Below are 57,671 nucleotides of genomic sequence, written 5' to 3' on the forward strand. Positions count from 1 at the left end.
AAGTGTAAAACGACATAAGTCCATATAAATCACAGGGCCGCAAGTATAAAACAAGGCATCTTCCTTATTTCCAAACAAATGATCGTTAACAATAGCATGTATATAATCTCTATTTAGCCTGGCTTTCATTAAGTATTTACTATTGGAGTAAATCCACACAATAGTTAAGCGATCAGGAAATCGATCTGCCCAGTGCTGCAATTCCGATCGGAACGGTGTTGACTCCAGCATACTATTACTATAAATTAAAACTATTTTGGACTTACTTTCAGCAAGAAGCGCTGTTTTCAGAATAGCATACAAGGGTGTAATGCCAATTCCTGCAGCAAACAAAAATAAGGTCCGAACCTTTTCCGGTTCAGGTTCATATACAAATAAACCCTGAGGTTCCATTGCATTGACGATATCCCCCTCCACAATAGTATGGTGGAGCAGTCGGGATATTTCCCCATTTTCGACACGCTTAACAGTGATACTTAAGGGCTCATTATTATCAGGCGAACTATTAAAAGAATAAGAACGACGTACCTCACGATCACCAAACACAAAAGAAAGTGTAATAAACTGCCCAGCTTTATAGGAAGGATAGTCTCCTGCTATAGACTCAAGCTGAAAAGTAATGTTATTATTAGGTTGGGGGATAATTTTTGAAATCCTTAATGTATACATAAATCAAACTTAGCTAAATTTGACTTTATAAACAATTATAATTCTCTAGCTACCCTGCCCTAAGGCTGCCTTGAAGCGTTCTTAAAAGAATGCAAATTATATGTTACGTAAATACCGTAAACCAAAATTCAAAACAATATATGCCGACTTAAAAGATGAATTTATAACAATTTTGTTGTATTACAATTAACAGACAATTCTCGCACAATATTTGTAAAATTTCACGTTATATTTATATCAAAACTAATCACAATAAGATTATATGCAAACACGCAGAAACTTCCTTCAAAATGCAGCAAAAGCTACACTAGGCATCGCTGTATCTGGATCAATATTACAAGATATTGCTTCCGCGAAAGCTACTGAATTAAATGCCGCTACTTTAAAGTTTTCCCAAGTAAAATTACCTTTCAGTTATGCCGCTTTGGAGCCTAATATTGATGCGTTGACAATGGAAATCCATTATACAAAGCACCATATGGCCTATATTAACGCCGTTAACGAAGCCATTCTTGCTGAAAATATCAAAGAAGCCTCAGAGGAGCAACTTCTAGCAAACATATCTAAGTACTCTCCCAAAGCAAGGAATAACGCTGGTGGAGCTTGGAACCATAACTTTTTTTGGGAAAGCCTGTCCGATAAGCCGAGCCAGCCCTCCGAAAAATTATTGACGATGATCAATAAGACATTTGGTTCTTTAGACAAATTCAAAGAACAATTTGCTGCAGCAGCAACCTCACGATTCGGTTCAGGATGGGCATGGTTGATTTTGGATGACTCAGGCAACTTAAAAATTACCTCTACTCCAAACCAGGACAACCCTTTAATGGATATTGCAGAGGTAAAAGGTATCCCCATTCTAGGTCTTGATGTATGGGAGCATGCGTATTATCTGCACTATCAAAACAAGAGAGCCGATTATATTAAAAATTGGTGGAATGTTGTGAACTGGAAAAAAGTCAATGAAAGATTGGCATAAAAAAAAGCTCGATTATTACTAATCGAGCTTTTTTTTATATCCGTTATAAACAACCTACCCCAACACTTCTTTTAATTTGTTGACCTGAAAATCAACTAATTTTTGAAGTGGTCCAGCAGCGATCATTTTCATCATCATGTTAAGATCAGCATCGATAATAAAAGTCGCCTCTGTTACAGTATCACTAATCGCTTGCAATTCCCAACGAAGAGTAACCTCAAAAGGCGCTTTCTCCAAAGGAACCAACTTAATGATTTGATTTTCGACACGATCTTCTACCTTAAGTGCTAGCTTTGCCATATTCTGTATTGTAAATCGAGCTTCGTCCGTAGTCGAAGACCAATTGTAAATATTTTCCGGCATCAACTGTTCATGATTGTTGAGATCCGACAAAAATGTATACACCTCGCTGACATTTTTGTTGATTTCTGTTTTGTTCTGAATAGTAGTCATAACGATAAATTAATCTTCCTTTATTGAAAATTTTCTCCCCAAGTAGCAGGATTCAATCGCCACTTTTTCAAGATCTCAATATCCTCCTCCAATACATAACTATTTTCAGCAGCGACCTGAATCAAAGCATCATAATTACATAAACTGAAATAAGGGCATTTTGCATCAGAAAAATTATCGGTAGCTTGTTGCAATCCATAAGTAAAAATAGATACCAATCCAACAACATTGCAGCCAGCCTCACGTAATGCCTTTACAGCCACTAAACTACTCTTACCTGTCGAAATTAGATCCTCAATTACAACTACACGTTGACCGCTAACCACTTCTCCTTCAATTAAATTCTGACGACCATGGTCCTTAGCTGAGCTTCTAACATAAGAAAATGGTAGTCCCAAATCCTGTGCTACCAAAACGCCTTGTGGAATACCTGCCGTAGCAACTCCAGAAATCATATCCACTGATCCAAACTCTTCCTGAATAAGCTTAGAAAGCTTTTGACGAATGTATGTACGGATCGATGGATGAGACAAAGTGATACGGTTATCACAGTAAATTGGAGACTTCCAACCCGACGCCCATGTAAAAGGACTTTTAGGTTGCAATTTTATTGCTTTAATTTGCAATAAGGATTCAGCAACTTTTTGTTCAACCTCATTTAAATTATTCATGGCGCAAATTTATAAAATTTATATGAACGAAACCGTGCTAATTTTAGCAGATTTCGTTCCATCAAAAATCAAAAACCCACAAACTATTAGTTTTCAAGAGATTGAGCTCCAAAAACTTTTCAAACAATCTGAAATTGATAAAGTTCCAAAAACGTATCTTTACATCAATAAGGATTTTGAAACTGTATTTCAAAACTTGAAAAACAAAATTAAGCTCATCAAAGCAGCCGGTGGATTGGTTAAAAACGGTGATGGGGATTATCTTTTTATCTACCGACTGGGAAAATGGGACCTTCCTAAGGGCAAAGTGGAAGACAATGAAAAAATGCGGGAAGCAGCAGTACGTGAAGTCGAAGAGGAATGTGGTATCAAAATCAACTATTTGGGAAAGAAAATTACCACATCCTACCATACCTATTTTTTGCGAAATGGAGAATTCGTCCTGAAAGCAACAAACTGGTACGAAATGGGAGTGAATAAAGTCCCTAAATTAATTCCGCAAACCGCAGAAGATATTACAAAAGCGGAATGGCGTCATGTGGACCAATTTGAAGACATCAGGGCCAACACCTACCCCATTATTGAAAATATCATAAAAAAGGCAAAATAAGTTGCCTTTTTGAGGTTCTTCTGACACGAATAAAAAAGATCATACCTATTTTTATGTTATGGAAAATATAACAGGAAAAAGAGCCTTAATTACAGGTGGTGCGCGGGGATTAGGAAAAGCAATTGCTTTCGCATTGGCCAAAGAAGGTGTACATATCGCGATTACCGGAAGAAATGAAGCTGCTTTGAAGGATACGGCTGCGGAACTTGCCGGGCTAGGCACTGAGGTCACTTATGCCGTCTTTGACGTATCAAATTATAGTGCTGTACAACAGGAGATCGAGCGACTGAAAAACACTTTCGGTAGCTTTGATATCTTAATTAACAATGCGGGAGTAGCATCATTTTCCGCTGTGCTCGACATGGACGTTGCCGATTGGACATCGATCATTCATACCAATCTCTTGGGTACATACTTTGTTACAAAAGCTATCCTTCCACAACTGATTGAAAAAAATCAAGGCGATATCATTATGGTATCTTCGACTGCCGGATTAAATGGCGCGGCCACCACTTCCGCTTATAGCGCATCAAAGTTTGGCGTCATCGGCTTCGCCGATTCTTTAATGCGGGAAGTACGGAAAAACAATATTCGGGTATGTACACTTATGCCTAGTACGATTGCTTCCGATATGTCCAAAGAACTTGGACTTACCGATGGCGATCCAGAAAAAGTTCTCCAGCCTGAAGATTTCGCAGAGTTGGTAGTTGCCAATTTAAAACTGCCAAGAAGAGCAATGCTAAAATCAGCATCTTTATGGTCTACAAATCCTTAACAGTTGAACCACGGTTCGCAAGGATTTAAATAAAGGCTTCTGAGAGCCTCTCTTTACAAAACAAAGAATTGATCGAGGCAGGAGCTTTCCTTGCTCCTGCCTTCTATAAACACGCAATTATGAGTCAATTATTTTCATCAGTAAATATTGGAAACCTGCAATTGAAAAATCGTTTGGTCGTATCTCCAATGTGCCAATACTCCGCAAAAGATGGTTTTGCAAATAACTGGCATTTGGTTCATTTGGGCCAATTTGCAATCGGCGGAGCTGCAGCAGTAATACAGGAAGCAACAGCAGTTAGCCCTGACGGTCGAATCAGTGATGGAGACCTTGGTTTATGGGACGACCAGCATATCGAAAAATTAAAAGAAATAACCGAGTTCATTAAAGAAAATGATTCCATACCGGGCATACAACTTGCTCATGCGGGCCGCAAAGCAAGCAGTAATAAACCCTGGGTCGGACGGAATCAATTTTCACCAGCGGATCCAAAGGGTTGGCAAACAGTCGCCCCATCTCCGATCCCTTTCCATTCTGGAGATTATGAACCACAGGAACTTGATGTAGACGCCATTGAAAATCTGATTGAACAATTCGGAACAGCAACGAAAAGAGCCATACAGGCAGGCTATGAAATTATTGAACTCCATGCCGCACATGGATATCTGATCCATCAATTTCTTTCACCACTGAGCAACTTACGGACAGACTCTTTCGGCGGGATCTTTGAAAATAGGATACGTTTTCTTATTGAAATTGTGAAAAGAGTAAAACAAGAAATAACAAGCCAAAGTTTATGGGTACGTATTTCAGCAACAGATTGGGCCGAAGCAGGCTGGGATTTACAGCAGTCTATAGCCTTATCACAACTACTGTATACATTGGGGGTAGATTTAATTGATGTGTCGAGTGGAGGCTTGGTCTCCTATCAAAAAATAGATGTCGGGCCAGCATATCAGCTCCCTTTCGCCATCGCGATTAAGGAACATACCAAGAATAACGTTGCCACAGTAGGTTTAATCAAAACGGCTATCCAAGCGTCCGAGATCATCGCTCAAAAGCAAGCTGATTTAATCTTAATCGCGCGGGGATTTCTTGATGATCCACATCTTCCATTACATTTTGCCAAAGAATTAAACGCTGACATCCCCTGGCCTAAACAATATGAAAGAGCAAAATAAGATGAAACATTGTAAATAGTCTGTATATGACCCATATCCTTAAGGAACAACCTTGTATAACAAACGCAATGAGATAAAATTTAATAATGAAATTAAACCTCAACAAGATACATCATATCGCTATTATCTGTAGTGATTATGAGCGTTCAAAGAAATTCTATACTGACATACTGGGCCTAGAGATTGCTAGAGAATACTATCGTGTGGAACGTGATTCCTACAAACTGGATCTCAAACTCAATGATCATTACATTATAGAACTTTTTTCGTTCCCATCACCGCCTAATCGGCTCAGCTTTCCAGAAGCCGCCGGTTTAAGACATCTTGCATTCGAAGTCGATAATCTCGACCTAGAATTAAATAAGCTCGAAAAAGCAGGTGTATCACACGAAGGGATCAGAATAGACGAGTTAACAAATAAACGCTTTACATTCTTCTTTGATCCTGATCAGGTTCCAATAGAACTATACGAACGTTAAAACAGAAAGCGGCATTGATTAAAATCAATGCCGCTTTCTGTTTTATTAGTGTATCACTAAGTGATTACAATTTACGTTTCACTTCAACTTGTTCGTAAGCTTCGACAATGTCTCCTACTTGAATATCATTGAAACGGTCAATATTTAAACCACATTCATAACCCATTGAAACTTCTTTCACATCGTCTTTGAAGCGTTTCAAAGATGCCAGTTTACCGGTATGAATTACGACACCATCTCTGATTATGCGGATATCATTATTTCTATTGATCTTACCTTCTTTAACCATACATCCGGCAATCGTACCAACTTTAGAAATTTTGAAAGTTTCTCTGATTTCAACCTCAGCAACAATTTTCTCCTCAAATTTCGGAGCCAACATACCCTCCATCGCAGACTTGATTTCATCAATCGCATCATAGATGATCGAATATAAACGTACATCAATTTGCTCGTTCTCTGCCAACTTACGTGCGTTTTGTGTTGGACGTACTTGGAAACCTATGATGATCGCATCGGAAGCAGAAGCTAACAATACATCTGATTCAGAGATCGCACCCACTGATTTATGAATAATATTAACTTGGATCTCGTCAGTAGACAATTTCAATAATGAATCTGATAATGCTTCAATAGAACCGTCCACATCACCTTTAACGATAATATTAAGTTCTTTAAAGTTACCGATGGCCAAACGACGACCGATTTCATCCAAGGTAATATGTTTAGTTGCACGCATACCCTGCTCGCGTTGTAACTGAAGACGTTTGTTGGCTACAGTTCTAGCTTCAGACTCGCTTTCAAGAACATAAAGCTTATCCCCTGCTGTTGGCGCGCCGGCCATACCCAAGATTTGTACTGGAACAGACGGTCCAGCCTCTTTAACACGTTCGCCTCTTTCATTAGTCAAAGCCTTCACCTTACCTGAATGTGATCCCGCTAAAATAGGGTCTCCAACACGTAATGTACCACTTTGTATCAATACCGTTGTCACGATACCACGACCTTTATCCAAAGCTGCTTCAATTACTGAACCAACAGCACGTTTTTTCGGATCAGCTTTTAGATCTAACATCTCAGCTTCCAATAGAACTTTCTCTAATAATAGGTCAACATTTTCTCCCGTTTTTGCTGAAATCTCTTGCGCTTGGAACTTACCACCCCAGTCTTCAACTAAGATATTCATCGCAGAAAGCTGCTCACGGATTCTATCAGGATTTGCTCCCGGTTTATCTACTTTAGTAAATGCAAATACGATTGGCACTCCCGCTGCTTGCGCGTGGTTGATTGCTTCTTTTGTTTGCGGCATGACTGCGTCATCCGCTGCAATAACGATAATAACAATATCCGTCACTTTAGCACCGCGGGCACGCATAGCCGTAAAAGCTTCGTGACCAGGAGTATCCAAGAATGTAATTTTACGGTCATCCTCCAATTTCACCGCGTATGCACCGATATGTTGGGTTATACCACCAGCCTCACCAGAAGTAACGTTCGCCTTACGGATATAATCCAATAAAGATGTTTTACCATGGTCAACGTGTCCCATGACCGTTACAATAGGGGCTCTTGAAACCAAATTCGCTTCGTTATCCGGTTCCTCAAGTTCAGCAGTCTCCTCATCCTCAGGTTTGATAAACTCTACCTGATAACCAAATTCATCCGCTACAATTGTTAAAGTTTCCGCATCTAAACGTTGATTAATTGACACGAACATACCCAAACTCATACAAGTTGCAATAATTTGGGTTACCTGAACGTCCATCAAATTAGCTAATTCGTTTGCTGTTACGAATTCTGTAACACGCAATATTTTCGCCATCATTTCTTGCTCCATTGCAGCTTCTTCTGCATGTTGAGCAACATCATCACGTTTCTGACGTCTCAATTTGGCACGTTGCGCAAATTTACCAGATTTACCTGCACCACTCAAACGAGCAAGTGTTGCCTTGATTTGATCTTGGATTTCCTTTTCAGTAGGCTCTTCCTTATTCTCAACAGGTCTTCCCTTACCTCTATTGTCAAAACGATTACCGTGTTGTGGTCTCGTACCTTGTCCTGGTCTACCTGGGTGTTGGTTGTTACCTCCTTGTCCCGGTCTACCATGCTGTTGGTTGTTGTTTTGCCCTGGACGATTGTTCGGGTTGTTGTTAGGACCATGATTCCCACCTCGGTTACCTCCTTGTTGGTCCCGGTTGTTGGGGTTGTTGCCATCACGCGGCCCACGGTGTTGGTTATTATGACCTTGACCTTGCCCCGCATTTGGGTTTACTGGACCATTTGGATTCGTACGCTTACGCTTACGTTTCTCATTATTATTTCCAGCATTTGAAGATGAAGCCACTGGTTTGTGGGAAGGTCTAGCAGATGGTAATTCAATCTTACCAATGACTTTAGGACCTGTCAATCTTTCTGCGCGAGCAGAAATAATTTCATCTCCTTGTTTTTTCACAGGCTCCACTATTGGAGTTACTGGTACAGCTTTCGGCGCTGTTTCTTCTTTTTTCTTGTCTTCTACCTTCACAGGTTCAGTTTTTGTCTCTACAACCGGAGTTGCTTTTACTTCAGTTTTATTTACTTCGGGTTTTTCTATTTCAGCTTTTGGCACGACAACTTCCGGCTTCTTCTCAATAACCTTTGGTTCTTCTTTTTTCGCTTCAACAATAGGCGCTTTGACTTCGGCTTCTTTCTTTTCTTCCACCTTAGCTTCAGCTTTAACCTCTACAGGTGTTTCTTTGACGGTTTTTGGTTCCTCCTTAAAAGGTTCTTCCTTCTTGACCTTACTTCCGCCTCTATTCAATGCGTCCAGATCAATCTTACCAACCACCTTCATACCACCTTGATGAACAGGCTCCTCTACTTTTGTAGGAGTAGTTTCCTTAACAGAAGGGATTTCTACCGTATTCTTGACCAAGATTTCCTTGGATTCGTCATGATCTTCGAAATCCTCATTCTTAGATGATTCCTTAGGAGAAGTGGACGGCGACTCCTCACGACGAATTTTGCCAATCACAATTTGTTTAGCTTCATCTTTCAGTGATTTGTCTCCCTGAAACTCTTTTAACAGCACACCATACATCTCTCCGCTCAATTTAGTGTTAGGCTTTGCTTCTACATCATATCCTTTTTTCACTAAACATTCCACGGCGGTATGTATCCCGATGTTGAGTTCCTTTGCTGCTTTAAGCAAGTTTGTTCCTTTTCCTTCAGTCATCTATAATATAAACTATTTTAATATAATTACAAAAATATGTTTTTTTCCATCCATAAACAATTTATTCCGAATGTTAGATAGAAAAAAATTAACGAGCTGAATTTTATTCAAATTCAGCTTGTAAAATACGTACAATCTCACGAACAGTATCTTCTTCCAAATCGGTACGTCTAACCAGCTCTTCTTCGCTAAGAGACAACACCGACTTCGCTGAATCCAAACCAACACGTTTCAATTCATCAATAACCCAGCTTTCAATCTCATCGCTGAATTCTTCGATATCAACGTCTTCATCAAACTCGTCATTTTCGCGATAAACATCAATTTCATAACCAGTCAATTTACCAGCCAATTTGATATTGTGTCCTCCACGACCAATTGCTAAAGAAACTTGATCCGATTTTAAATATACAGCCGCAGTCTTATTTTCTTCATCGATTTTGATTGAGCTAATCCTTGCTGGACTCAAAGCACGAGCGATATACAATGAATGATTTGTTGTAAAATTAATTACGTCAATATTCTCATTACGCAGTTCACGAACGATACCATGAATACGGGATCCCTTCATACCAACACAAGCTCCTACAGGATCAATACGATCATCATAAGACTCAACAGCAACCTTCGCTCTTTCTCCTGGTTCACGAACGATTTTCTTGATCGTAATCAAACCATCAAAAATTTCAGGAACCTCAAGTTCAAATAAACGTTGTAAGAACGCAGGTGCCGTACGTGAAATGATAATCTTTGGATTATTATTCATCATATCCACTTTATGCACAACTGCGCGAATGCCATCTCCCTTTTTGAAATAGTCAGCCGGAATTTGTTCTGATTTAGGAAGAATTAATTCATTACCGTCCTCATCCAATACCAAGATTTCCTTTTTCCAAATCTGATAAACCTCACCAATGACCAACTCTCCTTCTCTATCTTTATATTTCTTAAAGACTTCGTCTTTTTCCAATTCCAAAACCTTAGATACAAGCGTCTGACGTGCAGCTAAAATTGCACGACGGCCAAAGCTTTCCAATGTGATCTGTTCAATAAAATCATCGCCTACTTCCAAATCTTCATCATGCTTTCTAGCTTCTGCCAATTCGATTTCAAGATCATCATCCTCTGAAAACTCATCTTCAACAACGACACGCGTCCTCCAAATCTCCAAATCTCCGTTATCTGGATTCACGATAACATCCACATTTTCATCCGTACCAAAACGACGACGGATCATACTACGAAAAACCTCTTCCAATACTGTAATAACAGTAGGTCTATCGATATTCTTAAACTCCTTAAACTCTTGAAAAGAGTCTATCAGATTGATGTTGCTGTTACTCATTATTATTAAAATGAAATTACCACTTTTGTTGCTTTTATTTGATCAAAAGGAAGTTCTTTTTCTACCTCTTGCGCTTTTTTACCTTTTTCTTTTATCTTCTGAAGAACATTGATCTTCATCTCGTCTACGGCCAATAATGTACCTTCAACTTTTGTATTATCGTTCAACTTCACCTGAACTGTACGACCTAAATTCTTTTGATATTGTCGAATATTAACAAAATTAGCATCAATACCTGGAGATGAAACCTCTAAACGGTAAGCGTCATCAATTACATTTTCCTCCTCCAGGTGGAAACCGACATGACGGCTCACCTGTGCACAATCATCAATATTTACACCATTATCTCCGTCCAAAAGAATCTCAAGAATTTTATTTGGGCGCATCTTCACACTGACGATAAACAAATCCTCGCGATCTGCAATTTTTTCCGCGATGAGTTCAATAACTCTCTTTTCTATATGCTGCATTGTTCTGTTTCTAGAAATGCTAAATTAATTGAATTAAAAAAAGGGGGCAATACGAGCCCCCTTCCTTTCAGATATGCAAATATAGCATTTTATAAAATAAAAAACAAAATTAGATAGATTGTTTTTATATTCAATACCCCTACATTCCCTATAAAAACAAGCTATCGATCGCTCCTCGGTCATAGAAATTCTCTTCACAGCGCAACTATATCATAAAAATACGCAGATAATTCCCCGCTATTTCGAACTATCTACCACCGCATTAATTGTTTTCTGCATCTGCGCCATCATGCTCGTCAATGTTTCCATTGTTGGCTCTGGCGTAGGCTCTGGCAGTTGTGTACTGATAAAAGCCCTCGCCTTCCACACCTCAAGAATATCGGCAGTCTCCACCCAATAAGGCTCATATGTCTTATTATCAGAAACAAGTTTCAAACCTTTATCTTCTTTAAATTTAAAAGCAATACGTTTATACACCACGCCATCTTCCTTAGACAACACAACATAGGTACTCCCAGGTTTAATATCATGCCAATTTTCCACGTATTCGGCCACAATAATAGAACCAGAAGGCAAAGGCAACATCGAATCCCCCTTTATTTCAAAAGCGCGAAATGTACCCTGACCAAACATAGGCAGCGAAAACTTAGGCAACTCAGCAACATATTCTGGATCACCATACCCATTTAAATAGCCGGCGCTAGCCTTAACCGGAACAAGTTCGATATTTTCACGATCATCTGCATCCACAGTCACACTAAGCACCCTTAAATTTGAGGCATTGCTTTTGGGAACCGGCTTCCATTTATCATCAATAACATCGTTTGCCAACTCATCCATAGTCAAACCATAGAATTCGGCAATCTTCTTTAATAACTCATATTTGGGCTCTGCTCGATCTTCCTCGTACGCGCCGACAGACGCACGCTTAATTTCCATAAGATCAGCAAATTGTTGCTGTGTGATTTTCTTTCCTTTTCGAAGGAACTTCAGATTGGACGAAATATTTGACATATTATTTTTTCAAAAAAATATTTTGCAAAAACTAATTTTATTAGTAATATTGTGCCAATAAAATTAGTAAATATATTTTAAACGTCCAAATAATTTAGCATTATGAACAATTTTATTGTATATATATCAACTGACAACAATCGTAAACACTTTAAAATCGGCCTCAGTTCCAATATCTTTAGTACAGTAATGGAATTACAGCAATCCAATAGTTTTATTTTCAACCAAGGACCTAGTTTAAATCGAATAATCTACACAGAATCTTTCACAAATCCGGAGACGGCCAATAAGAGAATAAGCGAACTGCAACATTTTACGACCATGCAAGTCGAACGGCTCATTCGTAAATACAACCCTAACTGGAATAATCTTTTTCCACAGCAACACCAAGCGTTCAACAAGAGAGATTCCAACCACGCAGCCTAACATAAAAAAAGCCACCTTAGTTAAACTAGGCGGCCATCTTTATTTTTTAGATAGAATCCTCTTTAAGTAGTATCAGTTTTGACTACCGACCTCCTCCAACGAGGATGACCCTTCGCTACTCGTTCCACTATCAGCACCTTCAGTATGATTACGCTCAACAGGATGCTCCGCTCCCTCTTCCTCTGGTCCAATAAATCCTTCATCAACGGGCTCTTCCACTTGTGTAGAATCACTCTGATCTGGCTCTGGATCACTATAACGCGGAGTTTCGCATTTGTAAGATTTCGTAATTTCAACAGTAGGACTAGGAAACTTACCTTGGGTATACCCCAACTGTTTATCTTTATAAACAGACTCCATATACACACCAAATATTGGCAATGCTGTACGAGAACCTTCTCCAGAATGGGAATTTTTAAAGTGAATACTCCGTTCGTCGCAGCCAACCCAAACACCTGTAACCAAATCTTTAGTTACCCCCATATACCAACCATCTACATATTCGGAAGAAGTACCTGTCTTTCCGCCGATTTCATTTTCCTTATCAAATAAATCCCATTCCCACAATCCCTGAGATGTACCTCCAGGTTCTTCCATACCACCACGCAACATATACGTCATCAACCAGGCATCTTGCTTATCCACCACTTGTTTACGCTCCGCCTGAAAAGTAGCAATAACATTACCATCATGATCTTCGATCTTAGACACCAATAAAGGAGTGACACGCTCACCGTGATTCATCATCGTTGAGTACCCATTCACCATTTCAAAAACAGAAACATCATTAGGTCCTAACCCTACAGAGGCAACCGGATTTAATTTACTCGTGATACCACAACGATGGGCTGCATCAACAACTTTCGCAGGCGTAACCATATCAGTCAATTGTACTGTAACGGAATTAATAGAACGCGCCATTGCATGACGCAGAGACATTTCTCGATAAGAAAAATTCCAGTCTGCATTTTTGGGTTCCCATATCTCCACGGAATCCCCTTTATCAATCTTGATCGTAACAGGCTTGTCGGTAATCTTATCACATGGAGACATCCCTGACTCCAATGCAGCCAAGTATACAAAAGGCTTAAATGTGGATCCCGCTTGTCGCTTCGCTTGCATCACGTGATCATACTTAAAATATTGATGGTTTATTCCACCCACCCAAGCTTTAATTTCACCCGAATATGGATCCATGGACATCATCCCCGCATTTAGCATCATGGCATAATATTTCAAAGAATCCATTGTAGACATATCCTTTTCGATCCTACTGCCATCCTTCCAATTATAGACTTCGATCTTCTTCTTTTTATTCAAGAAGTAACTGATGCTATCAGGAGTATTTGCATATTTCTTACTCAAAAAAGCATAATAAGGAGTTTTCTTAGCTAGATTATCCAAAAAATTAGGAATAACTTTACCTGACAGATCGCGCCAAGGCTCTTGTCCTTCCCAGGTATTATTTAAACGTTGCTGTAATTCCAACATTTGTTTTGCTACAGCTTCTTCAGCATGCTTTTGAAGTTTAGAATTTATAGTGGTATAAATTTTCAAGCCATCTGTATAGATATCATAATTATTATCTTCAGCCCACTTTTCCAACCACTTAGCTACCGCAGCACGTAAATAAGAATCCCCGCCAGCATTAAGGTCTTGACTATTCGTATTCAAAACAATCTTCTCTTTTACAAGGTTATCATATTCCTCTTTTTTCAAAAAACCACCTTTATACATTTGACTTAAAACGGTGTTTTTTCTGACAAATGCATTTTCAGGATTGCGAATGGGATTATATAAAGTAGTACCTTTTAACATGCCGATCAAAACAGCAGCCTCATTTTGATTCAATTGATTGGCTCCTTTGGAAAAATAGCGTTTTGCAGCAGTCTCAATCCCATAAGCATTATTACTGAAGGATACTGTATTTAAATACATTTCCAATATCTGATTTTTAGAATAGCGTTGCTCCAATTTATAAGCCGTCATCCACTCCTTAAACTTCGTTACCACCAGGCCTGCAACAGGAAGACGTGTCAACAAACCACCCGCCTTATTATAACGCGTACGATAAAGATTTTTAGCTAACTGTTGCGTAATTGTACTCGCGCCACGCTTATCCCCTTTTAAAGTAGAGATAATACCTGACCCTAAACCAAAAAAATCAACACCATTATGACTATAAAAACGTACATCCTCAGTTGCTATCAACGCACTTGTAACCGATTTAGGAATGCTATCAAATGGAATTGGATTTCTATCCTCGTCGAAATATCGCCCAATTAAAACACTGTCTGCCGTATATAATTCCGTAGAAATATTAACGCTAGGCATAACAATATCCTTTTTTGTCGGGGAATAACCAAAGAGCCATAAAAAATTTAATTGTATAGCACAAATCAATATAATGATAAAATATATTGCTATAAGGAGATAACGAAGAATCCTATTCTTAATACGTTTAAACATAAATGGAAATTTATCTTATATTCAACACATCCGACCAGCAAAAGGTTTTACGCCCGCCCAATATGCCTTTTTATCTATTTTCAGGGGCTAAATATACAACTAAATAAATCGCTGTAATCAACTATTTACATTTTTTAACAATAAAAACCACCCGTCAAACAACTATAAAATGCAACAGAATTCCAAAGGGTCGATTTTGGAAATAACAACAACAATTCAATAGTAAAATAGCCGTCCGGAGAAAACAGACCCAATCTCATCTTTGTTTATAATTTTTGGCACCCCGTTCCACAAATATTATACCCATTTTTTATTTATTATCGATTTTATTTTAAAATAATAATGATATTTGTTTAAATTTAGATGTAAAAAAGTCAACTATTAGCATGTTAAAACAAACATTACAACAAAAGCTATTGCAGAAATTGTCTCCGCAACAAATACAATTTATAAAATTGTTGCAGGTTCCGACGGTTTCATTAGATGCTCGAATCAAGGAAGAATTAGAAGAAAACCCTGCGTTAGAAGATGGTAGCTTGACTAATATGACCGACCCTATAGAAGAATACCCCGATAAAGATCCAGACGATAATTTTGATAATGAAGATGGGTTCGATTCAGAAGACTTTAGTTTAGAAGACTATATCCAGGAAGATGATTTCAAAGATTACGGCAACGGCTATGATTATGGAGACGACGATGACGACCGCAAAGAAATGCCTGTTGCGATTCAACACTCCTTTTATGAGCAGCTGCAACAACAGTTGGACCTCTTGGCATTAGATGACAAGCACTTTTTAGTTGGCCAACAAATCATTGGTAGTCTAGATGACGACGGCTATTTACGCCGTCCAATTATCAATCTTGTAGACGACCTAGCTTTTGGTCAAAATGTAATGACTGATGAGCAGGAAGTTCTAGACATGCTAAAAGTAATTCAAGATTTTGAGCCTGCGGGAATTGGAGCCCGTGATTTGCAAGAGTGCTTGTTGATCCAGTTACAAAAAAAAGATACACAAAATCCAACCATCAAACTTGCGATTAAAGTCGTATCGAATTACCTTGAGGAGTTCACCAAAAAGCATTATGATAAATTAGAAAAATCTTTAGGCGTTTCATCTGAGGATCTAAAAAATGTAGTCAATGAGATTCTAAAACTTAACCCAAAACCAGGAGACTCCGGCGCGGTTGCAGGCAAACAACTTCATATTATCCCGGATTTTCATATCAGCAATAATGATGGCATACTACATTTAACTTTAAATGGCCGAAATGCCCCTGAGCTCCGCATAAGTCGTGATTACCAACACATGTTTGAGCATTACGAGAAATCGGATCAAAAGGATAAAAAAATGAAAGAGGCTGTGCAATTCGTCAAACAAAAACTTGACTCCGCCAAATGGTTTATTGATGCAATAAAACAGCGTCAACAAACCTTATTAAAAACAATGAATGCAATCATGGAATACCAATATGATTATTTCCTTACTGGTGATGATCGTAAGTTAAAACCAATGATATTGAAAGACATCGCCGACAAAATCGATATGGATATATCAACTGTGTCGCGGGTAGCAAATTCGAAATACGTACAGACAGAATTTGGAACATTTCTCTTAAAATCATTTTTCTCTGAGGCTATCCAAACGGATTCCGGTGAAGAAGTATCCAATAAAGAGGTTAAGAAAATATTGGAGGAGTGCATCGCAAAAGAAAATAAACGGAAACCCTTGGCTGACGAGAAATTAACTGAGATCCTAAAAGAAAAAGGCTACAATATTGCGCGGCGAACGGTGGCAAAATATCGGGAAGCATTGAATATTCCTGTAGCAAGATTACGAAAAGAGCTCTAAGAGCTCTTTTTGTTTTTCCCACAGACCAAATCCAAGTTAAGAATAGTATCTTTGTGCTGTATTAAAATAAGCATTAAAGAATGAGCAAAGTAAAAGTTGGAGTTGTACAGATGAGCTGTACCGCAAGCAAACAAGAGAATCTCGAAAAAGCTATCGCTAAAGTAAAAGAAGCCGCTGCAAAAGGTGCGCAAATTGTGTGTCTGCAAGAACTATTTACCTCTTTATATTTCTGCGATGTAGAAGATTATGACAATTTCGCACTGGCTGAATCCATTCCCGGCCCATCGACGGACGCGCTATCGGCTGTTGCTAAAGAAGCAGGTGTCGTAATTATCGCTTCATTATTTGAAAAAAGAGCAGAAGGATTGTACCATAATACGACCGCTGTATTAGATGCAGATGGTTCCTATTTAGGGAAATATCGTAAAATGCATATTCCAGATGACCCTGCATTTTATGAAAAATTCTATTTTACACCAGGAGATTTAGGCTACAAAGTATTCAAAACAAAATTTGGAAGAATAGGCATTTTAATTTGCTGGGATCAATGGTACCCTGAAGCATCTCGAATTACCGCATTGATGGGTGCCGAAATCTTATTCTACCCTACAGCTATCGGATGGGCAACAGATCAAGATGAAGAAACCAACAAAGATCAATACAATGCGTGGCAAACAATACAACGCTCCCATGCCGTTGCAAATGGCGTTCCTGTTGTATCCGTTAACCGTGTAGGATTTGAACAAAATGGTGCAATGAAATTCTGGGGTGGAAGCTTCGTAACGAACGGACAGGGCAAATTGCTTTACCTTGCCTCACATGACAAAGAAGAAATTGAGGTCGTCGAATTGGACTTAAATGAATCGGACTATTTCAGAAAACATTGGCCATTTTTGAGAGACCGAAGAATCGAAACATACGCACCGATCACCAAACGTTTTATTGACGAAGACTAATATTGGATATTCTAGCCATTTCAGTTTCGAACGCACACAACTGTGCTGAAACGAACTGAAATGGCTTTTTTTAATCCCATTAAAATAAGTATGGAACAAAAAAAGACATTCACACAGGACTATTTTGACAATTCCCCAAAACAACAGGGCTTCTCATTTCCCGCAGAATGGGCAAAGCAAGAAGCCTTATGGTTGAGCTGGCCACATAAAGAGGAATCCTGGCCTGGGAAGATTGAAACAATATACAAACCCTATTGCGAATTTATTAAAGTCGTAGCAGCAGGGCAAAAAGTAAGGATTAACGTCGCTAATGAGGAAATGCAAAATTTTGCTATTACCGCGCTCAAAGAAGTGACAACAGATTTTAGCAATATCGAATTCTATTTTAATCCGACTAACGATGCTTGGTGTAGAGACCACGGTCCCGCTTTTATTATTAACCAGGCAACAAATCAAAAAGCAGTTGTCGACTGGGGTTATAACGCCTGGGGTGGAAAATACCCTCCTTTCGACTTGGATGACGTCGTTCCGACGCGTATTGCCAAAGAATTTAACCTTCCTTTATTTACCCCTGATATCGTCATGGAGGGCGGTTCAGTCGAGTTTAATGGCGCAGGAACAATCATGACAACAACCGCTTGTCTATTGAATAAAAACCGAAATCCACACCTGACAAAAGAACAAATAGAAACCTATTTGAAAGAATTTTACGGTCAGGAACAGGTTTTATGGCTTGGAGACGGTATCGTTGGAGACGATACAGATGGACACATTGATGATATTACACGTTTCATTAACGAAAACACCGTTTTAACGGTTGTAGAGGAAGATCCAACAGATGAGAACTATGAGATACTTCAAGAAAATCTAGCAACACTTCGTTCATTTAGACTTTTAAATGGAGAGCCACTGCATATCATTGAGCTCCCAATGCCAGCACCGGTCATCTATGACGAAACAAGATTACCTGCTTCTTATGCTAATTTCTACATTGCAAACGATGTTGTTGTTGTACCGATCTTCAACGATAAAAATGACCAAAGAGCACTGGATATCATCCAAGGCTGTTTCCCTACACGTAAAGTCATAGGAATAAATTCCGTCGACATTATTTGGGGGCTGGGAAGTTTCCACTGTTTAAGCCAGCAAGAGCCGGCGCTGAGCTAAAAAAAGCTATCCATAAAAAAATGTCCCCAAATAGTTAAAAACTCTTTTGGGGACATTTTTTATGATAAAAATAAGCAGCTCAGCTTTGAGTTTTAGTTAAGCCGTGTTAAACAACAATAACATTTACCCCGGCTTTTTCTAACGATTCCACAAAGCTTGTATTTACTTTGTCGTCGGTAATTAATATATCAATTTTATCAAAACCACAAATCCGCCCGAAGCTTCGCCGTCCGAATTTAGACGAATCTGCTAATACGACAACCTTTTGAGCCGTATCGATCATAATGCGATTTAATTGTGCCTCCTGGGCACTCGAAGTTGATACACCGTATTCCAGATCAATGCCATCGACTCCCAAAAACAATTTACTACAGTAAAAATCATGCAATAAATTTTCTGCATACTTTCCCGTTACGGATGTCGAGGTCTTACGAAGCGTCCCCCCCATCTGCATGATTTCAACCGAAGGATATTTGATCAATTCCATCGCAACATTCAATGCCGAAGTTACTACAGTGATATTTCCTTTAGGAATGATCTGCTTCGCTAGCGACTGCATGGTCGTTCCTGAAGCTATAATGATTGAATCATTTTCCTCAATCATTTCAGCCGCTTTTTTTCCGATCCGGCTTTTATCATCCGAACGAAGCTTCTCTTTTTCAAATACTGTACGGTCAGTCGTATAAGGATTATATTGTGTTGCCCCGCCATGCGTTCTAAACAACAATCCACTATCTTCCAACAAGGTCAAATCTTTCCGAATGGTTACAGAGGAAACGCCCAATTCCTCACATAGATCAATTACCTGAACTACGCCGACCTCCTTTAATTGTTTTAAGATATATTGATGTCTTTCTACATTTGTCATGGCTCTATTTATAATAAGCTGTTAAAATACTAAATCTATTATCGGTTTGTTTAAAGGAATATGTCGATATCTTGAAAAAATCCATCGATATCAATAAATTTCAACAAATATGACTTTCTACTTAAATTTCCCGTAGTAGAATTGATGTTAAAATAATGAAATTATTTAATTTTTTCACGCTGACAATCATAAATTCATTTTTATTTTAAAAAGAAAAATGAATTAAAATTGCAAAGGATCAGGCAGGACAAATTGATAATCAAGTTCCTCTAAAAGTAATCTTCCGCTAACTATTTTTTGAGTCGCATCCGCAGCTTCGAACGCAAGAGGCAAAGCATAACCATATTTTTTTGCCGAAGCTAGAATAACATCCTTTTTCTTAGGATGTAAGGGAGCAACAACATTGTATACAGTATACTTAAGCGCATTGCAAGATGCTACCTCTAACAGTCTGATCACATCATCGATATGAACAAAATTGGCGGGCTGTTCACCCGTCGTACAGATACGTTCGGCAAAATATTTGGCAAAAACACGATTTTTACCAAACAAACCTCCTAATCGATAAATTATAGTATCAGCCAATCCCAACATACTTGCTTCAGCAAGCAAGAGTTTTGATGAAAGTTCGGTTATATCTGCATAGGATTCATCAAATACGCCATCTTTTTCCGGATAAATTCCAATAGAGCTCAGGAAGACTTGTTTCTTCCATGTCATATGCGCATAAAATGATTTGATATTCGAAAATCTGTTTTCAAGGATCGCTACACTATTTTTCTGACTTGCCGGTATACTGTTTAACACGAAGTCAAATTGAGTAGGTAAAACTACCTGTGCTGGAAAATTTTCACAATCAAAGTCTAAAATAAACGAAAAAATACCATCGGCTTTAAGCCGATGGTATTTTTCAGATGTTGTCGTACTGGCCCAAACCTCATGGCCTTGATGCTTCATATGTATCGCAAAAGATTCTGCGAGCCAACCGCATCCCAAAATGAGTATCCTCATATTACGACAACACTATTAATAAGCTTTTGCAAACAGTACACGCCGACTTGAAGGTTTCCCTGTAAAGATACAGATACCTTCCTCTTCCTTCGCATCCAAAGGAATACAACGAATTGTTGCCTTAGTTTCTTCTTTTACACGTTTTTCCGTTTCTGTTGTTCCATCCCAATGACAAGAGATAAAACCACCCTTACCTTCCAGTACTTCTTTAAACTCATCATAAGAATTCACCTCAGTAAAATGAGATGTCCTGAAATTTAATGCTTTTTGGTATATATTTTCTTGTATTGTATCTAGCAATTGTACAATATTACCAGCCAAGCCTTCCTGAGCAACCGTTTCTTTCGTTTGAGTATCACGACGCGCTAATTCTACCGTACCATTTTGCATATCTCTCGCTCCAACAGCTACACGTACAGGAACACCCTTTAACTCCCATTCTGCAAATTTAAAGCCTGGACGTTGTGTGTCCCGATCGTCGTATTTTACAGATATATCGTTCACCCGCAATTCATTTGTTAACTGATTCACAAATGCATCGATTTGCGCCTTTTCTTCTTCAGTCTTAAAAATCGGAACGATGACAACTTGAATTGGTGCTAATTTTGGAGGCAATACCAATCCTTGATCATCTGAGTGAGCCATAATCAATGCGCCCATCAAACGTGTAGAAACACCCCAAGAAGTAGCCCAAACATGCTCCAATTTACCTTCTTTAGAAGTAAATTTCACATCAAACGCCTTTGCAAAGTTTTGGCCAAGAAAATGAGAGGTTCCTGCTTGTAATGCTTTTCCATCCTGCATCAATGCTTCAATACAATACGTATCCAAGGCACCCGCAAAACGCTCGTTTTCTGTTTTTCTACCACGTACAACAGGCACAGCTAAAATATTTTCAGCAAATTCAGCATACACATCAAGCATACGTTCTGTTTCTTCAATAGCCTCTTCTCTTGTCGCATGGGCCGTGTGCCCCTCTTGCCACAAAAACTCTGCTGTGCGCAAGAAAAGACGTGTACGCATTTCCCATCTTACAACGTTCGCCCATTGATTGACCAAAATTGGGAGGTCACGATAAGATTCAATCCATCCACGATAAGTATTCCATATAATCGTTTCTGAAGTCGGGCGCACGATCAACTCTTCCTCCAATTTCGCGTCTTCATCCACGACGATCTTACCTGTACCATCATTTTTTAATCTATAATGTGTTACCACTGCACACTCCGTAGCAAAACCTTCCACATGTGCCGCCTCTTTAGAAAAAAACGATTTGGGAATGAATAAAGGGAAATAAGCGTTGCTATGACCTGTTTCTTTAAATCTTTTATCTAAGATCGCTTGCATCCTTTCCCAGATAGCGTATCCGTATGGTTTGATCACCATACAGCCTCGTACAGCTGAATTTTCAGCTAGATCAGCTTTAATCACAAGCTCGTTATACCATTGTGAATAATCTTCAGCACGACTTGTTATTCCTTTACTCATATGAAATTGATAAATTATTGTAACATTATTACGTTAAATCTCGTCTGTAATTCTAATACGAAAAGCGTTCAATAAAAAATATTTGTATTTTTGATTACTTCGATTAAACCCCCTTGAGAAATTTGCGTCTAAGATAGTAAATAAGGCTGTATAATCGAAAATAAGGATTTAGGATATTATGAAAAAAAATAGATTATTTATCGGAGCACTTGCCATAACAGGAGCGTTCATGCTTGGTTCCTGCGGCACAAGTAGGCAAATCTATGGCGACGATGTCTATGGCAACAATGGGCAAGCTAGACAAAAGGTTTATCAAAGCCCAGATTACTATTACACAGATGCAGATCAGGCCCAACCAAACGGGCAAGCGCAAGGCGGTTACTATGATGACGAATATTCTGATCAGGATTACAACAATGATTCCTATGAAGATCTTGAATATGCCAATCGTATCAACCGTTTCTATTACGCTAGTCCGGGCATGACGTATTTCGACCCATTTTTTGATCCATGGTATGGTTATGGTTTCGGCGGTTGGTACGGATACGGCCCATCGTTCGGAATGGGATGGGGATGGAACTCTGGATGGGGTTCATCTTGGTCTATCGGCCTCGGATGGGGTTGGGGATCTAGCTGGGGCTGGGGATCTCCTTGGTATGGCGGTTACAGACCTTGGGGTGGCTGGTATGGCGGCGGCTACTGGGGATCTGGTTGGTACGGAAACGGTTACTGGGGTGGTGGTTCCTGGGGTAACTCAAGACCACGGTATGCATCAAGTAGATCTGTATACAGAGATAACTATAACACGCGCAGTTCATCATCAAGAACCCGAACTTCAGGTGGATATGACCGCAATAGCGTTGCTCGAAATTCTGGAGGATACGATCGTACTGGCGTAGCACGCGATTCTAGAGGACGTATTACATCTGTTTCAAATAGGTCAAGAACTTCTGACGGTTCCGTGACACGTGGTTCTTCTTATGACAGGTCAAACGGTAGAACAAGAACATCTGATGGTGTATCGAATAGAGCTTACTCAGATGGTACTCGTTCAAGAACCTCAGATAGAGTCAATGGTTCCTATCCAAACAACACACGTAGCACCTCTAGCGGATATTATAATAATGATTCGAGAACACGAAATAGTTCAGGTGAGGTATCTCGTCCGATGAGCCGTTCGATGGAAACACGCTCCAGCAACCCAAGCTCAACGTCAAGACCATCGTATACTCCGCCAACAAGAAGCTATGATAGTGGTTCATCATCCCGCTCTTCTAGTGGTGGTTTTTCTGGAGGAGGTAGTTCTAGATCTTCGGGAGGAGGTTTCTCCGGAGGCGGAAGCTCAAGATCAAGTGGAGGACGTACTCGATAGTTAAAAGCATTTTGAATAGTAGCATACAATTTCTTGTATGCTACTAATTTATTATTGACGACATTTTAGCATATGACAATCAAAAAATTACTTTTTGGAACTGCATTCGTTTTAGGTGCAGCAGGGACTACTCAAGCGCAATATACGAAAGATGTACTTTTATTCTCCCAAGGGGACAATGGCGGAACAGCTCGTTTTAAAGCCATGGGAAATGCATCTACCGCATTAGGTGGAGATATAAGTTCGATTACGGGTAACCCCGCGGGTTTGGGCTACTTCAATCAATCTGACGTATCATTAACAGCCAGATACCTTAACAACAAAAATAAAACAGACTATTTTGGTCAAAATTCAAACAGCAGCAAGAATAATTTCAACTTAGACAACGCTGGAATTGTTTTTCACCTCCCAACTTACCGCAATGGAGGTAACCTCGATAGAGGTTGGTTAAATTTCAATGTCGGTATTGCTTACAACCGCAATTATGTCTATAACAACCTGCTAGAGTATCGAGGAGTAAATAATACGAGTTCGATATCAGATGCTTATTCCGACCGCCTTTCAGATGTCGGAGGAACACAAGGTTGGGGCCAGGAAGTTTATAACAACTCTTTATTATTCGATGTAGACCCCAAAAACGCGGGTGCATATATCCCCATTACAGTTGGCGGAACTTTCGATGGAAAAAATGGTTTTAATCAAGTGAATTCCATCTTAGAAAAAGGAAGCAAATCCGAATCTGTCTTGTCATTTGGAGCCAATTATAGCAATAAACTTTATTTAGGAGCCTCTTTGGGTTTCACCGCATTTAGCTACGACAATTCCAGCTGGTTTACAGAATATGGTCAAACAATGACGGCCGACCAATTAAAAGCCATTAACAAAGATTCAGAATTTTTAAAACCAACCAATGCCCAAAAGTATGCCATGTTGGATAAAGATTATGAATTATATGATGATTATGCGCAAGCCACTGATGGTACCGGTGTCGACTTTAAACTTGGGGTAATCTATAAATTTACGCCAACGTTTAGCATGGGATTCACCGCTAAGTCGCCTACATTTATGAGCATCCGGGATGAATCATATAGTAATTCTGAGTTCCGTTACTTCAGACCAAATGAAGACAAATCATTTAAAGAGTATAGAACCAGTGATGACGCAGGGCACAGTTACTTGGAATATAACATGAATACACCCTATAAATTATCTCTTGGGGCGAGCCAATTATTTTCAAGAGGATTAATAACCGCTGATGTCGAATGGGTAGACTATGCCGCTATGCGTTTTAAAGATGTGGGAAATTACAGTAAAACTTTAGAAAAGAACATGAATCAAAACATCAAAGATACTTACCAAGGTGCATTTAATGCGCGAATTGGTGGTGAAGTGATGTTTGATAATGTATTTAGCGGAAGAGCTGGTTTCAACTACAGTGGCAACCCCTATAAAAATGCAGACTATACGAATTATACGGCATCTTTAGGTATCGGCGCTAAACTTGGCCGTGGCATGTATGTTGATTTGACTGGTGCGTATAATGCAGTCAACTACAAAGAAAGCCCATATTTGATTAATGAGAACTACTGGAATAATGCTAGTCCAGTAGCAGATATAAAAAATCAACGGACTAATGTTGTACTAACTATTGGTTCAAAATTTTAAACTATATTTTTTTCAAAAAAAGTCAGCTATGTCTGGACTTTTTTTTTGAGAAAAAACAGCAGAGAACAAACATAAAACACGATAAAATTAGTTTAAGCGTGATTATACTTGTATATAAAGGTAACTTTATCTAAGTTTGTCCCCTTGGATTGAAAATTACATGGCAAATCACACAATTTCAAAAGCATTCAATTTCATTTTTACATACCCCATTTGGCGGATAGAAATCGATGCGGAGAATAAATTGATCGCTGTGGAGACCAGAAACCCAGACGATACCCTGCCCTATTTTAATGTAATCACTTTTGAAGGAACTTACGTATTAAAAGACTTCAAAGCAATAGCCAAAGAGTGGGTCCTAGCTGGAATTCAATGCAAAAAATTAATACTTAAGAAGATTGCCAATAACACACCTATCGACGCAGGCATACAGGTAGTCGATTGTTACAACACAAAAATACAGGAAACCTGGTTCAACTACATATTCATCGGTATGGTTGACCAAGGTGTGCTTATTAGACCAAAAGTAATAGCAGAAGGCTTCCAATTATTTTTGAACCTCCAATCGATGTCGATTGAAAGTAAAAATGAAACTCCCTTTAAACCTTATACCAGCGAGCTCGTCTATCCTATTATCTACAATGGTGACATCCCCATTTTTTTGAAGGACTTCCCAATTGATGGTGAAATCTGGATAAATACGGTGAATGACTACTTTATTTGGGCTTTCTATGAAAAAGACAGAAACAATCGTTATCAAATCAGGCTAGTGCAATCCACTAGAGAAACATTGACAGAGTCTATTATTGCAGTTTCCGAGCTGGAACTAAAGCTCTTCAACATTTATTTTCTTATTCACGAACAAATATTCCTTTTGACAGATAATAAACGGGAGTTTGTTTCGTATTTAGTATAATTGCAAAATATATGAAAGTTTTATTCGAATTAAAAACATATAAAAAGATAGCTATTCTATCCATCGCGATATTAGCTATTCAACAAGTTGAAGCAAAGAATTCAACTTCTTTACGTACTGATTTTATCCCTGATTCAGTAGGAACTGAAGCTATCAATGGTGAAGAATACGTTCTGTTCAAAATTGAAAAAGGAGACAATTATTACCAGTTAAGTAAAAAGTATAAAACAACGGTAGGCCAGTTGACCCAAATAAATGGTAATGGAACATTAAACCTTGGCCAAATTGTTAAGATTCCAACCGGTCGGAAAGCGAAATCAACAGTAAGCAACGACCGTGGAAATACGGCAGTGCAAAACCCGCGTAATCCACAACAAGAAGGTTTTACGGAATATATCGTTGGTGAGAAAGAGACCCTTTATGCCATATCTAAAAGATTCAGTATTTCTGTTGAAGATATTAAAAAAGCGAACAATTTAAAAAATAACGTTATTGGCGGAGGAATGAAGCTCATGATCCCCAATCAGCCCCTACCTCCTGAACGGCCAAAATTAGTTGAACCTAAAGGAATCGAAATTGTAACGCCTGATTCTACAGACGATGACGATAAAGAAGAAAATCAAATTTCAACAAACCGCTACGGAATACGCGAGAAGTCCGAACGTGGTATTGGCGTGTGGATTGATGGACTTTCATCTCAAGGGACCAGCAACCTTGCTCTTCATAAGAGCGCTCCAGTAGGTACTATTCTAAAAATCACCAACCCTATGACGAAAAGTGTTACTTACGCAAAAGTAGTCGGTAAATTTAATGATAATGCCGAAAACCAAAATGCAATTGTCGTGTTGTCAAAGTCTGCCGCCGCAAGCATAGGCGCACTTGATAAACGCTTCCAAGTTGAAATTGCGTATGGATTACCTCTAGAAAATTAACAGAATAAAATAGCTTTTATAGCATAGTAAGAATGAATAACAAACCGTATGTCATAGGAATTGCCGGAAGTAGTGGCTCTGGAAAGACTTTTTTTTTAAATAGTTTTTTAAAACATTTTAAGCCTAATGAGGTGACCTTAATTTCCCAAGATGATTATTACATCCCTGCCAATACTAAAACCCAGGAGGAAAATAGGCTCTATAACTTCGATATTCCGACATCAATCGACAGAGATGCTTTTTATAAAGATATCAAGGCACTCTTTAACGGTGAGACAATATATAAAGAAGAGTATACATTTAACAACCCTTCATTAACACCCAAAATACTAGAGATTAAACCGGCACCAATTTTAATTATTGAGGGCCTATTCATTTTCTATTATACGGAAATTAATAATTTAATCAATCATAAGATATTTTTAAGCGCTGATCAGGATATCGCATTAAGAAGACGTCTACACCGCGATCTGGTTGAACGGGGCTACTTTGAAGATGATGTCATGTACAAATGGATAAACCATGTACTACCATCCTACAACGAGTACTTACTTCCTTATCAGGATACTTGCGATCAGGTCATATTTAACAATACCGATGAACCAGAACCAATCTGGGATATCACCAACCAAATTTCTGAAGAGCTAAAATTAAAGCTCAATTTGGTATAAAATTAAAACAATGTAGAAAGGAGAATCTCGTAAACAGATTCTCCTTTCTATTTAAAGTACTTGATTTATTGGTATCAAGATTTTAAATACCTATCTTTGCGCCACGAAACAAATCCATCATAATGAACCATCCTGTAAAGATTAAAAATGCATTGGTTTCAGTCTATTATAAAGACGGCCTTGCTCCTTTAGTTGAATTATTAAACAAATACGGTGTTACCTTCTATTCCACTGGTGGAACAGAAACATTTATCAAAGATTTAGGTATAGATGTTGTTCCAGTTGAAGACCTCACCAGCTACCCTTCTATTTTAGGAGGCCGTGTAAAAACATTGCATCCAAAAGTATTTGGCGGTATTTTGGCACGCCGCCCGCTTGAGTCGGATCAACAACAGCTTGCTCAGTATGAAATACCTGAGATCGATTTGGTTATTGTGGATTTGTACCCTTTTGAAGAAACTGTTGCTTCCGGTGCATCCGAACAAGATATTATCGAGAAAATAGATATCGGTGGAATTTCACTGATACGCGCTGCCGCTAAAAACTTTAACGATGTCGTTATTATCTCTTCCAAAAATGATTACAAAGAATTAGAAGAAATACTAGCAAACCAAGAAGGTAATACTTCACTGGAACAACGTAAAGAATTTGCTAAACGTGCATTCAATACATCCTCGCATTACGATACTGCAATCTTCAACTATTTCAATCAAGAAAATCCGCTTCAGGTTTTTAAACAATCTGAGCAAAAAGCACAGGTGTTGCGCTATGGTGAAAACCCACACCAAAAAGGCATTTTCTTCGGCGATTTAGATAAGATGTTTGATAAATTAAACGGTAAAGAGTTATCTTACAACAATTTGGTTGACGTTGATGCTGCCGTTGCTTTGATTGATGAGTTCACAGAACCTACATTCGCGATCTTAAAACACACAAATGCTTGTGGAGTTGCCTCCCGTTCAACAATCAAACAAGCTTGGTTAGATGCTTTAGCATGTGATCCTGTTTCAGCTTTCGGTGGAGTCTTAATAACGAATGGTCAAGTTGATGCTGCAACAGCTGAAGAGATCAATAAATTATTCTTCGAGGTGTTGATTGCACCTTCTTATTCTGAAGAAGCGATCGCTATACTTACCGCAAAGAAAAACAGAATTATTTTGGTTCGTAAAGAGGTTACATTGCCAGAACAACAGTTCAAAACTTTATTGAACGGCGTCATTCTTCAAGATAAAGACAATACGATTGAAGGACCTGAACAAATGGTTACGGTAACACAAGTACAGCCTACTGCAGAACAACTGGAGGATCTTTATTTTGCGAACAAAATTGTAAAACACACCAAGTCAAATACAATCGTATTTGCTAAAAATGGTACTTTGTTAGCTTCAGGCGTAGGCCAAACTTCTCGTGTAGATGCATTGAAACAAGCTATTGAGAAGGCAATTTCTTTCGGTTTTGACCTTAAAGGCTGTGCAATGGCATCGGATGCCTTCTTCCCTTTCCCTGATTGTGTGGAAATTGCTTCAGAAGCTGGTATCGCAGCGGTATTGCAACCTGGTGGTTCAATCAAAGACCAATTATCAATTGACATGGCCAATGAAAAAGGAATCTCCATGGTAACAACAGGTGTTAGACACTTTAAGCACTAGTTGAACTTCAATAATAAATAAAAAAGCTACTTTAGAAAAGTAGCTTTTTTATTTATCTCGCTTCTACAGGAAACTTCGAACGCTTATACTGTTCCATCTCAACGCTGAGTTTGCGAATCGCATAACCAACAATGGCCACATCATCTATCCACCCGCCCACGAGAATAAAATCAGGAATCGCATCAATCGGCGAAACCACATAAAGTATCGTTCCAATAATAATCGATAAATTCCATTTATCCATTTTATACTTCCCCGTAATTGTGTCCTTACACATCGCAATTAATACGTTGAAGTCGTCCATATAGCCCCCTAGATTCCTCGCTTTTGCCTCCGCCTGTACAAATTCAGATTCCGTAATTTGACGATGCCTAAACTGCTCAAACATTCCTTTCGCAATTCTTTTGATTCTATTGTTCATACCTCAAAATTAGGATTACTAGTTTAACAATCCAAATCCTCGCCCTAAACCAAACTCGAATCAAAATCGGATTACCTTTCGAACATAACGAAATCCTTCCCTTCAAACTGACTAAATTTTACCTAGAAACCATATTCATCTGTTACCGATCCCAAAGCCACCATCTTTAAAAACTGATTTACAAAGGCCATCTGAATAAAAAACGAGGTCTGAATATGGATTTTTATTATTTTTACAAATCGCTGTAGCAAAGTGTCAGTCATCTCCGTATAATAGACAACACAAGCGCAATGTGAGTCACAAAAACAGATTTTAATATTACACGGATATGAAAAACTATAGATTATTTAATTTTATTGCTATTGCTTTAGCGGCCCTCTTTCTAACAAGCTGTCTAAAAGATAACGATGACCAGCCAATTCCTGCTGCGTTGCTTACCATGGTCAATGGATACACGGATGCGAATGCAGTTATATATTTCGCAGACGGAGGCTCGCTTCAAAACCCCAATTATCCATTGGGATTCAAAAGTTATGCTCAAATTGGCTTATTTACAGGAGCACGTAGAATTACAGTTTCCGCTGAATATAACACTAAATTAACGGATACAACTGTAACAATCAAAGACAGCACCATATATACATCCTTTTTATTTGGAACTAAATCCAAACCCGTACAGGTGATCACCACAGATCGAATCAATAAAGACATCAAAAATACAGAGTCTGGTTTACGCTTCTTTAATCTTGCTGAAGGTACAGATTTAGTTAGCTTAAAAATAGGCGATCAGGCTTCGCCTTCAGAATGGACAAATAGAGCACAAGAAACACAGAATTCGGCAAGTGCCCATCAGGGATTTATCGCTCAAAAGAGCGGCACATTCACCGTCACAGCTCGTGATAAAGCCGGAAAAACAATCGCAACACGCAGCGACATTAAATTGGTTGAAGGCTATTATTATTCATTAATACTCATAGGCAAGGCTAATGATGAAAAGAAACCATTATATATTGGTTTAGTAGCACAAGCCGCAAATTAAAATACCCATATCTATATACTTTATAACAACGGCCGTCATGTAAACATGATGGCCGTTGTTTTTCATTTTATATTATACTGTAGATCTTAATGATTCTCTTTAGCTGCTACTTTAGTAATCACATAAATATCCTCATTATCTTTTTTCATCTTATACTTCTCACGAGCAATACGTTGTACTTCCTGCGGATTTGATCGAATATCGTTAATTGTTTTAATGATGGCGGCATTTTCCTTCAGGTAGAAGGAGCGTTCACTTTCCAAATTTGCTTTCTGTTTTTGATAACTATACTGCGTAGCAAAGTCATTTCGATCAAAAAACAACATCCACACGAGAAAAGCCAAAGCGGCTAACAAATACTTATTTCTTATTAAAGACCACAATCGTTGCATAAGACAAAAATACTATTTAGCTTTTATACTTAGGATATTTTCTTCAAAAGTTGAACATCTTTAATTAAAGATATGGAATAATATATTCAAAGTCATCATATACCTAGAATAATCTTATCTTTAACAGTTCAAAAACGATCATTTCAATGAAATATCCATCGTTAAGACTAAACGCAGTTTTAACGATAAAAAGATATTCCATGTGATCATTAAAGAATAAATCGTTGACATATGAAATACTATCTTATTGCAGGTGAAACTTCAGGGGACTTACATGGTGCCAATCTTATTAAAGCATTAAAAATTGAAGACCCCAATGCGACTTTCCAAATAGTCGGGGGGAATCTAATGCAAGCAGAGGCCAAAAAAAAAGCGTTGATACATACCTCAGAAATGGCTTTTATGGGCTTTATAGAAGTTTTAAAAAATCTGCCAAAGATATCTAGAAATCTCAAACTTGTTAAAAATGATCTATTAAAAGAAAAACCGGACACCGTCATTCTAATAGATTTCCCGGGCTTCAATTTGAAAATTGCTGATTTTGCAAAAAAACATGGAATCAAAACATGCTACTATATTTCCCCTAAAGTGTGGGCCTGGAATCAAGATCGCGTAAAGAAAATCAAACGGATTGTTGATCATATGTTTTGTATTTTGCCTTTTGAGGTAGATTTTTATAAGAAGTGGCGCATGCCCGTTGATTACGTTGGAAACCCGCTGTTAGATGCGATTTCAACCTATAATTTCAATCCCCAATTTAGAGCACAAAATGGACTTTCAGAAAAACCCCTGATCGCCCTTTTACCAGGAAGCCGGGAAATGGAAATTTCCAAGCTTCTTCCTATCATGGCCGAACTTCCCTTTTTCTTTCCTGTTCATCAATTTGTCATTGCCGGTGCTCCTAATTTTGATGAAGCCTACTACAAGCAGTTTTTTAAAGGTATTGATATTCCCGTGATCTTCGATCAAACCTACGATATTCTCCATAACGCAGAAGCCGCAGTCGTTACAAGTGGGACGGCTACTCTTGAAACAGGTATTCTGAAAGTACCTCAAGTTGTCGTTTATAAAGCTAACCCAATATCTGTATGGATAGCCAAATTAGTCATCAAGGTTAAATTTATCTCTCTAGTGAATCTAATTAATAATTTCTTATCAGTAAGGGAATTGATTCAAGACGACTGCACGGCATACGATATTTCATATGAAGTAGGTGAACTTATCAATAACAAAGCTCATCGCGCAAGTGTGATGGAAAACTACGATATTTTGGCCGAAAAACTAGGTTCTCCTGGCGCATCAGAGAAAACTGCCAAATTAATTGTAAAATATCTCGCTAAAATTTAAACTCTTTTACCTTTTATTTGTCAAACTACTAGTTAGTTACAATTAATTAAAAGTTTTATGAAATTTAAATTTATTCTAGGCTTTTTTCTTTGCTTTGCAATGTCCTTCACTGGGAAAGCACAAGAAACACAACATATTTCTAAACTGGAAATTGGCAAAAAGGCAAAAAAAAATATCGATAATAGAGACTCAACTGTCGTCATGCACATCGATACTTTAATCATGAAAGACAATGCTACCCTTTCGTTCTATGGCAAGAAAAATGTTAAGCTAACGATTGGTTATGCTGAAATTGGAAATAAAGCAACCATCTATGGAACCGATGGGAAGAATAACGGTGCAAATTTTGACATCAATGCTAATTTTCAAAAATTAGGCTCCCTTTATATCATTGCAAAGGGAGATGATGCTTTTAATGGCACTAAAACTTTTCCCAATGGGAACGGAGGAAAAATTAAAGTCACTTTAACAGATGGCAGTCTCAAACCGCAAACAACAAACAAAAAGGCTGCGAACTATATCTATGGAGACGTAGCTGCAGGTGGGCGGGCTGTCAATGCAAACACAGACTTGAGAAACATCTATGATCGGATTAAAACTGCTCCCACCGGATTGAGAGGGTTGCCTCAAGGACAAATTTATTCTGGCAGTGCCGGCACTGAGGGTACATTTGAACTAATTTCAACACAATAACGAAATCCTTAACCCATAAAAAAGGCGTATTAGAGAATAATACGCCTTTTTTATGGGTTCATTATTATCTACACCCTTTTCTTTTAAGCTCATAGGCCAATACCAACCGCGTCATACGGTCGTACCGTGCTATTCCTTCCTGTTGATTGTTATGTTTCAGGTATTGATTATAAAACAATCCCATCACATCGTCGACCCAACCCGTGTATTGACTCCAAAAATACCTTTCTTTTTCCACGTCTTTCAATACTTTCGCGCTTAATCTTCCCTTGTAATCCTTTCCTAAATCAGGATACATACCCTGCAGTTCACGTAACATATAAAGCGTGGTCTGTAGATAAGCCGAGTATCGGTAAAAGGACTGTGGATGTTGCTGTAAGCGAACAAAAGCTATAAAATTCGCCTCGTCTTCAAAACCAATTCCCTGTTGATGCGCAAGTTCATGCACTGTTGTAAAAGGTAAAAAGGTTACTGGCATTGCTTTATTAACCTGTGCTTCATGAGTAAATGGATTAAAATAGCCCGAGACACCAAAAAAAGAGACTATCCTGCTATTTATTGGTGATTTTGCCCTAATTTGACCCCTTGACAAGAAATCAGCAAAAGCCGTATCCAGTTGTACCCATGTACTCAAATCCGTTTGAATAGTTTCTTTATGCTCTTCCCATTGGGATGGATCCACTTGTTCCCTTAAATTATTTGTACTGTCCAGAAACCCATTCAAAACCACGAGATAATCGGCTAACTTTAAGCTATCAACTTGCAAATTGGCATTGGTACTGATTGGTTCACGATAATAATTCAGGCCCCAAGATAGGTAAAAGAAAAAATAGAGACCCAATAACAAGTTTATGATAAATAGAACCGGACGAAAGGAATTTTTCCATCTTCCTTTCCATAAATTTCCGATGAATTTAGCAATTGAATAAAGTAGCAATCCAACTACTATAGTATAAAATAGATCACCTAAACTAAAAGGAACATAACCAAAAATAAATCTTGGTACATGGCTATAGGAGCGGTAAAAGCCGCGTGCATAAAAGTCCTCAATCCATTGGCTATGTTTCTCAATCAGGGAGAAAATAAAAATTCCAATCAGAAGTAACAGCAGCGTGAAAACAGCTATTTTATCGCGCTTTTCCATTCAAATAAGATATAAAACGATTAACTTTCGTTCTCAAAATAGACCTTGTAATAATTCATGCCTTTATCCTCATCGTAACCCTTCTCAAGATATTCACGTTTACCATGAACATAGATATGAAAATTCTTATCTAGCTTTAAAACAGACTTATAAGAAGATTCCATTTTTTTCACCGCTTTATCTGCTATTTCAAAACTTGCCTGAAATGGAGAGTCAAATTCATCTTCAAAACCAGCTTTAAAGTCCTGAAATAAAGCAATCGCCTGCGGGTTGCCCAATACTTCCTCCTCAAACTCTTCCTGGACAAAAGTTTCCTTTTCCTTAAAGTAATTCATGGATTTGTTCATCAGATCAATCTTGTCCGCTTTCTCCAATTCAAATGTTTCGTCTAATTTTTCCTGAACAAAGTTCTTGTACACTTTCAGGTAATTCCCCGTTTGATTGAAATTATCGTTACGCACGCGAAGCTGCAGAAACTCATCTTTCCAATACACAGCCTCCTGTTGACGGTTTGTCTGATCGAGCACCAGCACCTTATAACCTTCTTCTTCTTCTACATTAACAATAATACAGCCCTTGTCCAGTTTATTGATATTGATCGCCTCCTGCTCATATTCCAACATAAAAGCACCTTGCTCCGGATATACTTTCAGATAAGTCTCTTTATTCTCAGATTTGAAGATACCAATCGCATCATGTTCTTCCCCCTCGATCTGTACATTCTTTAAGGCAACTACATACACCTCTCCAGCCTTAATTTTAGGATGGTTGGATACCTCATAAAGGTGTTTTGAAATTTGTTGGGAAAAATCATGAAATGGAAGCTGCTCCTTAAAATACTGTCTTGCAAAATAGAAAATCTCATTCAGCTCCAACTCTCCATTGGGATGATATAAGCGATATACCTCATTCACCTTTGCAAAAGGACTCATAAAATACTGCATCAGGAGTCCAGGTAACACTTCATCTCCTTCAAGAGATACCGGGGCATCCGACAAAATATAAAATTCATCTTGCGCTTTATTGCCTACACGATGAATAGATAACGCTTCAAAAGTTGCATCTTGGTGAAAAAACATATTTCTTATCTTATAAATTATATATATCTATTGCTATTCTAAAAGTCTGACAATGTGCATTGACAATATCTTTAATTTCAGGAGAATAACCTCCTCCCATACTTACTTGAACAGGGATATTGTGTTTATGGCACATTTTAAAGACCAATTCATCTCTTCGATGACAGGTACTGCTGCTTAAGTTCAATTTACCCAACTTATCTGTTTCCAAAATATCTACCCCAGCCTGGTAGAAAACGAAATCAGGCTCAAATTCCCGAAATACATCAACCAAACTTTCTTCCAATAAAGTGAGGTATTCCATATCCGTAATATGATCTGCTAAGCCAATATCCAAATGGGAACGCTGTTTGACAAAGGGATAGTTTTTCTCACCATGCATTGAAAAGGTAAACACCTGATTATGCCCCTCAAAAATATGGGCGGTACCATTTCCTTGGTGCACATCCAGGTCAATGATGAGGATACGGCTAGCATATTTATACTTCAACAAGTAGCCGGCGGCAGTCGCTTGATCATTCATCAAACAGAAGCCTTCGCCAAAATCATAACCTGCATGATGTGTCCCCCCTGCAATGGTAAAAGCAACACCATATTCAAGTGCATATTTAGCACTTCGGATCGTCCCATCAAGGATATATCGCTCCCGATCAACAAGGCTTTGACTTAATGGAAAACCTATTCTACGAACCATCTTGGAATCCAAAGTAAGCTCAAACAACTGCTTTACATACACTGGATCATGGACCAAACAGCATGTTTCAAAACTCGCGAGCTCAGGACTGAAAAAACTTGACTCGTCTGCCAGACCTTCATGTTTTAACTGTAAAGGAATCAACTCGTACTTCAGCATCGGAAATCGATGCCCCTCTTTGACGGAATGGACAAATTCTTGACGAAAAGCTATCTTAAGCACCTTAAAATCTTCTATTACTCATGCGAAGATAAGAAAAAGATCTTTTGGAGTTATATGAGAAAAAGGGCATCTTTGAGAAGAAACAAACAGCAAGCCAATGTTATGTTGCCATAACAGCATACTTGTATTCGATCATAAATTTATATTCTTCAAAATAAATGGAAACAACTAATTTGCCCCAATTGTCTGCCATGGAACAACGTGTACTAGGCTCACTAATCGAAAAATCAAAAGTAACTCCAGAATATTACCCAATGACAATCAACAGCTTACAAGCTGCTTGTAACCAAAAGACTTCCCGCAAACCGGTTGTACAATATACAGAAGAAGATATTATTGCGACATTGGATATATTAAAGAAAAAGGGCTTAATCTCGACAGTTGTTGGCGGTGGATCTCGTGTAACAAAGTACAAACACAATTTTGCCATACAATTTCCACTGGTTCCCTCTGAATTAACCATTGTCTGTTTATTGCTACTCAGAGGACCACTGACCGCCGGCGAAATTAATTCAAACTCCGGAAGACTTTATGAATTTGAATCGTTGGGTGAAATCAATGAACAATTGGAAAAATTGGGACAAGAAGGCTATCTTAAGTCCCTACCTAAACAAATGGGACATAAAGAAGTCCGCTACATCCATTTATTAGGAGAAATCAATCTGGAGGCCTATGAAAATAATGGTCCGGTGAGCAGCTCCTCGAACGACCAGATCTTGCTCGATCGAATTGCACAATTGGAACAGGAAGTTGCAACATTGAAACAGCAATTTCAGGATCTCTGGGATGAATTACATTAATTGCTCATGTCGCAAACAATAGATTCAAAAAACGAAATATCCAAAGCAACCTTGTGGTTGATGACCATCGCCACAGGCTTAGTTGTCGCCAATAATTATTACAATCAACCACTATTGGGCTTGATTGCCAAAGACCTACATATTGACGAGGCTATGGTCAGTAATTCGGCCATGTTAACGCAGATCGGATATGCCTTTGGCCTGTTACTGATCGTTCCCTTAGGGGATATGTTTAAGAGAAAGAAAATGATCTTGATCGATTTCTTTTTCATCATTTTTTCTTTGGTAGGTATGGCCATGTCCACTTCTATCCTATCTATCTTGCTATTCAGCTTTCTGATAGGTTTCACATCTGTTATTCCACAGGTTTTTGTACCCATGGCTGCCGAACTTGCGAGCAAAGAAAAGCAGGCTTCAGCGATTGGTATGGTAATGTCGGGTCTGCTGATCGGTATATTACTCTCTAGGGTTGTAAGCGGGTTTGTTGGCTCCTACTTTGGCTGGCGCGAAATGTATTGGATAGCGTCAGCAATTATGGTCATTACAGCCATCACCATCGCATTCAAGCTACCAGAGGTACTGCCTAATTTTAAAGGTTCTTATAAGGAATTGATGCGATCAGTCTGGAACTTTGCCAGAAAACAACCTGTATTACAGCTGGCTGCATTTCGTGGAGCCATGGGATTTGGGGCTTTTTCTGCATTTTTTACAACGCTTGTTTTCCATCTTGCAGCCCCACCTTTCTTTGATGGCCCCGCAACCGCAGGAGCCTTTGGCCTTGTAGGTGCCTGTGGGGCGCTTGCCGCTGCTTTTGTCAATAAACTAACCATTTATATAGGCAAAGCAAAAATCATCTTGTACGCGATCCTATTGATGTTAATCAGCTGGTTATTATTCGCCCTCTTCGGCAATTACTATTGGGGCCTGATCCTCGGTGTTATTCTTATCGATCTTGGCCTACAGTCGATGCATATCCTAAATCAAAGCGATTTCTATGCGCTAAACCTCGGTGCCAACAACCGACTAAATACCGTATATATGGTCAGCTATTTTATTGGTGGATCAACAGGCACTTTTTTTGCTGCACAAGCATGGCAACACTTCCAATGGCCCGGTGTTATTTTCGTAGGCACATGTTATACGCTGTTGGCATTGTTGGCTCATCTATTATTTGATTATAAATTAAGAAAAAACTGATATGAAATTCGGCCAAGTAGAACATCCCGAGGAAATCGATTTTACCCTTCCTCCTACTACACCAGAAACCTTAACCTTATTACAGCACTTCAAAATAGACAAACCTTTTGAGGTATCTGTAGGTTGTGCAAAATGGAATAAACAAGATTTAAAGGGCTTTTATCCCAGAGGCACAAAAGACGAACTTGCCTATTACTCCACACAGTTTAACAGCATTGAACTCAATGCTACATTCTACAATTCACCTGGCATAGACCAGGTAGAGACCTGGAAAAAGAAAACACCTGCGAACTTCAAGTTCTTCCCAAAAATACCACAATCCATCAGCCATTTCAGCAGACTATTAAATACGGGTGATAAAGTAAAATTATTTACGGACTCCATTGTTCATTTCGATGAAAAACTGGGTATGGCTTTTCTTCAGATGCACGACAATTATAATCCAAAGGACATGGCCCGTTTAAAACTATTTCTTCATGACTGGCCAAAAGAAGTCCCGCTAGCGTTGGAAGTCCGAAATAAAGATTGGTTTTCCAAACCCGAAGTAACAAAAGAACTCTATGCACTGTTGGAGGAAACCAATGTGACCAATGTACTGGTCGATACTGCAGGCCGTAGAGACATGCTCCATATGCGCCTGACCACGCCGATTGCTTTCGTACGGTATGTAGGTGCAAATCATGCAACAGACTATGATCGACTGGATCAATGGATCGATGTTCTGAAACTATGGCGGGAAAATGGATTGCAAAAATTGTATTTCTTTATCCACCAGAATATTGAGGTGGAATCACCGTTACTGGCGACACATTTTATCAAAAAACTGAATACAACATTCGACTTGGATCTAACCTATCCCAACAAAAACACAGGAAATACCTTATTCTAAGACAGGTTATCAGATCCGGTCCCCGATGCACCAATAGAAAAAAAATTGCCCACAAAAAAAGCCGAAGTAGAGAATACTTCGGCTTTTTATATTAAAAATCAAGCTTTAGCTTATTTTTTAGCGTATTTAAAGTTTTTACCGATGAAACGGGCATTACCACCCAATTCTTCTTCGATACGCAACAATTGATTGTATTTAGCCATACGGTCAGAACGTGAAGCAGAACCAGTTTTGATCTGTCCACAGTTCAATGCTACAGCTAAGTCAGCGATAGTCGCATCTTCAGTCTCGCCAGAACGGTGTGACATCACCGAAGTATAACCAGAATTTTGAGCTAAAGTAACCGCATTGATCGTTTCAGTCAATGAACCGATTTGATTTACTTTCACTAAAATTGAATTCGCTGTATGGGTATCAATTCCTTGTTGAAGACGTTTTGTATTTGTAACAAAAAGATCATCACCTACTAATTGAACATGGTCACCGATTTTATCAGTCAATGTTTTCCATCCAGCCCAATCATCTTCAGCCATACCATCTTCGATAGAAATAATAGGGTATTTAGCTGTTAATTCAGCCAAATAGCTTGCTTGTTCTTCACTAGAACGTACAGCACCTTTATCACCTTCAAACTTCGTATAATCGTATTTACCGTCTTTGTAGAACTCAGAAGAAGCACAATCCAACGCTAAACAAACATCTTGACCTGGTTTGTAACCAGCGATTTCAATCGCTTTCAAAACTGTTTCGATAGCATCCTCAGTACCTTCAAAAGTTGGCGCAAAACCACCTTCATCACCTACTGCAGTTGAAAGACCTCTGTCATGTAAGATTTTTTTCAAGGTATGGAAAACCTCAGTACCCCAACGCAAAGCCTCAGAGAATGAAGGCGCACCCACAGGCATGATCATAAATTCCTGAAATGCGATAGGTGCATCAGAGTGTGAACCACCATTGATGATATTCATCATAGGGATAGGCAACGTGTTCGCATTTACACCACCGATATAACGGTATAATGGTTGACGTGACTCTTGAGCAGCAGCTTTCGCTACAGCTAAAGAAACTCCTAAAATAGCATTTGCACCCAAGTTTCCTTTATTTTCGCTACCGTCTAAATCAATCATGATTTTATCGATGGCATTTTGCTCGAAAACATCTACACCTTCTAGTGCTTTTGCAATTTTAGTATTTACATTCTCAACCGCTTTCAAAACACCTTTTCCTAGATATTTTGACTTGTCACCATCACGCAATTCTACTGCTTCGTGAATACCAGTTGAAGCACCTGAAGGAACAGCTGCACGACCAACAAAACCATTTTGTGTAGTAACATCTACCTCAATTGTAGGGTTACCGCGCGAATCCAAAATTTGACGCGCATGAACATCGATAATTAAACTCATCTCTTTATTAGACTATAATTTATTTTCATTACTTAGTGTAGATAAGACACACTCTTGTCTACAGACATTTTTCACAATCAAATATAATAAAAAATGTATTTATTCCCCTATTTATTATGAATAAAATATGCCCCATCGGCATAACTGTTCAAATAAATACAATAAAAAACCCTTCAAGATCTGAAGGGTTTTTTATATAATATTGTACAACTTAGTTTTTGATCATCGCTACAAAATCATCAAACAAGTAGCGCGAGTCATGTGGACCCGGTGATGATTCTGGGTGATATTGCACCGAAAATGCTTTCTGTCCTTTGATACGGATACCTTCGATAGACTGATCGTTCAAATTAACGTGTGTAATTTCGACGTTCTCAGAATTTTGGACATCTTCAGCCACAACCCCAAAACCGTGGTTCTGCGAAGTTATTTCACAACGATTAGCGATAATATTCTTCACCGGGTGATTGATACCACGGTGTCCGTTATGCAATTTGCTTGTGCGGATACCATTTGCCAATGCTAAGATCTGGTGACCTAAACAAATACCAAACATCGGTTTATTTGCATTCAAAATAGCTTTTACCGTATCGATTGCATAATCCATTGGTGCTGGATCGCCAGGGCCATTGGAAATGAAATAACCGTCCGGATTCCATTTCTCCATTTCCTCAAATGTTGTTTTCGCTGGAAAAACCTTCGTATATACATCACGAGCCTCAAAATTGCGCAAGATATTTTTCTTGATTCCCAAGTCCAAAACTGCCACACGTAACGAAGCATTTTCATTACCGAAGAAATAAGGCTCGGCTGTTGTTACTTTTGAAGACAGCTCAAGTCCATCCATTGAAGGAACTTCAGCCAATTGACGTTTTAATTCTTCAACATCCAATGTTTCTGAAGAAATAATCGCATTCATCGCACCTTTATCACGGATATGTCGCACCAATGAACGGGTATCCACATCAGAAATACCAACTAAATTACCCTCTTCAAAGTAGCTTTGGATAGATTCATCAGCCATTTTACGGCTATAGTTGATGTTGTAGTTCTTACAAACTAGTCCCGCAATCTGAATTTGATTTGATTCGGTATCATCCTCATCAATACCATAGTTACCAATATGAGCATTGGTGGTTACCATGATTTGTCCAAAATAAGATGGATCTGTGAAAATCTCTTGATAACCAGTTGTTCCTGTATTGAAACAGATTTCCCCAGTAGTCGTACCAATTTTACCAGCGGCTTTACCGTGATAAACTGTACCATCTTCTAAAACTAAAATTGCAGGCAATTTGCTGTAGTTGGTCATTATCGATGTAATATTATAAAATGTGTATCCTTACTTTTATGAATTTTAAAGCGTTCTTGATTGGATATAAAAAAAGCCCTCAAATGGGCTAAATATCAATTAACAATGCATCATCACGATTGACAAACCGTTTCCTAAGGCACCTACCAATAAAGACTCTACTCTAATTTTCACGGGAGACAAAGTTACGACATATCACTTAAAAGTGAAAACATTTTTTGTTTTTTTATTCTTCAACTAATTCTCTCCTCCAAAACGTTGCAAAGTCTCTCAAAATCAGACCTGTCAATAGCGGAACAAGCATATAAATCAACGGATTCTCTAGCCACGCTTCTCGAAACTCCAAGCGCAACAAGGCAATCAGCGCGGTAGTAAGACCACATCCCGGACAATCATAGCCACTCGCAGCCTTCCAAAGGCAAGGAACAAGAATATGGATATCCGTGAAAAGATATAAGCTTATAGCAATCCCGAAATACCCCAATACCAACGAATAGATCCAATGATATTTAAGGTATTTCAGCAGCATATAAATCATTAATTATTGTTTATAGGACTCTTAATGTAATTGCCATCTGCATCCTTATATTTACCGACAAGAATCATAATCAAATCGATTAAATACCAGATACCACATCCGCCCAAGGTAAGCAGCTGAATAACGGCGGTACCAATTTGCCCCAAATAGAACCGATGTGCTCCAAAAGGGCCTAGAAAAAAGCAAAATAACAATGCCGGCAACCATCTGTCATCCTGAAACGTGTTATTTTGTTGCTGAAAGGGTTGATTGGCATAAAATATAGGCTGTCTTACGCCACAATAGGGACAAACCTCGGCCTTGATATTGATCAACTTGCCGCATTCTACGCAATACTTTTCGTCTTCTGTTTTCATTTAGATTTAATTTGGTAATGGGGCTAAAAACCAGCCTTCCATCCGGAATAAAATAATAGCATGAAATTAACAAAAAAACTTATAAAATGTTCTTTTTTTAGCAACATATAGCATTTAATATAAACAGAAAAGGCGCTTCACGGTATGGAGCGCCTTTTCTGTTTATATATTCAACCTTTAGGAGTTGATTGCTTTCCAGATCATATCTTTCAATGGTAATATATTTTTACCTGTCACCGAAGAAATGAAAATATAGGGTACATCTTCCGGTAGCTCCTGCTCCATTTCCTTCTCCAGCTCCTCATCGAGCATATCAGACTTGGTAATAGCCAGCAATTTGGGTTTATCTGCCAATTCCGGATTATATGCAGTCAGTTCATTCAATAAGATTGCGTACTCCTCACGGATCGTCCGATCGGTATCGGCCGGCACCATAAACAGCAAAACAGAATTTCGCTCGATATGCCGCAAGAAACGATACCCTAATCCCTTTCCTTCTGAAGCCCCTTCGATAATACCCGGAATATCGGCCATAACAAAGGAACGGTTATCCCGGTAGCTCACCATACCCAAATTAGGCACCAGTGTTGTAAAGGGGTAATTCGCGATTTCTGGTTTCGCAGCAGAGACGACTGACAACAACGTTGATTTACCAGCATTTGGGAATCCAACCAACCCAACATCAGCAAGAACCTTCAATTCGAGAATCATCCACTGTTCTTTACCAGGAAGACCAGGTTGAGAAAACCGTGGTGTCTGCTGCGTAGGCGACTTAAAATGCCAGTTGCCCAGCCCGCCTTTTCCTCCCGGAACCAATATTCTGGTTTCACCGTCTTCTGTGATATCGAACAACACCTCTCCCGTCTCTGCATCCTTCGCAATCGTACCCAATGGCACTTCCAAGATCTCATCACGTCCAGTTGCCCCCGTACGCAAAGAACTGCCGCCAGACTCACCGTTTGACGCAATAATATGCTTACGATATTTTAAATGGAGTAACGTCCAGAGATTAGTCGTTCCTTTCAGTATAATATGCCCTCCACGACCGCCGTCACCACCATCGGGTCCACCGGTAGCTGTGTGCTTGTCACGGTGCAAATGAGCCGAACCTGCCCCACCATGTCCAGAACGACAACACACTTTCACATAATCAACAAAATTCGAACCTTGCGCCATTACAATTTATTACAGTCTAAAAAGTACTTATTTTAATTAATAATTATCGATGATATCTGTTAAACTTTTAAAGATAGAATCGATATCACCGATACCATTCACTTTAGAAAGTTTACCTTGTGCCTCATAATACGGCAACACATGAATCGTCTTCGTGAAATATTCATCAATACGCTTCACCAATTTATCAGCATCATCATCCGCACGACCAGAAATTTCCTTACGTTTAGCGATGCGTGCTTTCAATTCATCCTCATTCACATCCAGTGCGATTACTACCGAGATTGAGGTATTGATACCTTCTAAAAAAGCATCCAATGACTCAGCTTGAGCAACAGTACGAGGAAATCCATCAAAAATAAATCCTTTTGCATCCGGATTTTTCTTTACTTCCTCTTCCAGCATTGCTATCGTAATCGAATCTGGCACTAAATTTCCCTCAGCAATAATCTGGCTCACTTGTTGACCAAGTGGCGTTTGACCTTTAATATGTGCTCTAAAAATATCACCAGTGGAAACATGAACCAATTGATATTTTTCAATAAGCTTTGCAGATTGGGTTCCCTTACCTGCACCCGGAGGGCCAAATATTACAAGGTTTAGCATAGTTTTATTTAAGAAATTAAAACGAGTTAAAAAATAAAAGCCTAATCACAGATGATGACTAGGCTTTTCAGTTGTGCGCTCCAAGGGAGTCGAACCCCTAACCTTCTGATCCGTAGTCAGATGCTCTATCCAATTGAGCTAGGAGCGCAATAAACCATTACGTTTAGAACTCTGTCCCATGTGTTTTGGTGACGCAAATATAGTCAGAATTCGTTTTTTTACAAATTTTTTTTCAAAAAGAAGTTCCCTCCTTCCATCGACTGCCCTGCAATAATGCTTCTAAAAACAAAAAGCCAATCAAACTGACTGGCTTTTATTTGTGCACTCCAAGGGAGTCGAACCCCTAACCTTCTGATCCGTAGTCAGACGCTCTATCCAATTGAGCTAGGAATGCCTCTTTAAACAATACAAAAACTGTATTTGTGCGCACCAAGGGAGTCGAACCCCTAACCTTCTGATTCGTAGTCAGATGCTCTATCCAATTGAGCTAGGAGCGCTAGGCAACCAAAACAAATCCGTTATCCTTTTCCGTTTTGGTGATGCAAATATCGTTATATTTATCGATTTAACAAACATTTTTTCTCTTTTTTAAACTTTATACAACAACATTTCTTTTATCTCGTTGATAATATTATATTTAAAATATCAACTTTTTTTTTCAGACACGGACAAATGTTAGCATTCATGAGCAAAAGAGAATTAAAACTCAGTAAAATCCGCATCGGAGATATCAGTATCTCTTACTATATTCGCCCAAGCAAATTATACCCCTCTCCGAAAACAGTCATTTTCATCCATGGTTTCCCCTTTAACAAAAACACCTGGAAACAACAACTCCTACAACTCGACGAAGATTATACAGGCATCGCCATTGATGTTCGAGGACATGGCCTAAGTACCAATGGGCATGGTTTTTTCTCCGTCGATGTTTTTGCCAAAGATCTTGTGGAGTTTATTCGTAAACTCGACCTCAATCATGTCATCCTTTGTGGAATCTCTATGGGTGGCTACATCGCCCTCAGGACCTATGAACTGATCGGACAACAGCTCAAAGGACTTATCCTCTGTGACACGAATTCCCTTTCCGACGACAATAAAGGCAAACAAAAGCGTTTTGATTCCATTCAGGCTTTATTAAAATATGGCAGAAGACCATTTGCCATTGGCTTTATCGCAAACGTGTTTCACGATAAAACAATCCGTGAAAACCCCGAAGCTGTTGAACTCATCAAAAGCTGTATTCGCAGAAATGAAGTCGCCAGCATTTGCGCGACACAACTCGCTCTTGCTTCACGAACAGATACAACCCATTCGTTGAAGACAATTATTATTCCAACACTGATCATAAAAGGTAAACACGACAAGTTGATGAGCGAAGAGCAAACAAATATCCTTATCGAAAATATACCCGACGTCCGCTATATGGAGTTTGAAGAATCCGGGCACCTGCCAAATCTCGAGGAACCCGAAAAATTCAATGCGGTGCTCAATGATTTCCTGCGAAATATACCATTATAACCATCACCTTGGTCGTCAAGTGCGGCATCGAATATAAAACCATAAAAAAAGCCACAACAGTGGCTTTTATTTCTTTTTTTCATTAAGATTTCGTTCTACGGATACTAGAACGAAAAATCATCTTTTGACCGAACATCCGCTTCCTCAGCGTATGCATCATCAAAGTTAGGCTCATAACGTTTCTCGATTACTTCCTGATTAGACTTGATGTAATTAACCACATCCGTCAAACCATCAGCGAATTTCTCAAAATCTTCTTTATATAAGAAAATCTTATGCTTAATAAACTGGCCATCCTCAAAGCGCTTCTTGCTTTCTGTGATAGTAATGTAGTAATCGTTCGATCGAGTTGCTTTTACATCAAAAAAATAAGTACGCTTACCTGCTCTCACCTTTTTTGAAAAAACTTCTTCACGTTCTTTGTTTTCAAAATCTCCCATTGGTTGTTATTTAAGTTTAAAGTAATCTTAATCTTTGATAAATATATAATAATTCATTTTAATACACCAAATAATATTAAAAAAAAAGACAATTACGCATAAAAATGGCAGTTCACTTCTATTTATAGCTGGGATAAAAAATAAACAACAAGATTTTTTACCGACGAAATCATTACATTTACCGAAAATATAAGTTGTATTACCTAAAGCAAATATGTAGAATATATTTGTGCCTCTATCTTTGAGTCATAAATAGTAAAAACATTATGGAAAAAGAACCCATCATACCAAACAGCAATAATAGCCGCAATATTGTAGGAGCGATTGTGATCATCGTAGGTATATTCTTATTATTGAATAACCTAAATTTAGGAAGCTGGTTTCCGGATTGGTTATTTGGCTGGCAAACGATATTAATCATCATTGGATTGGTCATCGGTATAAATTCCCAATTTCAGAAAAAATCGGCAATTATCCTACTGATCATAGGCGGAGCAAGCCTTATTTCAAGAATGATGCGCACAGACTTTGGTTCCGTAACCGTCCCAATCATCATCATTTCTCTCGGGATTTACTTTATCATGAGCAAAAGGAAACCTCCGATGGCTCCTCCAACCTTCCCTAATCCGCCGCAAGGCTCTTACGACTGGGATAAGCGAGTCAATGTACCTTCGGAGGGCGCTACAGATAGCAGTCTTGCTGACCAGGAATCAAGACCATTTAACGAACAATACGGTTCAAGCCAACAAGCCTCGCCTAATCAGCAGGCTTTTGGCGACAAAGATAAAGATTCCTTTCACCAGTCATTTGAGGACAACCTCAATCTGAACACCATCTTTGCAGGCCAAAAGAAAGTAATCTATTCCAAACATTTTAGAGGGGGCAATTTGACCAATGTATTTGGAAGTGTAGAGCTGGATTTAACAAAAGCAGATATTCAGCAGCCTATTGTGATCGATACATTCCAATTGTTTGGCAGCGCACGTATTATTATACCTCCGCATTGGACGGTATTTAGCAACGTCGCCTCAATCTTGGGTTCTGTCGATGACCGCCGGTTCCAAACGATTTATAACCCCGATACAGATAAAAAAATCTATATAACAGGCACCTGTATTTTAGGTAATTTAACCATAAAAAATGCTTAATAGATGAAAAGTAAGCTGTTCCTCAGTGTTAAAAGTCGATTAATTGGCATTATCTGCATATCCGTATTTATTGGATATCTTGCATTACAATACCTATTGATGCTTCGTTCTGGTTTTGACCAACAACTCGCATTCAAAGATTCATTCATAAACAGTATTGTTATGATGTTTTGCTGTTATGGCATGTCATCAGCACTCAATTTCTATACCCCACAACCCCGGGAGATTTGGAAAGTACTCATCATCGGTTTAATCATGGGCGCAATAAGCATCGCATTAAGCCGATTCTTGATGAGTTACTTTATCCAATCGACCTTTACCCCTTTGCTGGATTTAACATTACCCTATCGGGGTATCGTTAACTTCCTCATTTTGACTTCTGTTGCCATTATCAATATCGTTTGGAATATTCAGGAAGACAACATCAACAATATCAAGCGGAAGCAGGAATCCGAAAATTTACTTCGGGAAGCCGAACTGTATAATTTAAGACAACAGTTACAGCCTCATTTCCTATTCAATAGCCTCAACTCCATTATAGCACTTATTGGTGCCAATCCGGATGAAGCCCGAAACATGACATTCCAACTATCGGACTTTTTAAGAGGAACATTAAGAAAAGAAAACAATCAAATTATCACGCTTGAAGAAGAGCTCGATCACCTTCAACTTTATCTCGATATTGAAAAAGTACGCTTCGGTCATCGACTAAATACATCCATCTCTTCCTCAGAAGAAATTTTCAACAATAGATTACCAGCCATGATTATTCAGCCACTGGTAGAAAATGCGATTAAACACGGCTTATACAATGTAACGGATCAAGTAGAAATTAAAATAAAATGCCATTCGAATGATGGTCAGCTGCTGATTCAGATTACCAACCCCTTCGACAGCGAAGAACAGTCAAAACCGAAAAAAGGCACCGGATTTGGGCTATCGAGCATTCAGCGCAGATTATATCTCCTGTATGGAAGAAATGATCTACTGGAAACTCAAATTCAGGACAACATATTTATTAGCACCCTAAAAATACCTCAATATGATTAAAGTCGTTATTATCGATGATGAACCCCTTGCACGCTCCATTATTGCGGGTTACCTAAAAAATGAAGACGATATATCCATCATGGCAGAATGCGGTGATGGCTTTGAAGCTGTTAAGGCTATCCATGCGCACGAACCGGATTTAATTTTTTTGGACGTACAAATGCCCAAATTGACCGGATTTGAAATGCTTGAACTCGTTGACGATCCTCCTGCAGTCATCTTTACGACCGCTTTTGACGAATACGCCTTGAAAGCTTTCGAAAAGAACGCCCTGGATTATCTATTAAAACCGGTATCACCAACACGATTCAAAAAAGCTTTAGAAAAATTCAGAACAAGCTACTCCGCACCTGAGAAAAAAGTCCAACCCAACTACGAAGTACTTACGGCGCAAGACGAAACAAAAATCGACCGTATTGTTGTAAAAACAGGCACCCAGATCAAGATTATTCCGATTGATACAGTCAAATATCTGGAGTCTTATGATGATTATGTTAAAATTCATACCAAAGATGGCATGTACCTGAAAAATAAAACAATGGCATTTTTTGAAAAATCTTTGGATCCAAATCAATTTGTCCGCATACACCGTTCTTTTATCATTAAAGTGGATCAGTTGGCCAAATTGGAACCTTATGAAAAGGATTCTTATATTGCTGCACTGACATCGGGCGAAAAGCTCAATATCAGTAAATCAGGCTATGCACGATTAAAACAATTGATTGGAATTTAAACATTCCGTAGATTTGTGCCCATCAATAGTTATGAAACATTTTATTACAATAGTATTGCTGGGCATCACATCTTACTCCTTTGCCCAAACGAATCCTGAGGAACAGGTCAACAGAGGAGTTTATAATAGGCTGGAATTTTTTATCAATTCCCAGATGACAGACTCTGCCTATAATTTGGCCAGTAATTCCTTCAAACAACAATTTAGCCTAGCCAAATTCACCCAAGTACTACAGGAGCTCTATCCCCTAGGAAGAGTAAAAAGCTCAACGATAAAAGAATTTGAAAAAGGGCTTGCAACCTATCAGATGGACTTCGACAGCAAATCGTATGAGGTTCTTTTTGCAACAGATACAAGTCTAAAATTCAATACATTAAAATTCACTCCTTTGGCAATAAAGCCTCAAGTGGAAAAAACTATTGTGGTACCTGCCACACAGAAATCAGTCGATAACGACGACCTTTTTGTCGATTCGGTTGCAAATGCCTATTTGAAACAACAAAATACGCAATCACTTGCCATTGGCATTCTAAAAAATGGACAAACCAAAACCTATTTCTACGGTGAGACGGCCAAAGGCAACCAAACTCCGCCTACAAAAACGTCTATTTATGAGATCGGTTCACTTAGCAAAGTTTTTACGGCTATACTTTTGTCAAATCTTGTCGAAGAAGGAACGATAACGTTAGATCAGCCTATAGAGCTATTTCTTCCTGATACACTCAAGAAAAATGAAGAGCTTTCGAAAATAACGTTTCAAATGCTGGCCAATCATACCTCTGGCTTACCTAGGCTTCCTGACAATCTTGACAAAGTCAAAGGATTTAACGAAAACGACCCCTACAAAACATACGACAAAAAAGCACTTTATAATTACCTCGCAAGCTTTAAAAATAAAAAAAATCCAGGTGAAGAATATGAGTACAGCAACCTTGGTTACGCCGTATTAGGAGACATTATATGCAGTATCTATAAAAAAAGTTATGATCAGCTTGTAAAAGATATCATCTGTAAACCACTTGAAATGAGTAATACCTTTCAAGTATTAGACCCTAAGAGAAAAGATACTTTTAAAGTATACAACAAAGAAGGCCAAGAAGTAATTCCTTGGGCGTTTGACGCTTTCGGTCCCGCTGGCGGATTAAAATCGACTCTGGAGGATCTGCTTAAATTTGCGAATGCACAATTCAAGATGCCACAGACTCCCTTGGAAAATGCGATGGCAAATACCCGGTTATTTACATTTTTTCTACCCCCAGACACAGATCTGGGACTCGCATGGCATATGAATTTGATTGACGACCTAACGGTTTATTGGCACAATGGCGGAACTGCTGGAAGCAGCTCCTATCTAGCCTTATCGCCCGACAAAAAAAGTGGCGTAGTCATCTTGTCCAATTCAGCCATCTCTACCGATGACACGGGTAAAGCTATCTTGGATTACCTACTCCGTAAAAAGTAAAGTTCAAAAAACAAGGAATAATGAGCCATATTGAAACAACAATATGGCTTTTTTTGTTGTAATAGCGATGAGTGATCATTAATTTTGAAGATACTATAAAACAAATGGATTCAGAGGAATCAACCGACAACAAGCTAAACAGCATCTATTTACATGAAGATATTTATCACTAAAAAAATTCCACAAAAAGGCATAGATCTATTAAAATCTGCAGGGCACGACATTTCTATACACGATTCAAGTACCCCCCTATCCGAAACGGAGCTTATCAAAGCTAGCCAACAGGCCGACTACGTCCTTAACGGTGGGATGCAAAAGTTTGATGCTAATTTTTTTCAAAACTGCCCTAACCTAAAAGCCCTATCTCTCATGAGCGTCGGCTATGACAATGTGGATATCTCAGCCGCTACACAGCATGGAATACCCGTAAGCAATACACCAGGCATTCTTTCGGGAGCAACAGCAGATGTTGCTTTCCTCTTGATGCTATCGGTATCGCGGAAAGCATTTTTCAACCACAAAAGAATTTTGCAGGGCGAATGGAAAGGTTTTGATCCCACTGCAAACCTAGGCGTCGAGCTCAATAACAAAACACTGGGCATCTATGGACTGGGACGAATTGGCTTTGAATTCGCCAGAAAAGCCAAAGCAGCGTATAACATGGAAATTATCTATTACAATCGGAGCCGTAATGAGGAAGCTGAACAAATTCTTGGCGCACGATATGTTAATTTCGACGATCTGCTCACGCGGAGCGATGTACTTTCAATCCATGCAGCTTTGACTGCGGAGACTAAAAACCGGTTTGACAAAAATACGTTTACGCGCATGAAAAACTCCGCTATATTAGTGAATACTGCTAGGGGCGGATTGGTCAATGAATTGGATCTAACAGAAGCCCTGCAGACTGGCCAATTATGGGGAGCCGGGCTTGATGTAACAGACCCGGAGCCGATGGATCCAAAAAACCCACTCTTAACGATGGAAAATGTTTGTATCCTGCCGCACATCGGCTCTGCCACCGTAGAAACAAGGGATAATATGGCACTTATGGCCGCCAGCAATGTACTGGCAGCAATCAAAGGCGAAAAAATGCCACAAATTATCAATAAAGAAGTATATCAATGAAACGAAGATTTTTTCAGCTTTTAAACAGCTTAAATAAAGCCATCTTACCAAAATACGGTAAGATGGATCCGTTAAAATTAAAAAAGTACCAGCAGGCTATCATTGCCTACAGGTACTTTGTCCTTATACATGCATTGGAAACGAACCAGGACTAAGCTTTTGCAGTTCCTTGGTCACTTGAATTTGAAACAATGCTAATCTGCGTCGGATTGGAAGATAAACTAATATCGTTCCTTTCCAGCTCCAACATAATCTTTTCCTGCATCGAGTTTCGAGCAGCGACATAATGCTCTCTTTTCGTCCAGGCACGAACGGTCAATACCATGGCACTATCTCCCAATTCTTTGATGAAAACAGTTGGCTCCGGAGTTGTCAACACATTCTCATTCGAACGGAGAACCCTTAATATGATATCTTTCGCTTCTTTCACGTTTTTATCATACGAGATACTGATGGTATATTCAAACATCCGTTGCACAATTTTCGTATAATTTTTGATAACCGAATTAGCCAAGGGGCCATTAGGACTAAAAACACGTACCCCATCATCCCCTATTAAAGTAGAATACAAGATATCAATCCTTTCTACCGTACCTGCGGTACCATTTGCGCTCGAAATTGAATCTCCCACTTCAAAAGGCCTAAACATCAATATGAGCACTCCGCCAGCAAAATTGCTCAAGCTGCCCTGAAGTGCCATACCAACAGCCAATCCAAAAGCAGACAATGCAGCGATAAACGAGGTTGTCTGAATCCCAATCTGGCTGGCTACAGTAAGAAGCAACATCACCCACATGACAATCTTGACGATGCTAGAGATAAAAGCCCGGATCGAAGGATCCACATTTTTCCTTTCAAAACGTTTATGTAATAATCGGTCCACAAAACCAATCACATATTTACCAAGAATCAATAGGATAATCCCCCCTATAATCCCCGGAATAGACTCAATCACAATGTCTGTCAAACGCCCAAATCTCGTTTCTAGGCTATTCAAATTACTTTCCATTTATAAATATATTTTAAAATTTTAGACACAAGGATTGTTCCAACATCGCCCACGCACTATCAAAAGATCAAAATCATTGAAAAATACCACAAAAGAACAAATAAACACCACTATTAAAAGAATATTTAGTGTAATTTTGCTGTATGAATAGAAAAAACACCATTCCTATCATTGATAGTTGTAGTATTGATCTCAACAATAATACGACGATTCATATTGATGATCTAAAAGAATATATCATCAAGCATCAGGATATGGTGTTTCCTCACAAACATAATTTTTTTCATTTTGTACTATTCACTAAAGGCTCAGGGGAACACATTATCGATTTCAATCATTACAACATTGAACCTTATCAAATCTATTTTATGGTACCGGGCCAGGTTCATACCTGGAACTTTACAGGTGACGAAGATGGTTATGTTGTCAATTTTTCCATTGATTACTTTCAGTCTTTTCTCTTACGGACCGATTACCTGGAGCGCTTTAGCTTTTTACAGGGTAAAATTGAACATCTGATATTTGTTTTAGCTGAACAATATCGACCCCAGGCGACGGCTATTCTCGATCAAATCTTATCTGCAAAAGCGGAACGATTACCAGAAGACTATATCCGTACACTTTTATTGCAGTTTATATTATATATATCGATTGCTACAGAAAAGGATCATCAAGAACACAGTACGCCATATAATCACAAAATATTCAATAGTTTTCAGCAATTGGTTGAACAGCAATTCAAGTCTACCAAATTGCCCAGTGTGTACGCAGATCAGTTATTTATTACGCCCAATCATCTGAATGCAATCTGCAAATCCTATATTGGACAATCTGCGGGAGAAATCATCCGGAACCGCATTGTCCTTGAAGCGAAGCGGCTGCTGGTCAATAGAAATTTAAATATTACCGAAATTGCAGATGAGCTGCAATTTAAGGACAACTCATACTTTACTAAATTTTTCAAAAAATCCGCTGGGCTCACACCAGAAGAGTTCAGAAAACAACTATAACTATGGAAGAGGTTAAATACGAATTATCTGAATTTAAAGCCGCATGGCAAGCAAAATGTCCAAGATGCAGAATCGGCCATGTGTACCAAGGGCCTGCATACGGTCTGAAAGTACAAAAAATGAATAGCCATTGCGAATACTGTGGACTTCGTTACGAACGTGAGCCAGGTTATTTTTATGGTGCCATGTATGTTACCTATGCGTTCTCCATCGCCGAAATGGTTACTGCCTGTATGGCAACCTATATCCTAACAGGCAATGATTCTTCTTTTATACTTTATGCAACAGTTGCTATCATGAGCGTTGTTTTAATGTCGCCATTCAACTACCGCTATTCCCGTATCATACTGATGTATTGGTTAACTCCGGGCTTAAGATATGATCCGAATGTCAAAAAAAAGGAAGTTGATGTGAAGGCTTCAGCATAACCTTCATTATCCTTATCTTTATCCTGATGAAGGATATCATTTATTTGGACAACAACGCAACAACTCGAATTTTGGATGAAGTATGGGATACCATGACTCCCTACTTCATCCAAAACTATGCGAACGCATCGAGTGTCTATCACCAAATGGGGCGTGAAGCCAACGCTGCCATCCAACTTGCCAGAGGACAAATAGCTGAAGTGCTGAATTGCTCACCGAAAGAACTATTTTTCAATTCAGGTGCAACAGAAAGTATTAATACCGTAATCTGTGGCATATTTGACAAATATCAATCCAAGGGGAATCATATTATCACCGTTTCAACAGAACACAAGGCTGTCTTAAGTTGCTGTGAACAATTGACGAAAAAAGGAGCACAGATCACCTATCTCCCCGTCGATGCACAAGGAATGATCAATATAGACGACTTGAAAAATGCGATGAGTGCCCAGACCATACTCGTTTGCATTATGGCCGCTAATAACGAGACAGGGGTATGTACATCGCTAGCACAAATTGCTACTATTTGTACAGAGAAAGATATCTTGTTCTTCTGTGATGCAACGCAGGCTGTTGGAAAAATCGACATTGATCTACAAAAAATCCCTATCGACCTCTTATGTCTGAGTGCGCATAAACTTCATGGCCCAAAGGGAATCGGCGCCTTATACATTCGTCGAAAATCAAAGCCGATTCAGATTACCCCATTAATTGTGGGTGGTGGTCAGGAAGGCGGATTTAGAGGCGGCACTTACAACGTGCCAGCTATCGTCGGCTTTGGAAAAGCCATGTCTCTGATTAAGCCAACATCTTATAATACGGTCGAACGAAACCGCAATCTATTGGAAGAAATTTTAAGTGCCATTCCTGAAATCATCATTCATGGAAAAAATGTACCCCGCCTACCAAATACCAGTTACATTAGTTTTAAACATATACTGGCCAGCGAAATAATGACTACCTGCCCTGCATTGGCGCTTTCCTCGGGCTCGGCCTGTGTGACCGGATCCAGGGAACCTTCCCATGTTTTAATGGCTATGGGCATTTCCAAAGAAGACGCATTATCGGCCATTCGCTTTAGCTTAAGCATATTTACGACTCAAGAGGATATTATACGTTGTGCCCAATTGATCACAGAAGCCGTTCGTAAAATCCGCGATCAATCCCCCATCTGGCAGCTTTTCAAAGCTGGCCTGATCGATTAATTTATGACATTCTAAAAACTTTATAACAGACGAAATATAACAAGATTGTATGTATCTTTGTGTCATACAAAGGATATTACTATGATTACAGTTACTGACAAAGCCAAATCTCGTATCGAGGAAATCATGAAGGATGAGCAATATGACAGCAATTACTTTGTGCGTGTTGCTGTGGAAAGTGGCGGTTGTTCGGGCTTGAGTTATAAGCTGAACTTCGATAACGAAGAAAAAAAAGGTGATCAATTCTTCGAAGATAAAGGCGTGAAGGTCTGTTTGGATATAAAATCATTTTTATACCTAGCAGGCACAGAATTGGATTATTCCGATGGTTTGGACGGAAAGGGTTTTGAATTCCACAACCCGAATGCGAGCCGGACCTGTGCATGTGGCGAAAGCTTCTCCGTTTAATCAATCAATCGATCCACCATAAACAAAAGAGCCCTGAAATATTTCAGGGCTCTTTTGGTAAGTAATCAAACACTTTTGGTTGCACCAACAAATTATTAGTTTTATAATTAAATATTGACCTACCTTCATTTTGTTGGAATTTTTTTATTTTTTCAACTTTTTAATGGATAAATATTAAAAATCACAACCAAACAGATTAACCAATGATATTTTCATACTTTTGTATGAAATAACTGAATAAAAAAATAAAACCATGCATATCAATCCATGTATGGTATTTCATTTGACTCATATGGAGGGAAGAAAACTTTTAAGTACCGAAGTTGCTATCAGCTTCGTTAAAGATACATTTGTCCAACAACTAAAGAAAGCATTAAATTTAATTCCGATCTCATCACCATTGGTGGTTTTAGACGGCACAGGATTAAACGATGACTTAAATGGAATTGAGCGTCCCGTATCATTTCCGATTAAATCATTGAATGAAAAAAGGGCTGTCGTGGTACATTCATTGGCAAAATGGAAAAGAGTCCGTTTAAAAGAGCTTGAAATGTTACCTGGGGAAGGCATTGTGACAGACATGAAAGCACTGCGTCCTGATGAAGATTACACCCCTATTCACTCGATCTATGTAGACCAATGGGATTGGGAAAAAGTAATCGATAAAGATCAACGTAATTTGGCCTTACTGAAAGAAACCGTATTAAAAATTTACGATGCGTTACGATTTACAGAACAACAGGTTGAAAGCAAATATCCACAGATAAAAGCGATTCTTCCAGAAACCATTACATTCATTTCGGCTGAAGAACTACTGCAAAAATATCCTAATCTAAGTGCAAAGGAACGTGAAAATACAATCACAAAAGAATATGGAGCTGTGTTTTTATATGGTATCGGAGGGGCACTGAGCAATGGTGTTGCACACGATGGACGCGCAGCGGACTACGACGACTGGAGCACTGCCAATGAGGCTGGGCACAAAGGATTGAACGGCGATATTCTCGTATGGAACCCGATCTTAAATTCAGCATTTGAGCTTTCTTCCATGGGAATTCGCGTCGATAAAACCGCTTTGGCACATCAAATGGAAATCAGAAATTGCACTGAAAAATCCAAACTGACTTTCCATAGCATGCTTCTTAATGATCAATTACCGGAATCTATGGGCGGTGGGATCGGACAATCACGTGTCTGTATGTTTATGCTCAAGAAACAACATATTGGAGAAGTCCAAGTCAGTATCTGGGAAGAGGACAAAAAAGAAACGCTAAGACAAGAAGGTATTGATATCTTATAAAACAATACTTATTAAGAATTAATAACGCGGCAACTATACCGCGTTTTCCAGTATATCGATACAAATCAGCGCAAGGTAATCATCTTTTATAGACCGATTACCTTGTTTTTTTAGGTATAAAATGCCTAAAAAATTTTCATTCTAGTTTGTTCCTTTCAAGATAGCGGTATTTTGTATTTTTGTCAAATGCAGCTAGAAGCTATTTTAAATAAATTAGG

The 57,671-nt window shown here is 38.8% G+C and carries 57 protein-coding genes and 3 tRNA genes (1 of these 60 running past the window's edge); 33 read left to right on the forward strand and 27 right to left on the reverse strand.

Annotated elements, in window-relative coordinates:
* Positions 1–669, reverse strand: the 5' portion of a protein-coding gene (locus M2419_RS02165) for a ferredoxin--NADP reductase (RefSeq protein WP_259254146.1). The gene continues 378 nt to the left of window position 1, outside the view; 669 of the gene's 1,047 nt are visible here — the first part of the coding sequence; the start codon lies at positions 667–669; its stop codon lies beyond the left edge, outside the window.
* 262 nt (positions 670–931) lie between these two features.
* On the opposite strand from M2419_RS02165, the gene M2419_RS02170 reads away from it, so the two are divergent.
* Positions 932–1,648, forward strand: a complete 717-nt coding sequence (locus M2419_RS02170; RefSeq protein ID WP_153848254.1) for a superoxide dismutase — start codon at positions 932–934, stop codon at positions 1,646–1,648.
* Between the two features lie 54 nt (positions 1,649–1,702).
* Here M2419_RS02170 and M2419_RS02175 read toward each other — a convergent pair whose 3' ends face one another.
* A complete protein-coding gene (locus M2419_RS02175) occupies positions 1,703–2,101 on the reverse strand; it encodes an SRPBCC family protein (protein ID WP_153848253.1) in 399 nt (132 codons plus the stop codon).
* Positions 2,102–2,121: 20 nt separating this feature from the next.
* Positions 2,122–2,772 carry an orotate phosphoribosyltransferase gene (pyrE, locus tag M2419_RS02180; RefSeq protein ID WP_153848252.1) on the reverse strand — a complete coding sequence of 217 codons (651 nt, stop codon included), beginning with the start codon at positions 2,770–2,772 and terminating at the stop codon, positions 2,122–2,124.
* 22 nt (positions 2,773–2,794) lie between these two features.
* On the opposite strand from pyrE, the gene M2419_RS02185 reads away from it, so the two are divergent.
* From M2419_RS02185 to M2419_RS02200, 4 genes are all read left to right on the forward strand, one after another.
* Positions 2,795–3,382 carry an NUDIX domain-containing protein gene (locus M2419_RS02185; RefSeq protein ID WP_227550340.1) on the forward strand — a complete coding sequence of 196 codons (588 nt, stop codon included), beginning with the start codon at positions 2,795–2,797 and terminating at the stop codon, positions 3,380–3,382.
* A gap of 58 nt (positions 3,383–3,440) precedes the next feature.
* Positions 3,441–4,157: a 3-ketoacyl-ACP reductase gene (locus M2419_RS02190; RefSeq protein ID WP_153848250.1), complete on the forward strand. Its 717-nt coding sequence runs from the start codon at positions 3,441–3,443 to the stop codon at positions 4,155–4,157.
* A gap of 119 nt (positions 4,158–4,276) precedes the next feature.
* Positions 4,277–5,338 carry an NADH:flavin oxidoreductase/NADH oxidase gene (locus tag M2419_RS02195; RefSeq protein ID WP_153848249.1) on the forward strand — a complete coding sequence of 354 codons (1,062 nt, stop codon included), beginning with the start codon at positions 4,277–4,279 and terminating at the stop codon, positions 5,336–5,338.
* A gap of 86 nt (positions 5,339–5,424) precedes the next feature.
* Positions 5,425–5,817, forward strand: coding sequence for a VOC family protein (locus M2419_RS02200; protein ID WP_120332627.1), 393 nt, complete (start codon positions 5,425–5,427; stop codon positions 5,815–5,817).
* 64 nt (positions 5,818–5,881) lie between these two features.
* Here the strand turns inward: M2419_RS02200 and infB are convergent, their stop codons facing one another.
* The 4 genes from infB to M2419_RS02220 form a co-directional block, all read right to left on the reverse strand.
* Positions 5,882–9,031, reverse strand: coding sequence for a translation initiation factor IF-2 (infB, locus tag M2419_RS02205; RefSeq protein WP_182331227.1), 3,150 nt, complete (start codon positions 9,029–9,031; stop codon positions 5,882–5,884).
* Positions 9,032–9,134: 103 nt separating this feature from the next.
* On the reverse strand, positions 9,135–10,376 hold the full coding sequence (gene nusA / locus M2419_RS02210; protein ID WP_070567754.1) for a transcription termination factor NusA: 1,242 nt from the start codon (positions 10,374–10,376) through the stop codon (positions 9,135–9,137).
* Between the two features lie 5 nt (positions 10,377–10,381).
* Complete coding sequence (rimP, locus tag M2419_RS02215) at positions 10,382–10,846, reverse strand: ribosome assembly cofactor RimP (RefSeq protein ID WP_153848247.1); 465 nt, start codon at positions 10,844–10,846, stop codon at positions 10,382–10,384.
* 237 nt (positions 10,847–11,083) lie between these two features.
* Complete coding sequence (locus M2419_RS02220; protein ID WP_259254149.1) at positions 11,084–11,860, reverse strand: LexA family transcriptional regulator; 777 nt, start codon at positions 11,858–11,860, stop codon at positions 11,084–11,086.
* A 102-nt stretch (positions 11,861–11,962) separates the two neighbouring features.
* Here M2419_RS02220 and M2419_RS02225 point away from each other — a divergent pair, with 102 nt between their 5' ends.
* Complete coding sequence (locus M2419_RS02225; RefSeq protein ID WP_153848698.1) at positions 11,963–12,286, forward strand: GIY-YIG nuclease family protein; 324 nt, start codon at positions 11,963–11,965, stop codon at positions 12,284–12,286.
* A gap of 72 nt (positions 12,287–12,358) precedes the next feature.
* On the opposite strand, the gene M2419_RS02230 is transcribed toward M2419_RS02225, so the two are convergent.
* The gene (locus M2419_RS02230; protein ID WP_310440835.1) at positions 12,359–14,620 is read right to left on the reverse strand and encodes a transglycosylase domain-containing protein; all 2,262 of its coding nucleotides are present in this window, start codon (positions 14,618–14,620) and stop codon (positions 12,359–12,361) included.
* A 521-nt stretch (positions 14,621–15,141) separates the two neighbouring features.
* Between M2419_RS02230 and rpoN the strand changes: the two genes are divergently transcribed.
* The 3 genes from rpoN (at position 15,142) to M2419_RS02245 (ending at position 18,731) form a co-directional block, all read left to right on the forward strand.
* The gene (gene rpoN, locus M2419_RS02235) at positions 15,142–16,608 is read left to right on the forward strand and encodes an RNA polymerase factor sigma-54 (protein WP_153848700.1); all 1,467 of its coding nucleotides are present in this window, start codon (positions 15,142–15,144) and stop codon (positions 16,606–16,608) included.
* Positions 16,609–16,688: 80 nt separating this feature from the next.
* Complete coding sequence (locus tag M2419_RS02240) at positions 16,689–17,564, forward strand: carbon-nitrogen hydrolase (protein ID WP_075993381.1); 876 nt, start codon at positions 16,689–16,691, stop codon at positions 17,562–17,564.
* Positions 17,565–17,654: 90 nt separating this feature from the next.
* Entirely contained in the window at positions 17,655–18,731 is a 1,077-nt protein-coding gene (locus M2419_RS02245) for an agmatine/peptidylarginine deiminase (RefSeq protein ID WP_182331225.1), read from the forward strand.
* A 106-nt stretch (positions 18,732–18,837) separates the two neighbouring features.
* Here M2419_RS02245 and agaR read toward each other — a convergent pair whose 3' ends face one another.
* From agaR to proS, 3 genes are all read right to left on the reverse strand, one after another.
* Positions 18,838–19,599 (reverse strand): transcriptional repressor AgaR, encoded by a 762-nt coding sequence (agaR, locus tag M2419_RS02250; RefSeq protein WP_153848702.1) that lies wholly within the window; start codon positions 19,597–19,599, stop codon positions 18,838–18,840.
* Between the two features lie 222 nt (positions 19,600–19,821).
* A complete protein-coding gene (locus M2419_RS02255) occupies positions 19,822–20,610 on the reverse strand; it encodes a GDP-L-fucose synthase (protein WP_182331223.1) in 789 nt (262 codons plus the stop codon).
* 15 nt (positions 20,611–20,625) lie between these two features.
* Positions 20,626–22,098, reverse strand: coding sequence for a proline--tRNA ligase (gene proS / locus M2419_RS02260; protein WP_153848704.1), 1,473 nt, complete (start codon positions 22,096–22,098; stop codon positions 20,626–20,628).
* Between the two features lie 178 nt (positions 22,099–22,276).
* On the opposite strand from proS, the gene M2419_RS02265 reads away from it, so the two are divergent.
* From M2419_RS02265 to purH, 6 genes are all read left to right on the forward strand, one after another.
* Positions 22,277–23,470: a hypothetical protein gene (locus M2419_RS02265; protein WP_182331221.1), complete on the forward strand. Its 1,194-nt coding sequence runs from the start codon at positions 22,277–22,279 to the stop codon at positions 23,468–23,470.
* 72 nt (positions 23,471–23,542) lie between these two features.
* Positions 23,543–25,135, forward strand: coding sequence for a hypothetical protein (locus M2419_RS02270; protein WP_182331219.1), 1,593 nt, complete (start codon positions 23,543–23,545; stop codon positions 25,133–25,135).
* Positions 25,136–25,295: 160 nt separating this feature from the next.
* Entirely contained in the window at positions 25,296–26,051 is a 756-nt protein-coding gene (locus tag M2419_RS02275; protein ID WP_182331217.1) for a hypothetical protein, read from the forward strand.
* 11 nt (positions 26,052–26,062) lie between these two features.
* A complete protein-coding gene (locus tag M2419_RS02280; protein ID WP_159727622.1) occupies positions 26,063–26,983 on the forward strand; it encodes a LysM peptidoglycan-binding domain-containing protein in 921 nt (306 codons plus the stop codon).
* A gap of 32 nt (positions 26,984–27,015) precedes the next feature.
* A complete protein-coding gene (locus M2419_RS02285) occupies positions 27,016–27,654 on the forward strand; it encodes a uridine kinase (protein WP_075993390.1) in 639 nt (212 codons plus the stop codon).
* 122 nt (positions 27,655–27,776) lie between these two features.
* Positions 27,777–29,303, forward strand: a complete 1,527-nt coding sequence (gene purH, locus M2419_RS02290) for a bifunctional phosphoribosylaminoimidazolecarboxamide formyltransferase/IMP cyclohydrolase (RefSeq protein WP_182331214.1) — start codon at positions 27,777–27,779, stop codon at positions 29,301–29,303.
* A 52-nt stretch (positions 29,304–29,355) separates the two neighbouring features.
* Here purH and M2419_RS02295 read toward each other — a convergent pair whose 3' ends face one another.
* Positions 29,356–29,724, reverse strand: a complete 369-nt coding sequence (locus tag M2419_RS02295; RefSeq protein WP_182331212.1) for a YkvA family protein — start codon at positions 29,722–29,724, stop codon at positions 29,356–29,358.
* Positions 29,725–30,052: 328 nt separating this feature from the next.
* On the opposite strand from M2419_RS02295, the gene M2419_RS02300 reads away from it, so the two are divergent.
* Positions 30,053–30,763: a DUF4397 domain-containing protein gene (locus M2419_RS02300; protein ID WP_153848711.1), complete on the forward strand. Its 711-nt coding sequence runs from the start codon at positions 30,053–30,055 to the stop codon at positions 30,761–30,763.
* A gap of 86 nt (positions 30,764–30,849) precedes the next feature.
* On the opposite strand, the gene M2419_RS02305 is transcribed toward M2419_RS02300, so the two are convergent.
* Positions 30,850–31,155 carry a septum formation initiator family protein gene (locus tag M2419_RS02305; protein ID WP_075993394.1) on the reverse strand — a complete coding sequence of 102 codons (306 nt, stop codon included), beginning with the start codon at positions 31,153–31,155 and terminating at the stop codon, positions 30,850–30,852.
* Between the two features lie 231 nt (positions 31,156–31,386).
* On the opposite strand from M2419_RS02305, the gene lpxB reads away from it, so the two are divergent.
* Both lpxB and M2419_RS02315 read left to right on the forward strand, forming a co-directional pair.
* Positions 31,387–32,502 carry a lipid-A-disaccharide synthase gene (gene lpxB, locus M2419_RS02310; protein ID WP_182331210.1) on the forward strand — a complete coding sequence of 372 codons (1,116 nt, stop codon included), beginning with the start codon at positions 31,387–31,389 and terminating at the stop codon, positions 32,500–32,502.
* Positions 32,503–32,559: 57 nt separating this feature from the next.
* Entirely contained in the window at positions 32,560–33,195 is a 636-nt protein-coding gene (locus M2419_RS02315) for a hypothetical protein (protein WP_153848847.1), read from the forward strand.
* Between the two features lie 64 nt (positions 33,196–33,259).
* Here the strand turns inward: M2419_RS02315 and M2419_RS02320 are convergent, their stop codons facing one another.
* Genes M2419_RS02320 through M2419_RS02330 form a run of 3 tightly spaced genes read right to left on the reverse strand, consistent with a single transcriptional unit; the run spans position 33,260 to position 36,334 of the window.
* A complete protein-coding gene (locus M2419_RS02320) occupies positions 33,260–34,339 on the reverse strand; it encodes a DUF3810 domain-containing protein (protein WP_182331209.1) in 1,080 nt (359 codons plus the stop codon).
* A 20-nt stretch (positions 34,340–34,359) separates the two neighbouring features.
* Entirely contained in the window at positions 34,360–35,418 is a 1,059-nt protein-coding gene (locus M2419_RS02325) for a nucleoid-associated protein (RefSeq protein WP_153848845.1), read from the reverse strand.
* Positions 35,419–35,428: 10 nt separating this feature from the next.
* Positions 35,429–36,334, reverse strand: a complete 906-nt coding sequence (locus M2419_RS02330; RefSeq protein WP_182331208.1) for a histone deacetylase — start codon at positions 36,332–36,334, stop codon at positions 35,429–35,431.
* Between the two features lie 158 nt (positions 36,335–36,492).
* Between M2419_RS02330 and M2419_RS02335 the strand changes: the two genes are divergently transcribed.
* From M2419_RS02335 to M2419_RS02345, 3 genes are read left to right on the forward strand one after another with little or no spacing between them, the layout of a single operon-like run.
* Positions 36,493–37,134, forward strand: a complete 642-nt coding sequence (locus M2419_RS02335; protein ID WP_153845856.1) for a YceH family protein — start codon at positions 36,493–36,495, stop codon at positions 37,132–37,134.
* A gap of 6 nt (positions 37,135–37,140) precedes the next feature.
* A complete protein-coding gene (locus M2419_RS02340; protein ID WP_159727632.1) occupies positions 37,141–38,331 on the forward strand; it encodes an MFS transporter in 1,191 nt (396 codons plus the stop codon).
* 1 nt (position 38,332) lies between these two features.
* On the forward strand, positions 38,333–39,220 hold the full coding sequence (locus M2419_RS02345; protein ID WP_153845854.1) for a DUF72 domain-containing protein: 888 nt from the start codon (positions 38,333–38,335) through the stop codon (positions 39,218–39,220).
* 110 nt (positions 39,221–39,330) lie between these two features.
* Here the strand turns inward: M2419_RS02345 and eno are convergent, their stop codons facing one another.
* The 9 genes from eno to M2419_RS02390 form a co-directional block, all read right to left on the reverse strand.
* The gene (gene eno, locus M2419_RS02350) at positions 39,331–40,626 is read right to left on the reverse strand and encodes a phosphopyruvate hydratase (protein WP_046675452.1); all 1,296 of its coding nucleotides are present in this window, start codon (positions 40,624–40,626) and stop codon (positions 39,331–39,333) included.
* A gap of 211 nt (positions 40,627–40,837) precedes the next feature.
* Positions 40,838–41,938, reverse strand: coding sequence for a glutamine-hydrolyzing carbamoyl-phosphate synthase small subunit (carA, locus tag M2419_RS02355; protein ID WP_259254151.1), 1,101 nt, complete (start codon positions 41,936–41,938; stop codon positions 40,838–40,840).
* 226 nt (positions 41,939–42,164) lie between these two features.
* Positions 42,165–42,476, reverse strand: a complete 312-nt coding sequence (locus M2419_RS02360; RefSeq protein ID WP_153845853.1) for a DUF2752 domain-containing protein — start codon at positions 42,474–42,476, stop codon at positions 42,165–42,167.
* Positions 42,476–42,832, reverse strand: a complete 357-nt coding sequence (locus tag M2419_RS02365; RefSeq protein ID WP_088162229.1) for an NINE protein — start codon at positions 42,830–42,832, stop codon at positions 42,476–42,478. The genes M2419_RS02360 and M2419_RS02365 overlap by 1 nt, the downstream gene beginning before the upstream one ends.
* Positions 42,833–43,009: 177 nt before the next feature.
* On the reverse strand, positions 43,010–44,008 hold the full coding sequence (obgE, locus tag M2419_RS02370; protein ID WP_046675449.1) for a GTPase ObgE: 999 nt from the start codon (positions 44,006–44,008) through the stop codon (positions 43,010–43,012).
* 36 nt (positions 44,009–44,044) lie between these two features.
* A complete protein-coding gene (locus tag M2419_RS02375; protein ID WP_153845852.1) occupies positions 44,045–44,614 on the reverse strand; it encodes an adenylate kinase in 570 nt (189 codons plus the stop codon).
* 74 nt (positions 44,615–44,688) lie between these two features.
* Positions 44,689–44,762, reverse strand: a tRNA-Arg gene (locus M2419_RS02380).
* Positions 44,763–44,934: 172 nt separating this feature from the next.
* A tRNA-Arg gene (locus M2419_RS02385) sits at positions 44,935–45,008 on the reverse strand.
* 29 nt (positions 45,009–45,037) lie between these two features.
* Positions 45,038–45,111 (reverse strand) — tRNA-Arg (locus M2419_RS02390).
* 187 nt (positions 45,112–45,298) lie between these two features.
* Between M2419_RS02390 and M2419_RS02395 the strand changes: the two genes are divergently transcribed.
* Positions 45,299–46,132, forward strand: coding sequence for an alpha/beta fold hydrolase (locus M2419_RS02395; protein ID WP_088163631.1), 834 nt, complete (start codon positions 45,299–45,301; stop codon positions 46,130–46,132).
* Positions 46,133–46,236: 104 nt separating this feature from the next.
* Here M2419_RS02395 and M2419_RS02400 read toward each other — a convergent pair whose 3' ends face one another.
* Positions 46,237–46,572 (reverse strand): DUF3276 family protein, encoded by a 336-nt coding sequence (locus M2419_RS02400; protein ID WP_075993406.1) that lies wholly within the window; start codon positions 46,570–46,572, stop codon positions 46,237–46,239.
* Positions 46,573–46,838: 266 nt separating this feature from the next.
* On the opposite strand from M2419_RS02400, the gene M2419_RS02405 reads away from it, so the two are divergent.
* From M2419_RS02405 to M2419_RS02430, 6 genes are all read left to right on the forward strand, one after another.
* A complete protein-coding gene (locus M2419_RS02405) occupies positions 46,839–47,720 on the forward strand; it encodes a LiaF transmembrane domain-containing protein (protein ID WP_227550168.1) in 882 nt (293 codons plus the stop codon).
* A gap of 3 nt (positions 47,721–47,723) precedes the next feature.
* Positions 47,724–48,770 carry a sensor histidine kinase gene (locus M2419_RS02410; RefSeq protein ID WP_153845851.1) on the forward strand — a complete coding sequence of 349 codons (1,047 nt, stop codon included), beginning with the start codon at positions 47,724–47,726 and terminating at the stop codon, positions 48,768–48,770.
* A complete protein-coding gene (locus M2419_RS02415; RefSeq protein WP_153845850.1) occupies positions 48,763–49,503 on the forward strand; it encodes a LytTR family DNA-binding domain-containing protein in 741 nt (246 codons plus the stop codon). Before M2419_RS02410 ends, M2419_RS02415 begins: the two co-directional genes overlap by 8 nt.
* A 31-nt stretch (positions 49,504–49,534) precedes the next feature.
* Positions 49,535–50,965, forward strand: coding sequence for a serine hydrolase (locus tag M2419_RS02420; RefSeq protein ID WP_259254154.1), 1,431 nt, complete (start codon positions 49,535–49,537; stop codon positions 50,963–50,965).
* Positions 50,966–51,118: 153 nt separating this feature from the next.
* On the forward strand, positions 51,119–52,093 hold the full coding sequence (locus tag M2419_RS02425; RefSeq protein ID WP_153845848.1) for a D-glycerate dehydrogenase: 975 nt from the start codon (positions 51,119–51,121) through the stop codon (positions 52,091–52,093).
* The gene (locus M2419_RS02430) at positions 52,090–52,248 is read left to right on the forward strand and encodes a hypothetical protein (RefSeq protein WP_182331205.1); all 159 of its coding nucleotides are present in this window, start codon (positions 52,090–52,092) and stop codon (positions 52,246–52,248) included. Before M2419_RS02425 ends, M2419_RS02430 begins: the two co-directional genes overlap by 4 nt.
* Here M2419_RS02430 and M2419_RS02435 read toward each other — a convergent pair.
* The gene (locus M2419_RS02435) at positions 52,245–53,102 is read right to left on the reverse strand and encodes a mechanosensitive ion channel family protein (protein ID WP_153845847.1); all 858 of its coding nucleotides are present in this window, start codon (positions 53,100–53,102) and stop codon (positions 52,245–52,247) included. The genes M2419_RS02430 and M2419_RS02435 overlap by 4 nt on opposite strands.
* Positions 53,103–53,245: 143 nt before the next feature.
* Here M2419_RS02435 and M2419_RS02440 point away from each other — a divergent pair, with 143 nt between their 5' ends.
* The 5 genes from M2419_RS02440 to asnA all read left to right on the forward strand — a co-directional run bounded on the left by M2419_RS02440 (position 53,246) and on the right by asnA (position 57,453).
* The gene (locus M2419_RS02440) at positions 53,246–54,112 is read left to right on the forward strand and encodes an AraC family transcriptional regulator (protein ID WP_153845846.1); all 867 of its coding nucleotides are present in this window, start codon (positions 53,246–53,248) and stop codon (positions 54,110–54,112) included.
* 2 nt (positions 54,113–54,114) lie between these two features.
* Complete coding sequence (locus M2419_RS02445; RefSeq protein ID WP_046675442.1) at positions 54,115–54,540, forward strand: DUF983 domain-containing protein; 426 nt, start codon at positions 54,115–54,117, stop codon at positions 54,538–54,540.
* A 26-nt stretch (positions 54,541–54,566) separates the two neighbouring features.
* The gene (locus M2419_RS02450) at positions 54,567–55,745 is read left to right on the forward strand and encodes a cysteine desulfurase family protein (RefSeq protein ID WP_228280187.1); all 1,179 of its coding nucleotides are present in this window, start codon (positions 54,567–54,569) and stop codon (positions 55,743–55,745) included.
* Between the two features lie 81 nt (positions 55,746–55,826).
* Positions 55,827–56,153 (forward strand): iron-sulfur cluster assembly accessory protein, encoded by a 327-nt coding sequence (locus M2419_RS02455; protein ID WP_153845844.1) that lies wholly within the window; start codon positions 55,827–55,829, stop codon positions 56,151–56,153.
* Between the two features lie 253 nt (positions 56,154–56,406).
* The gene (gene asnA, locus M2419_RS02460; RefSeq protein WP_227550166.1) at positions 56,407–57,453 is read left to right on the forward strand and encodes an aspartate--ammonia ligase; all 1,047 of its coding nucleotides are present in this window, start codon (positions 56,407–56,409) and stop codon (positions 57,451–57,453) included.
* The last annotated feature ends 218 nt before the right edge of the window (positions 57,454–57,671 follow it).

Source organism: Sphingobacterium sp. BIGb0116 (assembly GCF_024808035.1).
Taxonomy (GTDB): Bacteria; Bacteroidota; Bacteroidia; order Sphingobacteriales; family Sphingobacteriaceae; genus Sphingobacterium; species Sphingobacterium paramultivorum.

What these genes read in the sequence shown, in the direction of transcription:
- M2419_RS02170 (WP_153848254.1), top strand. Translation starts at nt 932, where the DNA reads ATGCAAACACGCAGAAACTTCCTTCAAAATGCAGCAAAAGCTACACTA.
- M2419_RS02175 (WP_153848253.1), bottom strand. Translation starts at nt 2,101, where the DNA reads ATGACTACTATTCAGAACAAAACAGAAATCAACAAAAATGTCAGCGAG.
- pyrE (WP_153848252.1), bottom strand. Translation starts at nt 2,772, where the DNA reads ATGAATAATTTAAATGAGGTTGAACAAAAAGTTGCTGAATCCTTATTG.
- M2419_RS02185 (WP_227550340.1), top strand. Translation starts at nt 2,795, where the DNA reads ATGAACGAAACCGTGCTAATTTTAGCAGATTTCGTTCCATCAAAAATC.
- M2419_RS02190 (WP_153848250.1), top strand. Translation starts at nt 3,441, where the DNA reads ATGGAAAATATAACAGGAAAAAGAGCCTTAATTACAGGTGGTGCGCGG.
- M2419_RS02195 (WP_153848249.1), top strand. Translation starts at nt 4,277, where the DNA reads ATGAGTCAATTATTTTCATCAGTAAATATTGGAAACCTGCAATTGAAA.
- M2419_RS02200 (WP_120332627.1), top strand. Translation starts at nt 5,425, where the DNA reads ATGAAATTAAACCTCAACAAGATACATCATATCGCTATTATCTGTAGT.
- infB (WP_182331227.1), bottom strand. Translation starts at nt 9,031, where the DNA reads ATGACTGAAGGAAAAGGAACAAACTTGCTTAAAGCAGCAAAGGAACTC.
- nusA (WP_070567754.1), bottom strand. Translation starts at nt 10,376, where the DNA reads ATGAGTAACAGCAACATCAATCTGATAGACTCTTTTCAAGAGTTTAAG.
- rimP (WP_153848247.1), bottom strand. Translation starts at nt 10,846, where the DNA reads ATGCAGCATATAGAAAAGAGAGTTATTGAACTCATCGCGGAAAAAATT.
- M2419_RS02220 (WP_259254149.1), bottom strand. Translation starts at nt 11,860, where the DNA reads ATGTCAAATATTTCGTCCAATCTGAAGTTCCTTCGAAAAGGAAAGAAA.
- M2419_RS02225 (WP_153848698.1), top strand. Translation starts at nt 11,963, where the DNA reads ATGAACAATTTTATTGTATATATATCAACTGACAACAATCGTAAACAC.
- M2419_RS02230 (WP_310440835.1), bottom strand. Translation starts at nt 14,620, where the DNA reads ATGCCTAGCGTTAATATTTCTACGGAATTATATACGGCAGACAGTGTT.
- rpoN (WP_153848700.1), top strand. Translation starts at nt 15,142, where the DNA reads ATGTTAAAACAAACATTACAACAAAAGCTATTGCAGAAATTGTCTCCG.
- M2419_RS02240 (WP_075993381.1), top strand. Translation starts at nt 16,689, where the DNA reads ATGAGCAAAGTAAAAGTTGGAGTTGTACAGATGAGCTGTACCGCAAGC.
- M2419_RS02245 (WP_182331225.1), top strand. Translation starts at nt 17,655, where the DNA reads ATGGAACAAAAAAAGACATTCACACAGGACTATTTTGACAATTCCCCA.
- agaR (WP_153848702.1), bottom strand. Translation starts at nt 19,599, where the DNA reads ATGACAAATGTAGAAAGACATCAATATATCTTAAAACAATTAAAGGAG.
- M2419_RS02255 (WP_182331223.1), bottom strand. Translation starts at nt 20,610, where the DNA reads ATGAGGATACTCATTTTGGGATGCGGTTGGCTCGCAGAATCTTTTGCG.
- proS (WP_153848704.1), bottom strand. Translation starts at nt 22,098, where the DNA reads ATGAGTAAAGGAATAACAAGTCGTGCTGAAGATTATTCACAATGGTAT.
- M2419_RS02265 (WP_182331221.1), top strand. Translation starts at nt 22,277, where the DNA reads ATGAAAAAAAATAGATTATTTATCGGAGCACTTGCCATAACAGGAGCG.
- M2419_RS02270 (WP_182331219.1), top strand. Translation starts at nt 23,543, where the DNA reads ATGACAATCAAAAAATTACTTTTTGGAACTGCATTCGTTTTAGGTGCA.
- M2419_RS02275 (WP_182331217.1), top strand. Translation starts at nt 25,296, where the DNA reads ATGGCAAATCACACAATTTCAAAAGCATTCAATTTCATTTTTACATAC.
- M2419_RS02280 (WP_159727622.1), top strand. Translation starts at nt 26,063, where the DNA reads ATGAAAGTTTTATTCGAATTAAAAACATATAAAAAGATAGCTATTCTA.
- M2419_RS02285 (WP_075993390.1), top strand. Translation starts at nt 27,016, where the DNA reads ATGAATAACAAACCGTATGTCATAGGAATTGCCGGAAGTAGTGGCTCT.
- purH (WP_182331214.1), top strand. Translation starts at nt 27,777, where the DNA reads ATGAACCATCCTGTAAAGATTAAAAATGCATTGGTTTCAGTCTATTAT.
- M2419_RS02295 (WP_182331212.1), bottom strand. Translation starts at nt 29,724, where the DNA reads ATGAACAATAGAATCAAAAGAATTGCGAAAGGAATGTTTGAGCAGTTT.
- M2419_RS02300 (WP_153848711.1), top strand. Translation starts at nt 30,053, where the DNA reads ATGAAAAACTATAGATTATTTAATTTTATTGCTATTGCTTTAGCGGCC.
- M2419_RS02305 (WP_075993394.1), bottom strand. Translation starts at nt 31,155, where the DNA reads ATGCAACGATTGTGGTCTTTAATAAGAAATAAGTATTTGTTAGCCGCT.
- lpxB (WP_182331210.1), top strand. Translation starts at nt 31,387, where the DNA reads ATGAAATACTATCTTATTGCAGGTGAAACTTCAGGGGACTTACATGGT.
- M2419_RS02315 (WP_153848847.1), top strand. Translation starts at nt 32,560, where the DNA reads ATGAAATTTAAATTTATTCTAGGCTTTTTTCTTTGCTTTGCAATGTCC.
- M2419_RS02320 (WP_182331209.1), bottom strand. Translation starts at nt 34,339, where the DNA reads ATGGAAAAGCGCGATAAAATAGCTGTTTTCACGCTGCTGTTACTTCTG.
- M2419_RS02325 (WP_153848845.1), bottom strand. Translation starts at nt 35,418, where the DNA reads ATGTTTTTTCACCAAGATGCAACTTTTGAAGCGTTATCTATTCATCGT.
- M2419_RS02335 (WP_153845856.1), top strand. Translation starts at nt 36,493, where the DNA reads ATGGAAACAACTAATTTGCCCCAATTGTCTGCCATGGAACAACGTGTA.
- M2419_RS02340 (WP_159727632.1), top strand. Translation starts at nt 37,141, where the DNA reads ATGTCGCAAACAATAGATTCAAAAAACGAAATATCCAAAGCAACCTTG.
- M2419_RS02345 (WP_153845854.1), top strand. Translation starts at nt 38,333, where the DNA reads ATGAAATTCGGCCAAGTAGAACATCCCGAGGAAATCGATTTTACCCTT.
- eno (WP_046675452.1), bottom strand. Translation starts at nt 40,626, where the DNA reads ATGAGTTTAATTATCGATGTTCATGCGCGTCAAATTTTGGATTCGCGC.
- carA (WP_259254151.1), bottom strand. Translation starts at nt 41,938, where the DNA reads ATGACCAACTACAGCAAATTGCCTGCAATTTTAGTTTTAGAAGATGGT.
- M2419_RS02360 (WP_153845853.1), bottom strand. Translation starts at nt 42,476, where the DNA reads ATGATTTATATGCTGCTGAAATACCTTAAATATCATTGGATCTATTCG.
- M2419_RS02365 (WP_088162229.1), bottom strand. Translation starts at nt 42,832, where the DNA reads ATGAAAACAGAAGACGAAAAGTATTGCGTAGAATGCGGCAAGTTGATC.
- obgE (WP_046675449.1), bottom strand. Translation starts at nt 44,008, where the DNA reads ATGGCGCAAGGTTCGAATTTTGTTGATTATGTGAAAGTGTGTTGTCGT.
- M2419_RS02375 (WP_153845852.1), bottom strand. Translation starts at nt 44,614, where the DNA reads ATGCTAAACCTTGTAATATTTGGCCCTCCGGGTGCAGGTAAGGGAACC.
- M2419_RS02395 (WP_088163631.1), top strand. Translation starts at nt 45,299, where the DNA reads ATGAGCAAAAGAGAATTAAAACTCAGTAAAATCCGCATCGGAGATATC.
- M2419_RS02400 (WP_075993406.1), bottom strand. Translation starts at nt 46,572, where the DNA reads ATGGGAGATTTTGAAAACAAAGAACGTGAAGAAGTTTTTTCAAAAAAG.
- M2419_RS02405 (WP_227550168.1), top strand. Translation starts at nt 46,839, where the DNA reads ATGGAAAAAGAACCCATCATACCAAACAGCAATAATAGCCGCAATATT.
- M2419_RS02410 (WP_153845851.1), top strand. Translation starts at nt 47,724, where the DNA reads ATGAAAAGTAAGCTGTTCCTCAGTGTTAAAAGTCGATTAATTGGCATT.
- M2419_RS02415 (WP_153845850.1), top strand. Translation starts at nt 48,763, where the DNA reads ATGATTAAAGTCGTTATTATCGATGATGAACCCCTTGCACGCTCCATT.
- M2419_RS02420 (WP_259254154.1), top strand. Translation starts at nt 49,535, where the DNA reads ATGAAACATTTTATTACAATAGTATTGCTGGGCATCACATCTTACTCC.
- M2419_RS02425 (WP_153845848.1), top strand. Translation starts at nt 51,119, where the DNA reads ATGAAGATATTTATCACTAAAAAAATTCCACAAAAAGGCATAGATCTA.
- M2419_RS02430 (WP_182331205.1), top strand. Translation starts at nt 52,090, where the DNA reads ATGAAACGAAGATTTTTTCAGCTTTTAAACAGCTTAAATAAAGCCATC.
- M2419_RS02435 (WP_153845847.1), bottom strand. Translation starts at nt 53,102, where the DNA reads ATGGAAAGTAATTTGAATAGCCTAGAAACGAGATTTGGGCGTTTGACA.
- M2419_RS02440 (WP_153845846.1), top strand. Translation starts at nt 53,246, where the DNA reads ATGAATAGAAAAAACACCATTCCTATCATTGATAGTTGTAGTATTGAT.
- M2419_RS02445 (WP_046675442.1), top strand. Translation starts at nt 54,115, where the DNA reads ATGGAAGAGGTTAAATACGAATTATCTGAATTTAAAGCCGCATGGCAA.
- M2419_RS02450 (WP_228280187.1), top strand. Translation starts at nt 54,567, where the DNA reads ATGAAGGATATCATTTATTTGGACAACAACGCAACAACTCGAATTTTG.
- M2419_RS02455 (WP_153845844.1), top strand. Translation starts at nt 55,827, where the DNA reads ATGATTACAGTTACTGACAAAGCCAAATCTCGTATCGAGGAAATCATG.
- asnA (WP_227550166.1), top strand. Translation starts at nt 56,407, where the DNA reads ATGCATATCAATCCATGTATGGTATTTCATTTGACTCATATGGAGGGA.